At 48.3% G+C, this 45,170-nt stretch carries 35 protein-coding genes and 1 tRNA gene; 18 read left to right on the top strand and 18 right to left on the bottom strand.

The features are described 5' to 3' along the window. Window positions 1-56 precede the first annotated feature (56 nt). The 4 genes from EA392_10500 (at window position 57) to EA392_10485 (ending at window position 2,619) form a co-directional block, all read left to right on the top strand. Complete coding sequence (locus tag EA392_10500) at window positions 57-329, top strand: hypothetical protein (protein ID TVR38314.1); 273 nt, start codon at window positions 57-59, stop codon at window positions 327-329. Between the two features lies 1 nt (window position 330). Next, complete coding sequence (locus EA392_10495) at window positions 331-987, top strand: hypothetical protein (GenBank protein TVR38313.1); 657 nt, start codon at window positions 331-333, stop codon at window positions 985-987. Between the two features lie 174 nt (window positions 988-1,161). Beyond that, a complete protein-coding gene (locus EA392_10490) occupies window positions 1,162-1,683 on the top strand; it encodes an ORF6N domain-containing protein (GenBank protein ID TVR38312.1) in 522 nt (173 codons plus the stop codon). 381 nt (window positions 1,684-2,064) lie between these two features. After that, entirely contained in the window at window positions 2,065-2,619 is a 555-nt protein-coding gene (locus tag EA392_10485; protein TVR38311.1) for a transposase, read from the top strand. A 228-nt stretch (window positions 2,620-2,847) separates the two neighbouring features. On the opposite strand, the gene EA392_10480 is transcribed toward EA392_10485, so the two are convergent. The 4 genes from EA392_10480 to pepT all read right to left on the bottom strand — a co-directional run bounded on the left by EA392_10480 (window position 2,848) and on the right by pepT (window position 8,408). Then, a complete protein-coding gene (locus EA392_10480; protein ID TVR38310.1) occupies window positions 2,848-4,680 on the bottom strand; it encodes a BspA family leucine-rich repeat surface protein in 1,833 nt (610 codons plus the stop codon). Window positions 4,681-4,737: 57 nt separating this feature from the next. Further along, entirely contained in the window at window positions 4,738-5,190 is a 453-nt protein-coding gene (locus tag EA392_10475; protein ID TVR38309.1) for a hypothetical protein, read from the bottom strand. A 618-nt stretch (window positions 5,191-5,808) separates the two neighbouring features. Beyond that, a complete protein-coding gene (locus tag EA392_10470; protein ID TVR38308.1) occupies window positions 5,809-7,089 on the bottom strand; it encodes a CPBP family intramembrane metalloprotease in 1,281 nt (426 codons plus the stop codon). Window positions 7,090-7,169: 80 nt separating this feature from the next. Beyond that, window positions 7,170-8,408, bottom strand: a complete 1,239-nt coding sequence (gene pepT, locus EA392_10465; GenBank protein TVR38307.1) for a peptidase T — start codon at window positions 8,406-8,408, stop codon at window positions 7,170-7,172. Window positions 8,409-8,534: 126 nt separating this feature from the next. Between pepT and EA392_10460 the strand changes: the two genes are divergently transcribed. From EA392_10460 to EA392_10450, 3 genes are all read left to right on the top strand, one after another. Then, window positions 8,535-9,245 carry a YebC/PmpR family DNA-binding transcriptional regulator gene (locus EA392_10460; protein TVR38306.1) on the top strand — a complete coding sequence of 237 codons (711 nt, stop codon included), beginning with the start codon at window positions 8,535-8,537 and terminating at the stop codon, window positions 9,243-9,245. A gap of 135 nt (window positions 9,246-9,380) precedes the next feature. Next, entirely contained in the window at window positions 9,381-9,917 is a 537-nt protein-coding gene (locus EA392_10455; protein ID TVR38305.1) for a T9SS C-terminal target domain-containing protein, read from the top strand. Then, complete coding sequence (locus EA392_10450; protein TVR38304.1) at window positions 9,914-10,996, top strand: hypothetical protein; 1,083 nt, start codon at window positions 9,914-9,916, stop codon at window positions 10,994-10,996. The genes EA392_10455 and EA392_10450 overlap by 4 nt, the downstream gene beginning before the upstream one ends. Before the next feature lie 6 nt (window positions 10,997-11,002). On the opposite strand, the gene EA392_10445 is transcribed toward EA392_10450, so the two are convergent. The 5 genes from EA392_10445 to EA392_10425 form a co-directional block, all read right to left on the bottom strand. Further along, entirely contained in the window at window positions 11,003-11,584 is a 582-nt protein-coding gene (locus tag EA392_10445) for a hypothetical protein (GenBank protein ID TVR38303.1), read from the bottom strand. Continuing rightward, window positions 11,584-12,396, bottom strand: coding sequence for an N-acetylmuramic acid 6-phosphate etherase (locus EA392_10440; protein TVR38302.1), 813 nt, complete (start codon window positions 12,394-12,396; stop codon window positions 11,584-11,586). The genes EA392_10445 and EA392_10440 overlap by 1 nt, the downstream gene beginning before the upstream one ends. 66 nt (window positions 12,397-12,462) lie before the next feature. Next, entirely contained in the window at window positions 12,463-14,151 is a 1,689-nt protein-coding gene (locus EA392_10435) for a T9SS C-terminal target domain-containing protein (GenBank protein ID TVR38301.1), read from the bottom strand. A 31-nt stretch (window positions 14,152-14,182) separates the two neighbouring features. Next, window positions 14,183-17,200: a TonB-dependent receptor gene (locus EA392_10430; GenBank protein ID TVR38300.1), complete on the bottom strand. Its 3,018-nt coding sequence runs from the start codon at window positions 17,198-17,200 to the stop codon at window positions 14,183-14,185. Window positions 17,201-17,317: 117 nt separating this feature from the next. Beyond that, a complete protein-coding gene (locus EA392_10425) occupies window positions 17,318-19,744 on the bottom strand; it encodes a transketolase (protein ID TVR38317.1) in 2,427 nt (808 codons plus the stop codon). A 179-nt stretch (window positions 19,745-19,923) separates the two neighbouring features. Between EA392_10425 and pfkA the strand changes: the two genes are divergently transcribed. Together pfkA and EA392_10415 are read left to right on the top strand one after the other, a co-directional pair. Continuing rightward, the gene (gene pfkA / locus EA392_10420) at window positions 19,924-20,910 is read left to right on the top strand and encodes a 6-phosphofructokinase (protein ID TVR38299.1); all 987 of its coding nucleotides are present in this window, start codon (window positions 19,924-19,926) and stop codon (window positions 20,908-20,910) included. Then, entirely contained in the window at window positions 20,910-21,758 is an 849-nt protein-coding gene (locus EA392_10415; protein TVR38298.1) for a hypothetical protein, read from the top strand. Before pfkA ends, EA392_10415 begins: the two co-directional genes overlap by 1 nt. On the opposite strand, the gene EA392_10410 is transcribed toward EA392_10415, so the two are convergent. After that, entirely contained in the window at window positions 21,755-22,141 is a 387-nt protein-coding gene (locus EA392_10410; GenBank protein TVR38297.1) for a RidA family protein, read from the bottom strand. The genes EA392_10415 and EA392_10410 overlap by 4 nt on opposite strands. 13 nt (window positions 22,142-22,154) lie before the next feature. Then, window positions 22,155-22,478 carry a hypothetical protein gene (locus tag EA392_10405; protein TVR38316.1) on the bottom strand — a complete coding sequence of 108 codons (324 nt, stop codon included), beginning with the start codon at window positions 22,476-22,478 and terminating at the stop codon, window positions 22,155-22,157. Window positions 22,479-22,632: 154 nt separating this feature from the next. On the opposite strand from EA392_10405, the gene EA392_10400 reads away from it, so the two are divergent. Together EA392_10400 and EA392_10395 are read left to right on the top strand one after the other, a co-directional pair. Next, entirely contained in the window at window positions 22,633-24,036 is a 1,404-nt protein-coding gene (locus EA392_10400; GenBank protein ID TVR38296.1) for an MBL fold metallo-hydrolase, read from the top strand. 45 nt (window positions 24,037-24,081) lie between these two features. Then, window positions 24,082-24,155, top strand: a tRNA-Arg gene (locus tag EA392_10395). A gap of 720 nt (window positions 24,156-24,875) precedes the next feature. On the opposite strand, the gene EA392_10390 is transcribed toward EA392_10395, so the two are convergent. After that, window positions 24,876-26,819: a hypothetical protein gene (locus EA392_10390; GenBank protein ID TVR38295.1), complete on the bottom strand. Its 1,944-nt coding sequence runs from the start codon at window positions 26,817-26,819 to the stop codon at window positions 24,876-24,878. 166 nt (window positions 26,820-26,985) lie between these two features. Between EA392_10390 and EA392_10385 the strand changes: the two genes are divergently transcribed. Then, on the top strand, window positions 26,986-27,819 hold the full coding sequence (locus EA392_10385) for a sulfotransferase domain-containing protein (GenBank protein ID TVR38294.1): 834 nt from the start codon (window positions 26,986-26,988) through the stop codon (window positions 27,817-27,819). 9 nt (window positions 27,820-27,828) lie between these two features. On the opposite strand, the gene EA392_10380 is transcribed toward EA392_10385, so the two are convergent. The 3 genes from EA392_10380 to EA392_10370 form a co-directional block, all read right to left on the bottom strand. Continuing rightward, complete coding sequence (locus EA392_10380; GenBank protein TVR38315.1) at window positions 27,829-28,821, bottom strand: amidohydrolase; 993 nt, start codon at window positions 28,819-28,821, stop codon at window positions 27,829-27,831. 91 nt (window positions 28,822-28,912) lie between these two features. Beyond that, complete coding sequence (locus tag EA392_10375) at window positions 28,913-30,712, bottom strand: BspA family leucine-rich repeat surface protein (GenBank protein TVR38293.1); 1,800 nt, start codon at window positions 30,710-30,712, stop codon at window positions 28,913-28,915. A 72-nt stretch (window positions 30,713-30,784) separates the two neighbouring features. Then, window positions 30,785-30,976 (bottom strand): hypothetical protein, encoded by a 192-nt coding sequence (locus tag EA392_10370; protein ID TVR38292.1) that lies wholly within the window; start codon window positions 30,974-30,976, stop codon window positions 30,785-30,787. A 356-nt stretch (window positions 30,977-31,332) separates the two neighbouring features. Between EA392_10370 and EA392_10365 the strand changes: the two genes are divergently transcribed. Then, window positions 31,333-31,956: a heme-binding protein gene (locus EA392_10365; GenBank protein ID TVR38291.1), complete on the top strand. Its 624-nt coding sequence runs from the start codon at window positions 31,333-31,335 to the stop codon at window positions 31,954-31,956. Here the strand turns inward: EA392_10365 and EA392_10360 are convergent. The 3 genes from EA392_10360 to EA392_10350 all read right to left on the bottom strand — a co-directional run bounded on the left by EA392_10360 (window position 31,943) and on the right by EA392_10350 (window position 37,325). Next, window positions 31,943-32,548 carry a T9SS C-terminal target domain-containing protein gene (locus EA392_10360; protein TVR38290.1) on the bottom strand — a complete coding sequence of 202 codons (606 nt, stop codon included), beginning with the start codon at window positions 32,546-32,548 and terminating at the stop codon, window positions 31,943-31,945. The genes EA392_10365 and EA392_10360 overlap by 14 nt on opposite strands. Before the next feature lie 152 nt (window positions 32,549-32,700). After that, the gene (locus tag EA392_10355) at window positions 32,701-33,693 is read right to left on the bottom strand and encodes a type IX secretion system membrane protein PorP/SprF (GenBank protein ID TVR38289.1); all 993 of its coding nucleotides are present in this window, start codon (window positions 33,691-33,693) and stop codon (window positions 32,701-32,703) included. After that, window positions 33,690-37,325 carry a PKD domain-containing protein gene (locus EA392_10350; GenBank protein TVR38288.1) on the bottom strand — a complete coding sequence of 1,212 codons (3,636 nt, stop codon included), beginning with the start codon at window positions 37,323-37,325 and terminating at the stop codon, window positions 33,690-33,692. Before EA392_10350 ends, EA392_10355 begins: the two co-directional genes overlap by 4 nt. A gap of 134 nt (window positions 37,326-37,459) precedes the next feature. Between EA392_10350 and EA392_10345 the strand changes: the two genes are divergently transcribed. The 5 genes from EA392_10345 to EA392_10325 all read left to right on the top strand — a co-directional run. Further along, the gene (locus EA392_10345) at window positions 37,460-37,921 is read left to right on the top strand and encodes a hypothetical protein (GenBank protein ID TVR38287.1); all 462 of its coding nucleotides are present in this window, start codon (window positions 37,460-37,462) and stop codon (window positions 37,919-37,921) included. Then, a complete protein-coding gene (locus tag EA392_10340; GenBank protein TVR38286.1) occupies window positions 37,918-38,823 on the top strand; it encodes a 30S ribosomal protein S6--L-glutamate ligase in 906 nt (301 codons plus the stop codon). Before EA392_10345 ends, EA392_10340 begins: the two co-directional genes overlap by 4 nt. A 51-nt stretch (window positions 38,824-38,874) precedes the next feature. Beyond that, window positions 38,875-40,563 carry an energy-dependent translational throttle protein EttA gene (gene ettA / locus EA392_10335; protein TVR38285.1) on the top strand — a complete coding sequence of 563 codons (1,689 nt, stop codon included), beginning with the start codon at window positions 38,875-38,877 and terminating at the stop codon, window positions 40,561-40,563. A gap of 107 nt (window positions 40,564-40,670) precedes the next feature. Further along, window positions 40,671-41,426 (top strand): SDR family oxidoreductase, encoded by a 756-nt coding sequence (locus EA392_10330; GenBank protein ID TVR38284.1) that lies wholly within the window; start codon window positions 40,671-40,673, stop codon window positions 41,424-41,426. Between the two features lie 368 nt (window positions 41,427-41,794). Further along, the coding region (locus EA392_10325; GenBank protein ID TVR38283.1) for a hypothetical protein at window positions 41,795-45,170 on the top strand (3,376 nt) is incomplete at its 3' end.

The raw sequence follows: 45,170 nt of genomic DNA, 5'->3' as shown, positions 1-45,170 counted from the left end.
TTGCCTACAGCCCGCAAGAGTATTTTACAGGTCGCACCCCTTGGGAGCATCTGGGCATGTTTGCGGCGGGGGGATTGTCGGGAGTCGTAACACAAGGTTATTTTGTGGGTGCAGAAGGTGAGCTCGGTGACTACACCCGCATTGGTCTAGGTGCTGGCACTTATGCCGCCGAGTGGTCGGTAACTTCCCTTATCAAGCAGCGATCTTATGCCAGGTACAACGGCTATCCTCAGGGCGGGTTTTACACCGGACGTTCACAGCTAGCAAAAGGCTATTTATTGGGATATAAATGGTTAAATACAAGCCATAACATATTACTCGGTCAGTAGCATGAAGAATCTGGTTGTTTATGCAAGCCTGTTCTTGCTCAATTCGTGTGTTCACCCATATTTCACCCAAAAGCGATTGGTAAATGATCGATCCCTGCCACATAGATTGAATGCGGAATATATTGATATTTCCTCATTTCATTTTTCAGCAGGACAAAGGATTGGTAGCAAAAGGATTATTTCAGACACCTTGCAGTTACCCGATAAGATGGATTCCATTATCGCAGTTACTTTGAAGGAGTACGGTTTCTCCATTGATAGTCTTGTGAATGAGTCAAGCCTGGCCCTCCTGATTGACCCTTCATTGAGATGGAACAGAAGGAGACTTATCGAGTTTATGCGTACTCAACGTTTTGAGGGAAATACCATGGTTCCAATTGTGTGCTACAATGTAAGTTTGGAACCCGAGAAATCAGGGGGCGGTGGAATCGGGCCAATATATGAAACAGGCAATGACCGCTACCTTATCGGCCAACAAATTTACATCGCTTACTACGAAAATGGAGAGCTGTTGTATCTCAGGAATATATCACGCTGGGACGAAAAAATCGTCCCCTCCGGCACCCCCATCACCCACGAATTTCCGCAGGAAGTGCTCGACACCCTTATGCACATTGCCCTGGAGCCGCTGCTGAAACAAATGGAAAAGGGGCGGTGAGGGTGGATGGGGGTGTGGTGGATGTTGTGAGGCTTGCTATCTTGAGGGCAAGCACATTTTGATTTGTTGTATGATTGCATAGTCAATCAGACGAAAGATATTCAGACGGATATTGATGCAGTTTATCCGTTTGAGACTCAGTAAAAGTAGTTTTACAAAGTGAAATAAGAGAATATGGCTAAGAATGAAATCGTACCACAGGAGACCATTTTAAGCAAGATTTATTTGGTTCGGGATCAACGGGTAATGTTAGATCGGGACTTGGCAGAGCTTTATGATGTAAAGCCAATCAGGCTAAGAGAGCAAGTCAAAAGAAATGAGGAGCGCTTTCCCGAAAATTTTATGTTCCGGCTGACAGAAGAAGAAACCGAAAACATGGTATCGCAAAATGCGATACCTTCCAAACAGCACCTGGGCGGGGCTATGCCGTATGTTTTTACCGAACATGGCGTTTTACAGCTTGCAAATGTCTTGAGAAGTGGCCGTGCAGTACAGATGAGCATAAGCATCATTGAAGTGTTCGTGAAAATGCGTGAAATGCTTCTTACACATAAGGACTTGTTGCTCCAAATGGAAGAAATACGCAAGAAGGTAACTGGCCAGGATGAGAAGATTGATCTCATCTTCAATTATCTGAAGCAGTTTATCAAAGAAAATGAGACCCCGAGAATTCCAATTGGATTCAAATCCAAATAAGATTGATTCATGAATCTACGGAGCCTCTTGTCTGGATTGTTTGTTCTGTAGGCGACATATATTAAACAAAAATCGTCCCCGCCGACACCCCCATCACCCACGAATTCCCTCAAGCCGTGCTCGATACCCTGATGCACATGGCCCTGGAGCCGCTCTTTAGGCAGATGGAGAAGAATTCCTCAAAACGAAAGAAGCGGCAGTAGATAAAACGAAGATTTGTAAATTGTGCTCTGAAACTATTGCTATGACTTTAAGCCCTGTGTGTTCAAAACCCCCGCTCCCGCGCGAAATGAAATTCGACGCAGTCAATCCTTTCGCGTGGGAATGCTGATATATAACGGATTGCTTAACTTTAAACCATAAACCCGCAACATCAATCTCATGTCCAGAAGTCATAAATTCCACAACCCGAAAGGAGTTTATTTTGTAAGCTTCGCGGTAATAGATTGGATTGATGTCTTTAGCCGACGCGACTACCGCGATATCGTACTTGATAGCTTACGGTTTTGTCAAAACGAAAAGGGGATGGAGATTTTCTCTTGGTGCATTATGACCAATCACGTTCATTTGGTATTCAGAACTACAGAAAACCAAAAACCAGACAATGTACTCGGCGATATGAAACGATTCACCAGCGGAAAGATCGTTGAAGCAATAAAAGTCCATCCACAAGAAAGCAGAAAAGAATGGATGTTAGAACATTTCAAAGAGGCTGCAGAAAAATCTTCAAATGTAAAACACTATCAGTTTTGGAGGCATGACAATAAGCCGATAGAATTGTGGAGCAATGCAGTGATAGATGAAAAAGTCAATTATATCCATCAAAATCCGGTTGAAGCAGGTTTTGTTGCCGAGCCACATCATTACCTGTACAGTAGCGCACTGGATTATGCCGGTGAGCAGGGTTTGCTTGAAAATGTTATTTTAGTGGGGTGAAATGGAGACAAGAAATGAACAGGATCAACTCCTTATCAAGTGTACGCCCACGCGAAAGGATTGACTGCGTCGAATTGGTTTTCGCGTAGGAACGGGGGATTTCCGATCACTTTCCGGTATGTGTTGAGATGGAATTTGTTTTGAAATGATACAAATTTTTGTGGCAGAATCTATGTGCGAAACTATTGACAATAAAAAGTTCGGATACTAAATTTGAGATCGTTTTAATCAGTTGATTTTCACAAAACGAAACTGTTCAATTCTTTCACCGTCCATATTTCTGATAATACAGTGATAAACCCCGGGATGTAGCCAACTCACATCAACCTTATTTTCTGAACTTTGCAATTGAACCTCCCGTAGCAATTGACCGGAAAGGTTGTGAATCTGTACTCCGGCGTTGGCGGTAAAATGGCTGAGATTGATATTGAGAATCCGGCTGACAGGATTGGGAAACACAGCTACCGATGAACCCTCAACAGGTTCAATGCCAACAGTCAGCACGTCTATGGTTTCCTCCAAGAGCTCACAACCATCACTTACCACAACGGTGTACAATCCATTTTCTGTCGCCGTGATCACAGTGTCTTCCGAAGAAAAGCCACCGGGGCCTGTCCACAAAAAAGTATAAGTTCCGGAACCACCATTGGCCACAATAGCGATTTCGGTTCCATTCAACACATAATTTACTTCAAAAGCCGGTAAAACGGTCTGGGCATCACCAGTTATTGACCAAGAAAAATCATTGATCAATGCCTGGCGGAATGCCTCACCTTCTTCAGTATATTCCATCCCCACAGCCCCCAGGTTCATGTTGGTTTGTGGAGCCGCATTATACCAACCTTCTAATGTACTGTTGTAGTAGCAGGGGTTCATTCCACAGTTATCGAGCATTCCCTCAAAATCGGTAACAGATGAAACGTCCCAGGTTTCAAGTGACTGATCAAACGCCACCGCGCCAGAAAACATATTCCTCATCGTATTGATGCCTGAGACATCCCATTGATCAAGTGGCTGGTTAAACGAAACGTCATTCCGAAACATGTTGACAAAACCGTTATCATCTACACTGGACACATCCCATGAATTCAGCGGTTGATTGAATGCCGTAGCGTTCCAAAACATATTGTTAATGGTTGTTACGTTCGAAATATTCCAATCATCCAGCGGTTGGTTAAACGCCGAAGCATTCATAAACATTTGGCTCATGCTCTCCACATTCGAAACATTCCAATTTCCAATGGGTTGATTAAAAGACTGAGTTCCCTGAAACATTCCGCTCATGTCGGTTACGCTGGAAACATCCCACTGATCCAGCGGTTGGTTAAATGACCATGCAGAGCCAAACAAACTGGCCATATCGACCACATTTGAAACATCCCAAGAGTTCAGTGGTTGATTGAACAGTTGATTGGCGCAGAACATACAACTCATATCTGTTACATTCGACACATCCCAATTGCCAATGGGTTGGTTGAACGAAGAAGCTGCCGTAAACATGTTTTCCATATTTGTGATGGTAGAAACATCCCAGTTAGAAATAGAAGGATTGATACTGTCCACACCCCAGAACATATAGCTCAGGTCGTTTACACCAGACAAATCGGGCACGTCATCGGCTACCATAGCAAGGTTTTCGCATCCTCTGAATGCGCTTTCGAAACTTTGCCATTCGATATCGCCCCAATGTACAATTTCAATAATTTTGAACTTATCTCCTGACTCATTGAATCTGCTTCGGGGATAGGTGCCACTTACTTCAATGGTATAAACCCCGGTATCGGCATAGGTATGCTCCACAGACAGCTCGCTGCCCTGCCCTGCATAGTTTTCAATGACACCATCACCCCAGGCTATTTCAAAATCGTAAACACTTTGGCTTTCCACTGAAAACCGGACAGTAAAATTATCGGAGATGCCAGGATTGTTTGTTTTCCATTTTGTTATAAACGGAATTTGGCCGTTTAATCCCAATCCGCAGGAAACGAATAATAGTATCAATGGTATAATGCAGCGCATGTTTGAACTTCTGTAGGGTAGTTTATTAAGAATAATTTTCATTGTACACGATTTAAGTTGACCAATTCGAAAATTTGATTCAAAATTCAATTTTGGCGGTTATGGTTTAAACCAAATAACACATCCCGATTCTCCCCTATTTGCCCGGATTTCACCATCCTCCCCAATACAGTCTTCATCGATGTCCCCCACGTGATATTCATAGGGCATGTCGTAATTATCACAATCTTCCAAGCCAGCACAAATATTTGGTAAATTCGTATCGAAACCAATTACATGAGATGTTGCCCATAGATCAAATGAAAATTTAATGAAAGCGAAATGGCCGGTGCATTGGTTCAGTGAGGTACTGTCATTGGGCCCGATACTCTGCTCTGCCAAAGCTGTTGTTCCCATTGGATCACAATCACCATTGCTTGAACAATGCACAATAAATCTTATTGTACATAAGGTGTAGTTACGAATCTCAATCGGTTGGTCAGTAGATTGAATCTGGCCGAATGAAACGATGGTAAGGCCAATAAGAATTACAAGAGAAAAAGTTGTTTTCATAATAAAAAGGATTCGGTTAATAGAATAGTCATTCAAGGAATATGATGCTCAAATGATTAAACATTAGGTAAACCTAAAAAGAAAGATTCAATCTAACAAATATATTTTCAGACGAAAAGAAGGTGTTTCCGTGAATCACAATTGAATTTTTTGAATTCACCGGGCGAGGAATACCCCGCTAGCGCGAAATTCAAGTTCCACGCAGTCAATGCTTTCTCGTGGAATTGATTGTTGTTACTAGAGTATATCTGCATACTAGGACGAAAGTTTGAAAACATGTCCAGAAGTCATAAATTCCACAACCCGAAAGGAGTGTACTTTGTAAGCTTTTCGGTAACAGATTGGATGGGTACGTTTAGCAGACCGGAGCACTGTGGTGTTCGGCTCAAAATCGTAAAACTCAACAATAGTACCGTTGCCGAACCCCCCCCCGATCGTCGTAACGTCTCGCTACGCCGCAGACCACCAGGCCTCCGCCTGTAATTTTGATTGTAAAAAACCGTGTTTTCGTTCCACAACACCTATTCTGCGATACTTGATTTCCACATTGTAAATATACTCGCTTGAGCATTATTTCAAGCAAATTGCAGAAAGGGCCTGATGCGAAAAAAGACCAATCTACTTCTTCCCATCCTCCACAATAGTCAGAAAACGCAACTCTGAATCTACAGGGGTTAATTCCAGCCCATAGCTTTTGAGTTGCTTGTTGAGCATTTCCTTGTCGTGCAGCGGAATCAAAAAGTCATATCGCGCTGTGTCAGGTATTTCGGTCACCACAAAAATGCGGTAATGCGTTTCCAAAATACTCTTAAGCATCTCCATATTGGCATTGATAAGCGAAACACGTGTTGGCGTGAACTTGGTCTCAATTTCTTTCGCCTTTTTCCCTACGCGCAACTGCTCAGCGAGTTTGTCGCTATTGCTGATATCCAGACGGTAAATTTTGGTGAGCTTGTAGCTTGAGTCCACTTTCAGTTCATAGTGTTGCAGCATGTGTCGCAGCAGAATACTCTGCATACTTTGTGTGCTGTCATTAACCTGTAGCGACACGTGCAAACGACGGTCAGCGAGTTTTTCGTTTTCAAATTCAATGCTCAGCGGGTTTTCATTTAACGCGTTCGAAAGTACCCTACGCATTGAACTGAAACGCGTTTCGTATCTGTACGGGCCGGTTTTTAGGGAGTGGTTACCCAAACTGAAATCGGCTACCTCCTCAATCACAATGTTGTACGCCTCATCCTCTATGTTTACCACCGGAGTATCCACAGCCGAAAAAATGGGAATGGCCAGAAATACAAAGTTATGCGTGGCGTGAAACACAACTCCCCAGATAAACCCTTGCCGAAGCCTGATATAGCCAATGATCAGCCCAGCTGCCAACTGCGGAGCTACCAGAAAAGGAGATACGAGCCACATGGTTAAACTCACTTCCCCGAAATTGCTCATGTGCACATACGCAAAGGCCACCGTAAAACCGTAAAATACCCAACGGTAATGTCGTTGCCACACTTTACGAGCCTCTTCATGACCATCTGTAATGTTTTTTCCGCGTAGCTTTGAAGAAATGTACACCACCCATCTCAGCAGGTAATTGCGCCGGTATCGAAGCGGCAGTCGAAAAATGACCTCTTCCAGCAACGGAACCAGGATAACGCCCAACAACAGCAACAAAGGCAGAGGCAAGCCCTGAACCATCCGCATCACCTCATGATTCTGCTGACTGAATACTTCCAGTTGTTCCAAAATAAGGATGGGAACACTTAAAAACATCATCAGGAAAACATCCATGAGCAACAAAGCTCCAAGTTCCTTGAAGTGTGTCAGGAGCGACATTGGCTTTTTGGCCACCTCAACCGGGTGCACCAAAAACATTCGGAACTTTACAAAGAGTGAAAACATCTGGAACGATTTACCAATGGGGAAAGCTAAATAATTTTTGTGGGTTCTTTTCTTTTTTGTTGTTGAATCTGGAAGGAGACTCAGCAGCGTTCTTCCCAGATTTGCACCAAATGAAGAATGGTTTCTACGGCTTTTTCCATGTCCTGAATGCTAACCCATTCGTAGCGTGAGTGAAAACCGTGTCCTCCGGCAAAAACATTCGGACAAGGAAGCCCCATAAACGACAAACGGCTGCCGTCGGTTCCACCGCGAATGGCTCCTTTTTTTAGCTCGAGACCGGCACTCTCAATGGCCTCTTCGGCGTATTGAACCACCCTGGGATGCCGATCAATCACCTCTTTCATGTTGCGGTATTGTTCTTTCACTTCCATTTGATAGGCTGATCCCGGATAGGCTGCCACAGCTTGCTTCAGGCATTGCTCCGTCACCGCTGCATATTCAGGTAACATGTGACTTTCGAATGAGCGTATGATCATTTGAATCTGCACTTTTTCGGCTGTACCCTCCACATGGTAGGGGTGTACAAACCCTTCGCGCCCCGAAGTTTTTTCAGGGCTGAGGCGGTCGGGGAGGAGCTGCGCAAACTGGGCGGCAACTTTGAGTGCGTTTACCATCTTTCCTTTGGCAAAGCCCGGGTGTGCACTTACCCCGCTGATGGTAATGATTGCTCCGTCGGCAGAGAAGGTTTCGTCTTCGAGCGAGCCCGCGGTGGAGCCGTCCATGGTGTATCCATATTCGGCTCCGAGCTTTTCAAGATCAACCTTGTCCACCCCGCGCCCGATTTCTTCGTCGGGTGTAAAGAGCAACCTGATTTTTCCGTGGCAAATGTCAGGGTTGTGAACAAGTTGCCACGCGGCATCCATGATTTCGGCCACTCCGGCCTTGTCGTCTGCGCCTAGCAAGGTAGTGCCGTCGGTGGTGATAATATCGTTGCCGATTTGATTCAGCAATTCGGGGTGGTCTGAAGGGCTTAGAACGGTGTCGAGCCTTCCGGGCAGCACAATATCATGACCCTGATAGTTCTTGTGTACAATGGGTTGCACGTTTGTGCCGGTAAGATCGGGCGAGGTGTCAACATGCGCACAGAAGCAAAGTACGGGAACGTTTTTGTCGGTATTGGCCGGAATGGTGGCATAGACATAGCCATGCTCGTCGAGTTCGGCATCCTCAATGCCCATTTCCTGAAGTTCCTTCACCAGCAAACGCGAGAGGTCTTTTTGCTTTTCCGTGGAGGGGCAACTGGGAGAATTTTCATCACTCTGGGTGTCAATCTTAACGTAACGCAGAAATCGCTCAGCAACAGTATGTTTAAGTTTCATTTCAGAAGGTATTGCGCTTGCGAAGGTAGCGAATCAACGTGAAATCCTCAGGAAACACAGATCATCCGGTCAGGTGTTTCTTTCACTTGAAATTCCACTAAATTTGGCCTCCTAAATTCGTAAATCATGGGACGAGCATTTGAGTTTCGAAAAGAGCGCAAGTTTAAGCGGTGGTCTAAAATGGCCAAGCAGTTTACGCGCATTGGTAAGGATATCGCTATGGCAGTGAAAGAGGGCGGCCCCGACCCCGAAACCAATTCGCGACTGAGGGCTGTGATTCAGAACGCCAAGGCGGTTAACATGCCCAAAGAAAATGTGGAGCGCGCCATCAAGAAGGCCTCGGCTAAAGACTCAGGTGATGATTACAAAGAGTTGATTTATGAAGGTTACGGTCCTCACGGTATTGCTATTTTGGTTGAAACGGCAACCGACAATACCAACCGCACCGTGGCCAATGTGCGTAGCTATTTCACCAAGCACAACGGAAGTCTGGGTACGAGTGGCTCGGTGGAGTTTATGTTTGAACGCAAGTGCCATTTTAAGATTGTGAAAACCGGCCAAGACCTCGAGGAATTGGAATTGGAACTCATTGATTTTGGCGCCGAAGAAGTGTTTGACGAAGAGGATGGTGTGATGATTTACGGCCCTTTTGAAGCCTTTGGAGCCATCCAGAAAGCCCTTGAAGAAATGGGAGCAGAGATCATTTCATCTGGGTTTGAGCGCATTCCAACCACCACCAAAAAACTTACTGAAGAACAGGAAGCAGAGGTAGAAAAGCTACTCGAAAAGATTGAAGATGACGATGACGTGCAGCAGGTGTACCACACCATGGGGTAGCTGGGATAGTTGCTTCGAGGCACTTTTCTGTTCAAAGACCGGTTAAAAATCTTTAAAATTGTTTTGAACCGATAGTAAAACAAGACTTTCGGTTTTGTATTGAGGGCATTATGGGGTAGTTTTGGCCAACCTGCGATGAAGATAACCACGGTTGGCATAACGTTTTTCTGGCTGTTTTCCCCATTTATCCTACCCTTGGGTGATGTACATGCCCAACACCTTCACATGAAATACACAAGTGGAAACCAGGCTTTCTACTCACTGGAGGATGTGCGCAAACTCACCTATACAGAGGAAACCATCAGCCTGCATCTCAACAACGGCTCGGTATATACGTGGAGTCTGGAAGTGTTGAGGTACTTCAACTACCAGGAGCCTACGTCTATTCAGGAGGAATTACTTGAGCTTACGCAGGAACTCACTGCGCACATTTTTCCGAATCCTGCGCGTTCGCATGTTACTATTCAGTACGAGTTAAAGGATGCTTCTGAGCTGCGTGTGGAAGTTTACAGCCTCAGCGGCCTAAGGGTTCGCGAGCTTCACGAGGGTACGCAGCCCCCGGGGTTGCATGAGCTTCAGTGGAATGTTCACGGCCTTTCACCGGGTACCTATCTGTGCAGACTGAGTACGCCAACTGCATCCGTCACCACTAAAGTTGTTGTACAACCATGAGAAATTTCTACCTCTTTTGCATTTCGTTGATGATTGGTTCTACAAGCATTTTGAATGCCCAAAGTACCATGAACATTTACCTCAATGACGGTAGTGTGATGCAAATTCCGCTGAATCAGATTGACAGCGTAACCCACAGCATGGATGGAGACCCGCTTTTTGAACCGCTGGTAGAAACAACCGGCGTTGATTGTGTGCTGAAAGATCGGTTTGAAGCCATGGGTGAGGTGTTGAACGACGGCGGATTGGATGTTACATCTCGCGGAATTTGCTGGAGTACTTCTCCCGGGCCCACGGTTGCCGACAATGTGCTGGAGGCAGGCAGTGGCATGGGTGCATTTATGGTAGAACTGACCGACCTTCAAATGGAAACAAGTTATTATGTTCGGGCGTTCGCAGAAAACGGCATGGGGGTAGGCTATGGCGAAGTAATTGAGGTCTCGACCCCCGGTGTAATCGACGATTTCCTGAATGCTGCTCTCGAGTACGGAGAGGTAAGTGACATTGAAGGTAACACCTACGCCACTATCATTGTGGGAGACCAGGAATGGATGGCCGAAAACCTTCGGGCTACAACGTACAGCAACGGCGATGAGATTCCCATTGTTATGGATGATGAGGTGTGGGAATGGCTGGATGATGGTGCATGTGCATGGTACATGAATGATTGCAATACCGAAATTCCCTACGGCAGACTGTACAACTGGCATGCAGTAGAGGACGATCGAAATATTTGCCCTGCGGGCTGGCACGTGCCCTCCAATGAAGAGTGGGACGAACTTACCGACTTATTTGGCGGTATGGCAGCAGGCGGAGCCTTGAAAAGCGCCGGAACCCAGTACTGGTTTGAGCCCAATATGGGAGGCTCCAATGAGAGCGGAATGTCATTGCTCCCGGGAGGGTTCAGGGAAGATGACGGCTTTTTTAATGCTTTGGGTGTGATGGCCTGCTACTGGACATCTACTGACTTCGGTCCTAACGAGGCTTTTTACCGCGAGCTGAGCTACGGACATAACAACGTGTTTACTACCTTCGAGCATCGCAGAAGCGGATTCTCAGTTCGCTGTGTAAAAGATTGATGGCTTTCAGGCGGGAAGCATCCTACGGTTAAAGAGCTGCTCAATTTTTTGATACAAAGGCAAAGGCCTGAAGGTTCGCCAGTTGTTGAATGTGTTGAAAGAACCCCCCATCGCCATGTACTGGTCAATGCCCGCACTACTCATTTCGGCCAACACAAAATCGCGGAAGTTGAGCAGGCAAATCCAGCCGTCTTCCTCGCTTACTTCTTCAAACCACTCTTCGTAGTAGCAATCGTCGGAGGCGTGAAAGTTCAATACGTTTTCTCCGATGAGAATAAATTTGTGAATGCCTTCGTATTGCAGATGTTCAATGATGTCGCGCTTCAGTGTCATGATGTCATTGTGAAGACAGTCATTCCACTCGCCAATCATTTCAATGATGCAGAACCCTTCGTCGTAATCCGCAAAAAGAAGCTTGATAAACAAGGAGGGTGAGCCCATATTGTCCCACTGCGGGTGGATGTAGTGGTCGTAGATGTGATCGGTGTACGTAAACTCGCTGTACTCGCGTGCAAAAAAGGGCGAGCGTTCATCTGCTTCAGCGGCGTAAAGATTACGCCAATCGTAATAAGGTTCAAGGTCTTGCATCAGTCTTCACGTTGGGCCTCCAGGGCTTTTCTCACACTGCCGTATTTTGTTAACAAGCGGTGGGCCTCGTGGGTTGAGCAGCCCAGTTGCTCGGCAATCATTCGGGTTCCTCTCTCAACGAGTTTTTGGTTGCTCAATTGCATATCAACCATCCGATTTCCTTTTACCCGCTGCAGCCGGATCATGACTGCCGTGGAAATCATATTGAGGGTTAATTTCTGGGCTGTGCCTGATTTCATTCGGGTGCTGCCGGTTACAAATTCAGGGCCTACTTCTACCTCGATGGGGTAGGCGGCAGTGCGGGCGAGGGGAGACCCTGGGTTGCAGGTAATACACCCTGTGCCGATGCCACGACGGTTGCATTGTTCCAGCGCACCAACTACATATGGCGTGGTGCCGGACGCCGCTATTCCTATCACAAAATCTTTATCGTTTACCTGATGACTTTCCAGGTCTTTCCAGCCTTGCAGCGGGTCGTCTTCGGCAAATTCTACGGCTTTTCGGATGGCTGCATCACCGCCGGCAATCAATCCAATAACCCAATTGTGGGGCACGCCAAAGGTAGGCGGACATTCAGAGGCATCAACAATTCCCAGCCGACCGCTGGTGCCGGCACCTAGGTAGAACAACCTGCCTCCTTGTTTCATCCGGCTCACAACCTCATGCACCACCGCTTCAATCTGATTGATAGATTGAGCCACGGCCATTGGTACACTGTGGTCTTCGCGATTGATATTCTCCAGCAACGCACGCACAGGCATTTGTTCCAGGTTGTCGTATCGGGAGGACGCTTCTGTGATTTTCTTACTCATGGATAAAAGGTACAAAAAAACTCCCGCCAAAGGACGGGAGTTTTAATCATTTCAGAGTGATAATGGTTACTTGAAAATCACCTTGGTAGTTGCCCGTTTACCATCAAACCAGAGCGCGGCTACATACATGCCGCTTTCTATGTTTCGGCGCTGCAGGGTGTAGCGTGTGTTGTTCACGTTTTCAATCATGATACGCTGTCCGCGCAAGTCGTACAACTCAATGTAGTCAATACGCTCACCTTTGGTTTCGAAAGTGACGAAGTCGGTTGCAGGGTTGGGGAAAACATCCAACTCTACAATTTTCTCAGGAGCCTCGTCAATACCTGTTACAAGATCGAGTGCCGCGATGATACGTGGAACGAGGTATCCCTGAATGGTGTCGATGTGCGCAAGTCCTTTCTCAGGTCCCATGCCCGGGTTACCGGCAACACCTTGCTGGTGCAGATTATTGGCATCAACATTGGCACCTGTTGCTGCATTGTATGCGGCTACTACTGCCTGAAGGGTGTTGAAGTCCCACCAGTCCCAGGGGCTTCCTTCGTTCAAAAAGACATTCAGTGGGTTGATTGGACGAAGGAAAGGGAACAATCCTTCGGGCGTAGAAGCAACCGTGATGGTGTTGTTGGGAGCAGGGTAGATGTATTCGTAAGTCTGCCCGTAGTGCGAACGTGCTGCGTCCGTGTAGGGGTCCGATGGGAAATCGGCAAAAACATTGTTGTTGCCCAGGTCATTGGCTTTTTGAATGAAGAAGTTGGAACCGTGTACATCTACTACATCTTCGTTTGTGGTAGGCACAATTACTGTTCCTTCGTCAAAAGGAGCAAAGGGGTCGCGAATGGTGTGGAACGCCACGTGGGGCGCTTCGCCACCGGTCATCCATGATTCATCGCCCAAAGCACCGCCGGCGTTGGCGGCAAAAGCAAAGTCAGAGCTTATTCCCATATCCTGGTAGAGGTTCAGAAATCCGCCGTAGCCATCAAGCCCTCCAACAATGTTTACATCTACGTAAGAGTTACCGGTGTTGCTGTCAATGAATTTTGGCAGGAAGAGTTCTTGTATATCATCCAGATAGTTCAAGGTGTTTACAACGTAACCTCCGGTGCCATGACCATAAACCACAATTTTGTCGGGGTCAATACCAAGCTCAACCGCGTTGGCTTTGAGGTGGCGAATACACATTTGGATATCCTGAAAAGCGCGGTAAACAGCATTGAGCAGGGTTCCGCGACGCACATCAGGGTCGGTTGAAACGGGGTTCCACCCCAGGCGGTAAGAGGCATTCACGGCTACAAAGCCACGCTTGGCCCACTGCTTGGCGAGGTTTACACCCGAGCTGTCAATTTTACTTCCGGTAATACCACCATTTACAATGGGAGGCAGAAAATTACCGGTGTGCAGAAAAATAATGGCAGGGCGCTCGTTTTCGTCATCAGCCGCATCAGAGGGCTTGCGGATATCCATCTTAATATCAGTCACCTTGATAGCGGTTGAGCTGGCGGGATTATAATACTCTTCCGGGATGGGATTACCACCTCCAATTGCTGTTTGAATAGCTATCAGGTCAGCTTGCACTGCCGCCGGGTCACTGAGGTTCGAAAAGAGGAAATCAATGTTTGTGGCATAGGTCACATCCATGCTGGTTTCAATCTCACTGCTCGTGAAAATCTCGGTTAAATACCTCTGTGCTTGAGTGTTGATGCCCATCAGCAGGGCGGTAAACATCAGAGATGCGGGTAGTAATTTTTTCATGTTCATGCGGTTTTGGTTTATGGGATGAAGTTAGCAATTATTTTTTGTCGAACTCGAACAACACTGAAAAATAAACCAATCTTCCAACGAATGGTCCGCCGTACACTTGCAATACATCGTTTCTTACCATTCGGTTGAATGCATCTCCACGTCCATCAAAGAGCGGACGAATACCAAAGAGGTTGCTTCCGCCCAGTTTGAACGTAGATTTCCACTTGGGAATGCGGAGGCTGATGGCAGCGTCGAAAAGGTCGTAGGAATCAATCATACCGGTAAATTGCGGTGAGCCTTCAAAGAGAAAGCCTTCAATCCATTTGTAGTTGGCCGAAAAGCCCCAGTTCTGCAATCCAAACATTTTCACATCCCGACCGGAGATACCGAGGTTGAATTTGTGTTCAGGTGTGTTGAAAGCCGGGATAATGGGGTCTTCAGAATCACGCATATCCAGCCTGTTGAATGAGTAGTTAAAATTGAGCGTGTAGTTCTTAAAGTAGTAATTGAGTCCTCCGGTGAAACCCTGGGTGGTTACCATGTCCTGGGAGTTGGTAGAAATTCGGTAAGCCTGCACATTGGTAGGGGCACCACTCAAGGGGTTTACTTCAAGGTCAACCCCCAAAATAAATCCGATGAAATCGGTGTACCAACTGTGGTAGTATCCCAAATCCATATACAGCCGATCCCAGAGGGTGGTGCGATAGCCTAACTCCAGGGTGCGCACTTGTTCGGGTTTTACGGGATTCACATCAAAATACTCTAATTTTCCAAGGCCTTCCACCAACGACGGGGTGTTGATGTATTCGCCGAATGACTCTAGAGTAACGAGGTTTTCATAGCCATCAAGGTTACCCAGCAGTATAGCCCTTCCTACATCGTAAAAAAGATACTGGTCTGCAAGGGTTGGATTCCGAACAGCGCTCGAAAAAGAAAACCTGAAGTTATGATTGATATTGGGGGTGTAAACCAAAGAAGCAGCCGGAGAAAACACAGGATCGAAATTCTCGTTGTGGTCCATTCGGCCACTCAGGTTAAGTTTGAGCTGGTCTTCCATGAATTTCTTTTCATAACCAACGTAAATACCGTATTCGGCATTGGTGATGCGGCGGTACGAAGAATCTGTTTTTACAACCTCTCCGTCAATCACCTCGCGGGTGTACTGAAGGGTATCGCTAAAAATGGTTCCTCGCGTGTTGGGTGTGTAAAGCCGTCCATTTGCACCGGCAATTACGGTTCCCCAGTTCACATCCCACATTTTGGGTTCCCATTTGTATTCGCCGTGTATGTGGTACAGTGCCGATCGGTCAAAAAATCGAGAACCACCTTCTGTAAAAGTGCGGCTGGTTATGTCGTCAAACCTTTCCTGAAACTCGGGAGTTCCGGGTTCAAGTCTGGCACTCTGGTTACCACTTGCCTGGGTGTCGGCATTCTTGCGGGTTTCATCGTGCCACTGCTGAAGCAGCTCAGGGTTGCTCTGAAGCCATGATTCCACTTCCGGAACAAACTCTTGCCGCCATGCTAAATTGGCTGCTGAGAAAGCCGCCTGCGCCTGCGCAAAGTCGTCGTATTCGGTGCCGATGCCCGCAATGAAGTCGCCGATAGAAGGCGCCGGATTTGAGCTCAGTAAATTTTGATATTCAGAACTGTTAATGATTTGAGGGCGAATAATCTGGTTCCAGTATTGCGAGTAGTTGGTGTTCCAGGCGGTATTGCTTTTTGCTTCGTTTTGAAGGATAAATGCAGTCGCCACGGCATCATAGGTATTACCGGCGTCTTCGTGGGTGGCATAAGCGCGGATAAAGAATTTGTCTTCCTGCCTGATTTCAATACGGTTTTGAAAAAAGAGCACATCCTGCAGGCGGTATCGGTTATCTCCCTGGTAAACAGTAGATCCGTTGGAAAAGTTAAAGTTATAGCTCAACTCTGTTTTGGGCGTTACTTTGTAGTACAGTCCCATATTGGTCTTGAGGTTGTCCGTGCTGTAGTCCATCAGGTCGCTTTCCCAATAGCCGGTTCGGTAAAAGATACCAAGCCCCGGCGAGTTGAAGCGCTGCCCGAGAGTCTGTGAAAAGTTGTTTCCACCTGCAAGGTCTTCGTCTCCATAACGGTTTACGGCATCGTATCCTCCGGGGTTATCGGCACCAACCGGCGAGCCATCTACCGGCGCTGCGTTGGTAGCTTCCCAGTCTTGTGCCTGCATGTACAGCACATTGAGCTTGTAGGCAAATTTGTCCTCGCCGGCGCTGTTTTTGATTACATCGGCCCAGCGCATGGCAAATTGGTAAAGGTTTCTTTCACCCACTTTCATTTCTGCGGTGAGTCCTTGAAAAACAAAGGGGTTTTTGGTGGTCATGCTCACCACTCCGTTGAAAGCCCCGGGGCCATAAAAGGCCGAGCTTGCTCCGGCGATGAGGTCCACGCGCATCACGTCCAGATCGGAGGCGCCCAAAAAGTTTCCGAGACTGAAGTTGAGTCCGGGCGATTGGTTGTCCACTCCGTCAATCAGTTGAAGTGACCTTACCGGAGATGTGCTGTTGAAGCCTCGGGTATTGATAATCTTAAACGCCAAACTGGGGGAGGTAAGGTCAACCCCCTTGAGGTTACCCAAACCTTCGTAGAAATTACCGGATGGGGTTTCCTTGATGGCAATGATGTCCATGGTTTCTACTGTGAGCGCCGCCTGCTTTTGCCGTTCGTCTATCCGCTCGCCCACAATTTCCACCTCTTTCATCAGGATATCATCCGTAGATAGCTTGAACCGGAGCTTTTCGTCGAAGGAATTTACCGTGAACTCGCGCGTAACGTACCCTACGAATGACACTTCGAGTACAATGGGTAACGATTCTTCGGTAGTGATGGCGAATTTTCCGTCAATGTCTACAATGGCTCCTGTGGTGGTTCCTTTGATTCGAACAGTAGCTCCAATAAGCGGGTCACCGGTAATCTGATCGGAAACACTTCCTGAGATGGTGATTTTTTGGGCCTGGATAGATTCCGCAGAACATAACAATCCGAAAAAAAGGCAGAAAACTCCGAAAATCTGCCGGAATGACTTCAGCATGAACAGGTGTTTGTTTGGGTTGGTCTCACTTCGCTACCAAATGTAGAAAAAAATGACGCAAATCATCTGCATGCCGAATATTTCTATCCGACCGCAATTTTCACCCAAACATGAAAGCTAATAAATGGCCGGGAAAGTCGCCGGATCAGCCTCGTGCATGATGTCGTAGGCAGCTTCCACAATATCGTCAACGCTTGGTTTGGAGAAGTAATCTCCATCCGATCCGTAGGCTGGGCGGTGGGCCTTGGCCGACAACGTACGGGGCTCGCTATCCAGATGGTAGTACGCCTTCTGACCGTTTACCACCTGATCGAGCATATAAGCGGTAGCGCCTCCGGGCACGTCTTCGTCCACAAACAGCACCCGGTTTGTTTTGCGGATGGAGTCTGAAATGAGGTGGTTCACGTCAAAAGGAAGCAAGGTTCGCACATCCACCAGCTCCACGTCAATGCCGAGTTCTTCGAGTTGCCCGGCAGCTCGGGTGCATAGGTTAAAGGTTGAGCCGTACGAAACGATGGTGAGGTCATTTCCTGCGCGGGTAATTTCCGGAATTCCCAAAGGCAAGGTGAAATCGCCCAGGTTGTTGGGCAGGGTTTCCTTGGAGCGGTAGCCGTTCAATGGCTCTACCACCAACGCGGGTTCGTCGCTCTGCAACAAAGTGTTGTACATGCCTGCTGCGGTGAGCATGTTTCGCGGAACACACACATGAACCCCACGTACAAGGTGAATGATTCCTCCCATTGGGGAGCCAGCATGCCAGATGCCTTCCAGTCGGTGTCCGCGTGTGCGCACAATCAATGGTGCTTTCTGTCCGGCCTTGGTGCGGTACTGCACAGTAGCCAGGTCGTCGCTCATGATTTGCAGGCAGTAGAGCAGGTAGTCCAGGTACTGAATTTCGGCAATGGGGCGCAGGCCTCGCATGGCCATCCCTATTCCCTGACCCACAATGGTGGCCTCGCGGATTCCTGTATCGGTAACGCGCAGGGTGCCAAATTTTTCCTGCATCCCCTCCATGCTCTGATTCACACCGCCAATTTTACCTGTGTCTTCTCCAAATGTGAGAAGAGTAGGGTATTTGCGGAAAAGAGCCTCGAAATTATCGCGCAGGATAATGCGACCATCTACCTTAGGTGCGTCATCTGCAAAAGTGGGAGCTACCATCCTGATATTTTCTGTCCGTTCTGCGCTTTCGGAGTGCAATTGTCCGCTGTAGCGATCGTGATTCAGTTCTTTTTGCTCCCGGTACCAGGCTGCCAACTGATTGCGGGTGGCAGAGTTTTCACTTCTGGAGGCTCTCAGGCCTTTGCGAACTGCTGTAAAAATGTCTTTTCGGGTCGCATCGAAAGCGGTTTTCAACTCCTCGATTGCCGCATGAATCAATGAAGCGTTGGAGCTTTCGGTTGCAAGTTTTTCCAGTAATTCAGTGGCTGCAGCAATTTCAGCTTTAATAGGGTGGGTAAAGGCTTCCCATGCGGCTTTCTGCTCGGCACGCACGGTTTTTTTGGCTTCGGCTTCAATCGCGTCTAATTCCTCGGCGGTGGCAATGGCTTCACCTTCATACCTGAATTCCAGGATCCATTTGCGGAACTGGTTGTTGCAATCGAATTCTTTTCCCCACTCAAGCAGCTCCTTACTTTTGTAGCGCTCGTGCGAGCCTGAGGTTGAGTGCCCCTGGGGTTGGGTCACTTCCTCCACGTGAATTAATACCGGCACGTGCTCTTCGCGGGCTATGCGCACGCCTCTTTCGTACGCAAGACACAATCCAGCATAATCCCAGCCTTTTACGTTGATAATTTCCCAACCTGCCGCTTCGGGTGAGCGTTTAAATCCGGCAAGCGCCGCTGATATACTTTCCTTGGTGGTTTGGTATTTTTTGGGAACGGAAATTCCCCATCCGTCATCCCACACAGAAAGCACCATGGGCACCTGCAATACACCGGCTGCGTTTACGGTCTCCCAAAAAAGGCCCTCAGAGGTACTTGCATCGCCAATGGTTCCGAAAGCCACTTCACGACCGGCACGGCTCAGGTGGTCAAAACTGTGCAATTGCTCGTTTTCGCGAAACACCTTAGAAGCCAGCGCAAGCCCTAAAAGACGAGGCATCTGTCCGGCTGTGGGTGAAATATCGGCAGAACTGTTTTTCAGCTCAGTAAGGTTTTTCCAGTTTCCGTTTTCGTCAATGGTACGCGTGGCAAAGTGTCCACCCATTTGCCTTCCGCCCGAAGTGGGTTCCGCGTCCAAATCAGGATGTGCATAAAGCGCGGCAAAGGCCTGTTGCACGGTAAGCTCTCCAATGGCCATCATGAAGGTTTGGTCGCGATAATATCCTGAACGCCAGTCGCCATTTTGAAATTGCTTGGCCATGGCAATCTGCGCTACTTCCTTTCCGTCGCCAAAAATCCCAAACTTGGCTTTACCCGTGAGCACCTCTTTCCGTCCGAGGAGTGAAGCCTCGCGGCTCATACAGGCCAAACGGTAGTCGTTAAGGATTTCCTGAACGTATTGAGAGATGTCGGTTGGGGTGAGTTGTGTTTCTGTGGACATAAGCAGCAATGTTAAAGCAGCACGGGAGATTCCGGGCCGCGCAAAGATAGTAAAACCGAGTTGGAGTTCATAGACCCAAACGCACAACGATTCAGCAAAACAAGGTAGTGATTTCGTGAAAAATTGGCAACTTAGGCGATTGAAATGGTTCGGTAAATCGGGCGCTAAGCATTGATAACATAAAATTGAAGTCCTTGAAAAAGATTGGTGTGTTTACATCGGGTGGCGATGCTCCCGGAATGAATGCGGCGTTGCGTGCCGTTGTGCGCGCGTCGGTGTATTACGATATAGAGGTGGTGGGTATTTACCGCGGCTTCGAAGGGATGATTGACAAAGATTTTGAACCGCTCTCTGCACGCTCGGTGAATCACATTCTGCCACGTGGCGGCACCATCCTCAAGTCTGCCCGATGCCCTGCATTTATGGAGAAGGAAGGCAGGCAGCGTGCTTATGAGAATCTGCGCAGCGAAGGAATTGATGCGCTGGTTGCCATTGGTGGAGACGGAACCTTTACAGGAGCCATGATTTTTCAAGAAGAGTTCGGATTGCCGGTAATTGGTATCCCCGGAACCATTGACAATGACCTGTATGGAACTGACTATACCTTGGGTTTTGATACGGCCAACAATACAGCTATGGAAGCCATTGACAAAATCCGCGATACCGCCCGTTCGCACAACCGATTGTTTTTTGTGGAAGTAATGGGGCGCGACTCGGGTTTCATTGCCGCCCATACGGGCGTGGCTACAGGCGCCGTAGCTATTGTAGTTCCTGAGCGGGAAATGAGTGTGGATGAACTGGGAGAGATATTGGAACGCAGCAAATCGCACCACAAATCATCGAGTATTGTGGTAGTTGCCGAAGGCGGCAGAACAGGCGGGGCCACCGCACTGGCCGAAAAGATCAAGAGCCGCTATCCTGAGTACGACACCAAAGTGACCATTCTGGGGCACCTGCAACGCGGAGGTTCGCCCACGCTCAACGATCGTTTGCTCGCATCCAAGCTTGGACTGGCGGCGGTTGAGGGTTTACGCGAAGGAAAATCGAGTGCGATGGTAGGACTCATCAACAGTATGGTGGTTTTCACACCTTTTAAGGAGGCCATCTCCGACAAGCTGCGATTGGACAAGGAGTGGCTGAGAATTGCTGATATTCTCTCTACCTGATGGAGCAGGTGTGGGTGATAGATGCGGGTGGAAGCAGTTGCGACTGGTGGCTTTGCACGCGCGAATCAGTAAAGCCTGTGGCCAAAACCAAGGGATTTAATCCCAATTATAATCGGGTGTCAGAGTTTCTTGAAGAAATTGCAGAAATTTCTGAACTCTCATCGTTTCGTGATGCTCAACAGGTGTTTTGGTACGGTGCGGGATGCTCTTCAGAGAGCAACCAGAACAGGATTCGGCAATTACTTTTGCGGCTTGCGCCGCAGGCGACCACAGAGGTGAAAAGCGATTTGTGGGGTGCTGCGAGGGCCTGTTATGAGGGCGAACCGCATATCTGCGCAATTCTCGGAACCGGCTCCAACGCCTGCTTTTTTGATGGCAATACTCTCAGAACCCAGAAACCCTCGCTGGGCTACCTCTTGGGTGACGAAGGCAGCGGCAATCACATCGGGCGCGCAATGCTCAAGGCTTACTTCCACGGCAGTATGCCCAATGAACTGCGGGAATCACTGCGTTCTTTTTCTGACCTGAACCTGAATACTGTGCTTGAGCGGGTGTACAATGCGAACCAACCTGCCGCTTATCTGGCCTCTTTTGCTCCTTTTGCAGCCCAACACCAGGAGAATCCATTTGTGCGAAATCTTCTTCAGAGCGTATTCGACGCGTTTATAGAGCAGTATCTGCTTCCTTTTCCGGAGGTTGGGCAAACCATAGTGTCATGGGTGGGTTCGGTGGCGTACCATTTCCGGGAAACAATTTCACAAAGACTCGATGCATACCAATTGCGGAGAGGCATCTTTGTTGGTGAACCGGGCGAGAGGCTGGCTCAATTTCACCAGCCGGGAAGTTAGCCCAGAAAAACCACTGCGGATATTTCAACATTCACCGATTTGGGCAAAACCGAAACTTCTACGGTTTCCCGAGCGGGGGCTTGTTCATCGTTGAAGTAGCTTCCGTACACGGCATTTACTGCGGCAAAGTTGTTCATATCGCTAAGAAAGATGCTGGTTTTTACCACGTTTTCAAACCCGGCACCGGCCTCTTCCAGTATGGCTTTGAGATTTTGCATCACGCGATGTGTTTCTCCCTCAATGTTGTCGGTTTCCAATTGTCCGGATTCGGGGTTGATTGCAATCTGGCCACTCACAAAGAGCATATTTCCTGCTCTAATCGCCTGATTATACGGGCCTATTGGCGCAGGAGCCTTGTTGGTTTTGATAATTGTTTGCGCCATGGTAGGGTTTGGTTTACCGATGATTGCGTGCTTTGTCAATGGTTCGTCCGATGGTGCGGAGCGCTTTGTCAATGGCGCCGTTGAGTGCTTGCTCTACGTGCGCGGCATTTTCGGTAACGGCAATGGGTTGCATGCCTGAAATCCGTGCTTCCAAAAGACAGCGCTTGTCACCTTCGGCACTGGTTCCTCTTTCGGCGTTTTCATCGCTGAGATGTACTTCAACACGGGTAATGCGATCGCTGTAACGACGAAGTCCATTTTCTACGGCAGCACGGGCTTTGGTTTTGAAATCTTCCGTTCCGTTGATGTTGTTATCGGTATTTACTTTTACTTGCATAAGGTTGATGTAATGTGTGTTAAGTGTGTGGTTTTTCCCGCGAGGGGTGAGCAAAGATAGGGAATATCCCAACTGATTTGCATGTTTTGGCACGAGGTGCAAGTCTAAATTCACGTTCTTTGGCAAAAGTCATAAAGTAAGATAAACTGGAGCCATGGATGTGCATGTTAAATTTTTGGGTGGGGCGGGTACTGTAACGGGATCGAAGTTTTTACTGGAGGTTAACGATTACAGGATATTGGTGGATTGCGGGATGTTTCAGGGTTTGAAAGAGCTTCGCTTGCTGAATTGGGATGATTTTCCTGTGGATGCAACCAAGATAGATGCGGTGGTTTTGACGCACGCACATCTGGATCACAGTGGCTACCTGCCCAGGCTCGTAAAACAGGGCTACGGAGGCCCGGTGTACTGCACCCGTGGAACTGCAGATTTGCTCGAAGTGTTGCTTCTGGATTCTGCTAAACTACAGGAGGAGGAGGCCGAATACGCACACCGAAAAGGTTACTCCAAGCACAAGGATCCCAGACCGCTATACAGTACCGAGGACGTTGAGGCGACTTTACCTCTGGTTGTTCCCTACGCCTATGGCGAGGAAGTTGAAATCAATGAACGGGTGAAGCTCAAATTCTACAATGCAGGTCACATTTTGGGTGCTGCCATTGTAGAACTGACGCTCAGAGGAGACGAGCAGGAAAAGACCATTGTTTTTTCGGGTGACCTTGGGCGTGACTCAGATCCGGTGTTGTTTCCGCCGCAACGTATTCCCAAAGCTGATGTTTTGTTTATAGAATCCACTTACGGGAACCGTGAGCAAATAAGTACCGACATTCAGGAAGAGTTGGGGCAGGCCATCATGCGCGGTTTAGACAGGGGAGGGTGCATCGTAATTCCGGCCTTTGCGGTGGGCAGATCGCAGGCGGTTTTATACTATCTCAATGAGTTGATGGACAGCAAAGAGATTCCCAAACTGCCTATTTACATGGATAGCCCTATGGCCATTACCGCCACTCGAATTTACCTTGAGCACGATAAAGATCACAAAATCAAGCGTGAGCTTTTGGATGTGGACGGAGGATTCCTCACCCTGCACAACCAGCTTCGCGTGGTACGCTCGCACGCCGATTCCATGGCTCTCAACGATATAAAAACGCGTGCTATTATTTTGTCTGCCAGTGGTATGATGACCGGAGGAAGAATTTTGCATCACCTGTATCATCGCTTGCCGCGCGAGGAAGACACCCTCTTGATTGTGGGTTATCAACCCGAAGGTACCCGTGGTAGGCGCATTCTGAAAGGCGAACCCACCATCCGGATTTTTGGAGAGGAAGTAAAAGTAAAATGCCATGTGGAGCTGATTGACGGATTATCGGCCCATGCTGATTGTCGGGAATTGATGCGCTGGATGGGGGCATTTGAAGATTCACCCAAAATGACATTCGTGGTTCACGGCGAGCCCGAAGCCCTCAGGGCATTGCGCATGCGCATTGAGCATGACCTCGGGTGGAATGCAATCGTTCCGGAATACCTGGAGCGATTTGTGCTTTTCAAGGGAATTTGAACATCGTTGCAGCCTTCATTTTGATTACTTTTGCACCGCTTTTTCGGTCGCGTAGCTCAGCTGGATAGAGCATCTGCCTTCTAAGCAGACGGTCACAGGTTCGAATCCTGTCGCGATCACTTGATGATCAAGCCCCGTACCCAACGAGTTGGGTGCGGGCTTTTTTTCATCCCTGAACGCCAAGCTCGCTTGAGCGTTCAGGGATGAAAAAAAGCCCATTTTGCTCCAACAGGGTTGGAGCAAAATCAGGGATTGATTCCCTTCACGGAGCTGCAAGGATCACGCGAGTAATCCTTTTGCGAGACGCAAACTTGTTTTGCAAGGATCACTCAAGTAATCCTGAAACTACTTTGTGAACGCCAAGCTCGCTTGAGCGTTCAGGGATGAAAAAAAGCCCATTTTGCTCCAACAGGGTTGGAGCAAAATCAGGGATTGATTCCCTTCACGGAGCTGCAAGGATCACCGCAGGTAATCCTGCCGCGAAATGTAAACTTGTTCTGCAAGGATTACGCTTGTAGTTCTGACATGAAATGCTTCTGGTTTTTTCGCCAGGCTCGCTTGAGCGCATGGCTATGAAAAAATCCGTACCATCCCGGATGCCCGGGATGGCGGTTTTGATTCCTTTGTTCGACGTAGCGTCTCGCTACGTCGCAACTTTTTAGGCCTCCGGCCTAAATAAATCCATTACTGTTCGGCGTAGCGTCTCGCTACGCCGAAGTATTCAATTTCTGTTAAGCTGCGCCTTCTCAGGCCTCCGGCCTGAACAAAACAACCCCAAAAACAAAAAAACCGGAGGCCAACGGCCCCCGGTTTTGAGTTGAGTTGAAAAAAGGCAACTGTCAGAGCTTGTAGCCGGCTACGGCTCCATCGCCTCCAACACTGAAAATCTTTCCGGTTACATCATCTACGGCGTAAATCGGTTGTTTTTGGTCGCCCAGCAGGATATGTCCTTCGGCCTCACCCGTGTTTTTGTTCACTTTTACCAAAGCGTTTTGCTTGTCGATGGTTGACATCAATACGAGGAAATCTCGGGAGCCAGCAGTGGCTTTGAGTCGTTCGGTAGCTTGCTGCAGCGATTTTTTGGCAAAATCGGAGGCTGCGTTACCCATTTCTTCATAAGCCATTCCGATTCCCTGAACGAGGGCTCCACCCACGGCATCTTCTTCCGATACAGATGGCGCTGCGGCTTGCAAAGTGGCACCTGCGGCGTAGGCGTTGGCGCCAATGTACGCGGCACGCACGGCCTGAGCAATCAGCAGTGCCCGTTTCAGACCTGATTCACGCGGTGCGGGGAAGTAGGCCTGGTAAACGAGGTCTCCGTTTTTGCTGAATAGGGCAAGGTTTTGCTCCGAAGAAAGCAGGTATCCGTTGTCGCGAACTTCCAATCCATTTGGGTTTTCTTTGCCGTCGAATTTGAGTTTGTCGCTGCTCAGATCTGTGATCGCTGCAGTGTTGGGATTTACTTTCCTCAAAATTCCTCCTTTTGTGTCAAAAACAATGATGTTGCCATCCTCGAGCGCAATCAGGCCTGCCTCGGTGTCAATTGTTTTGGCGAGCAGCAAATCACCGGTGTTCACATCCAGAATGTCCATCGCTTCCGTGGTAACCATGGCAACCCCTTTTGCAGACGGGATGAGGTTGACCAACTGCCCCCCCAATCTTACCGATTTGTCAAAGGCAAGTTCACCGGTAGATGGATTTACTACATTAAAGAAGCTGTTTTTACCCGAAGCAGAAACGGTGAGCAAACCTTGATCGAGTGCCATGTGGTTGTATACACCGCCCTGCAGTTTGATGCCTTTGCCTTTTTTGCCCCATTTTCCTTCGCCGGTTGCGAGGTCAAAAGAATTGATGGTAGTTTTATTACCGTCGTCGGGCATAATCACCACGCCTCTTTGGTAAAAAGCCAGATCGCCAATTTTGCCCTTCATTTCAACAGGGGCCTTCCACATGCGTTTACCGGTACTCATTTTGTGAGCGGTGTAATTGCTTTCAAACACATAGCTGGGTTTGTTGGGGTCTGAACTCGCGTTTCTTTTGGTTTCAGAAGCAACTACGAAAACGTCTTCAGCGGGATTCTCAAAATAACGGATCACAAATTCAACATCCGCAGCGAGTTGTTCTGTAAGACCCTGGAAAAGGGCACCGAGTTCGCCAGCACCTGCCATGGCTTCGCTTTCGGCAGAGGTTGCTTCCTTCCAGATGGTGCTTCCATTCTCACTTTGAATGCGGTGCACATTGAAGATCGTCACTACGAGCATTTCGGTGGGAGAGAACTCGCGGGCTGCAATGATCTTTCCGAACTTCTCATCCTTTTCCCAACGAATTTGTCCGGTGCTCAGATCTACCAGTACCATAGAAGGTTTGTTACCGGCTTTCTTCCCGCTTATGAGAATGCCGTTGGTTCGGTACATCATCTGCTCAAAATCGAGCTCCTCGAAACCTGAAGCCTTGGAGTGGAAGCGTATTCCTCCGCTGAATGGGTCAATAATCCTGATGTCGCCGGCTTTGTTCACCATCAGCAGGGGAGATCCCGGAATTTCGCTGATGTCGGCTTCTTCAAGTCCACCGAGCTCGTTTAAAGACCAGATTTTTTCGCCCGATTCCGGAGCGTAGGAAGAGAGCGATTGGTCAGAAGCTACAAGAAAATTACCCGAAGCAGTGACCATTTGGAAAGAGAGTTTTCCTTCCGGCTGCACAGTCCATGAAGGGCTAAGCTGCGCAGATACCCCGAGGTAGAGCACAGCAAACAAAACGCTTAGTAGGATATTGGATGATCTCATAGAAATACGATATTGATTACGCCGCGAAGGTAAGAAAAGAGCGTGCCAGAAGATGGTTGTGCTGCAAGATTGTCGTAATATTAACGTATTCGTTAATCAGCATACTCATTGAGTGGAGGTCACGGTCCTTTACACTTTCCGCTATCTTTGGCCGCATAGAGTTAGCATGATGAACTTGGCAGGAGTTAAGCGTTGGGTGAAAAGTTTCGCATGGATGCAAAGGCAAGAAAGTGCTGATGTGCTTCGGTACTTCAGTGACGCCAACCATTATTATCTCATGAGCGAAACAAAGCCAGAGGATATTTTCGTGGCGGGCTTTCCGAAATCCGGCAATACCTGGATGCAGCATATGTTGGCTGCCTTGCAATTTGGAATGGATCCTCGCTATGTACCCGACAAATTGGTACAGGAACTTACTCCCGACGTCCATCTCAAACCTTTCTACAAGCGCTACCACACGTTCTGTTTCTTCAAAACCCACGATTTGCCGCGACCTCACATGAAACGGGTTATTCATTTGGTGCGCGATGGCCGCGACGCAATGGCGTCCTTTGGCGCGATGAAACGGGATTTGGGAAGTGTGTATAGTCTGGATGACATGATACTCCGCGGCGAGGGCTTGATCAATGTTCCGTGGTACGAGCATTGCCGCCAGTGGATGGAGAATCCGCACGGAGCTGAGATTATTCTTGTGCGCTACGAAGACCTGCTGGAAAATGCGGCCCGCGAATTAAAACGGATTTGCGACTTTACAGGTCTCGAAAGGAGTGAGGAAGAAATTCAGCGGGTAGTAGACGGCTCTTCTTTTGGAGCCATGAAGAAGAAGGAGCAGGAAAGCGGTTGGGACAATCCGCGTTGGAAAAACCTCAAAACTTTTGTTCGTCAGGGTAAAAAGGGATCTTACCGCGATGAGATTCCGCCTGAATTATTGGCGCACTTTGAGCGGCAGGCAGCACCTTACTTGAAGCATTTCGGATATTCAGTGGAAGAGCAAAGTTGAGTGCAGGCACTACAAAAATTTGCCTTTGTCTTCTCCGAGCCAGCTCAATGCTGATTGATGAAGCAGCATTGCTTTTACCTCATCAGGGTAAGGCATGCTGTGGATGAGTTGGCCGGGTTGCAATTCGCCAAGCGGAAAGGGGTAGTCGGTGCCGAGTGCGATTTTATCTGCACCTACCAGTTCTATGATGTAATCGAGCATTTTGGGATCGTGCACAAGCGAATCAATCCAGAATTTCCCCAGGTACTCACGCGGATTTACGTTGTTGTCAACGGCGCAGAGATCGGGCCTTACATTAAAGCCGTGCTCAATACGGCCTATGGTGGCCGGAAAACTTCCACCCCCGTGGGCAAAAGCAACCCGTAAACCGGGTAATCGCTCAAATACCCCACCAAAAATCATTGAGCAAATGGCCAGTGAACTTTCGGCAGGCATTCCAACCAGCCAGGGCAGCCAGTATTTTTCCATGCGCTCTTTGCCCATCATATCCCAGGGGTGCACAAAAACGGCCATGTCAAGGTTCTGACAGGCTTCAAACACCGGAAAAACATTGGGGTCGCTGAGGTTCCAGTCGTTGATGTGGGTGCCAATCTGAATGCCTTTCAGCCCGATGGACTTGCATCGCTCCAACTCTTTGATGGCGAGGTCCGGTGCTTGCATAGGGAGCGTCCCCAGTCCGATAAAGCGTTTGGGGTATCGCTGCACAATGTCGGCAATGTGGTCGTTCAGAAACATAGCCACCTCAAGCGTATCCTGGGGTTTGGCCCAGTAGCTGAACATCACCGGTACGGTAGAAAGCACCTGCACATCCACGTGCTGATGGTTGCATTCTTTCATGCGCGCCTCGGCATCCCAACAGTTGTCTTCTACTTCGCGAAAAAACTTGTCGTCCATCATCATGCGCGCACAGCAGGGTTTGTGATGATCGAGACGGATAAATCCGCCGTAACCAAAACGCTCCCTGAAATTGGGAATGTTTTCCGGCAGAATGTGGGTATGGATATCTATAGTGAGCAAGGTTCCTCAGGCTGAAAGGGCCAAAGATAGTAAAGCCGGGAGATGTGCCGCTTTTACATTTTCAACCTGCGCTGTGCTACCTTGAGACCAACATTTTCAGATTGGAAGTCTCAACACCGCCTTTCACCGTGATACGGCAGATGTACAACCCGGGTGATAGGTTTTGGATGTCTATCGCAGCAAATTCCGCTTCTATCGAATGACTTGATGCGAGCGCTCCGGTCGGGTTGAATATTTCCACATGCAACAATCCCTGACTATTGGATTGAATGAAAACCTGATCACTTGCGGGATTCGGATAAAGAGTCACCGGGTTTAACTCATTTTTGTCAACACCTACGGTCAACACCTCTATATCCTCCGTCCATTCAGAGCAACCGTCACTCACCCAAACGGTATAAATTCCTGGTATTTCTGCGGTAATGAAGGAGCCGGTGGATGAAAAATCGTCAGGACCTGACCACAGGTATTGATAGACCCCGCTGCCGCCCGAAACAAGCACTTCAATGTCGGGCCCGAATTGATTGATGGTTACCACAAGATCCGGAAGTTGCGTGACGCCGGCATCGTTAATCGTCCATTGAAAATCGTTGATCAGTATTTCGCGATAGGGTTCGCCAATTTCGGTGAAATGCACACCTGCTGCTCCAAGGTTCAGGCCTTGCTGAGGTTGCACGCCAGACCAACCTTCAAGTGTTTTGTTGTAGTTGCAGGGATCGATTCCAGATTCATTCAACATCATTCCGACATTGGTTGTTGTTGATATATCCCACAATCCCAATGACTGGTTAAAAAATGAGGCCCCTTGAAACATACCTTGCATAGATTGCACGTTGGTAACATCCCACTCTTCAATAGGCTGGTTAAACATGCAATTGCTGAACATAAACCCCATGTTTTCAACCGAGGATACATTCCAGCCTTCTATGGGTTGATTAAATGGTGTAATCATCGCTCCAAACTCCCCCAAAAACATTGTGTTCATAGAAGTAACGCTTGAAACGTCCCAGCTTCCTATGGGTTGGTTAAATACCGAATTACAGAACATATTGGTCATATTGGTAACGCTGGAGACATCCCAGGCATCAATGGGTTGGTTAAAAGCAAATGCGTTGTAGAACAAGGAATTCATTGAGGTGACGTTCGATACATCCCAGTTTCCAATAGGTTGATTGAATGTAGATTGCCGGAATAAATTATTCATGTTAGTAACATTTGAGACATCCCATTCAGAAAAAGAACTGTTCACCGCACCTGCATCCATAAATCCCCAAAAAGCCCCATTCATATCTGTAACATTTGATAAATCAGGAGTGTCGGTGGCAGGTATTGACAAAAAGTTACACCCCCTGAATGCAGTGCCAAAACTTTCCCACTGAATATTACCCCATTGCTGTACCTCAAGAATTTTTGATAGGTCTGTTGACGGCTGCCCAAAGTTAATCCGCGGAAAAACTCCTGAGATGCTGATGGTGTATACACCCGGTTCAGGGTAAGTGTGTTCAACCAAAAGTTGGCTTCCAGGCCCCTCATAGGATTCTATCACGCCATCTCCCCAGTCTATTTCAAAATTATAGAAATAGTCAGGGTTGGAAGTGATTTGTGTCTGCACCGGAATCCTCACCGAGTGGTTATCGGATACCCCTAAGTGCTCCGTATTCCATGTCGTTACAAATGCAGACTGGGCTATTGTAAAGCCTGTGAGTAATGTCAGGAAGAATGCGAGTAATGTTTGGCGAATGGAGTGTGAATATTTCAAAGTAAAAATCACTAAAATAGGCATATAAACAAGAAAATAGTTTTCACGGGTCAAACTTAAACCAGATAACACAATGTGTTGAGCCTGTCCCAAAATCATTGGCTCTAATTTGCCCATTTTGACCCATGCAACTGGTATTTATTGAGCCATCGTGATAGGCAAAAGGTATGCTGTAGTTTTCACAATCAACTAAACCAGCGCAGTCGTTAGGTATATTAGGGTCAAAGGTAATGAAGTGGGTTCCTGAAGAGCCATCAAACTCAAATTCAACAAACGCAGGATACGGGTAGCCCGCAGGACAACCTGGAAGATTCTCCATAATTCCTGATGGAATTGAAATAGCCCCTGAAGATTGAGCGTTAGAAGGATTGCAATCATCATCCATGTAGCAAAATAGTTGGACGTTTATCAAATCGCAAACAGAAGTGTTTCTCAAATGAATAGGCAGTTCAGTCGATTGTATTTGCCCCAATACACCCAATGGCGACAAAAAAGTAATAACAGTCATAAACGGAAAAAAATGACTGAGCTTAAGGTCTTTTGAACGGTTGGTCAACATTGGGTTGGTATTCAGGATTGGTTTTTTGATTTAATCCTGGTAAATTTAACAGTTCTTTGAAAGAAAAAGAAGAAATTTTGAATCAAAATTAGGTGTCCGTTGCGTTGCGAGAAAGCTCGGTGTATAAACATTTCAACTTCCGACCTGTTTAGTTGAAATTAGATCCTTTTATATTTTCATGAAATCCCTCGCCATTATCCTCGCCGCAACCCTGGTTGTTTTTATCGTCGCACAAGCATTTATTATGAAAGGAGTATCGCAAACCGAAAAGCACGCCTATGAGGTGCTGGAACAGTGGGGAGAGGTGGAAGTGCGGCGCTATGCAACGGCGCTCTTTTCGTCGGTAGAATTACCCGACAAGCCCTACCGTGAAGTTTCGGGCAGCGGTTTCAGGGTGCTGGCCGGGTATATTTTTGGCGGAAATGAGTCGGGAGAGAAGATTGCAATGACCTCGCCGGTGGTGATGGAATACAGTGATAAGCCCCGTATGATGTTTATGGTGCCATCGGGCTATAACGAAGAGCAGTTGCCTGTGCCCAATGATGAGCGTATTTCCTTTCATCGGGAGGATGCCAGAATCATGGCTGTAGTGCGTTTTGGTGGTTGGGCTGATGACGCGAAAATTGCTGAGCATCGCAGCATGCTTGAAAAAGTGCTGGCAGATAAGAATATCGCACACAATGGTGTTTTTCGGTACATGGGGTACAACCCTCCCTACGAGGTAAGTAATCGAAGAAACGAAGTAGCCGTGCAGCTGGTTGGATACGCGCAACAGGAAGAAATTACCATCAGCGGGCAATAACCAGTCTGCGCGTGGAGCTATGCTGCCCTGAGGTAGAGGTAAGCCGAAGAAGGTACACACCGGCGGGAACTCTGCTAATATCCAGTTCTACTTGCTGATCCAGTGTATTGTGCTGCAATACCAGTGCCCCGCTAAGATTGTACAATTCAACAACGTGCTCCTGCGAACGCGGGTTGCGGAAAAGCATTTGTACCATGTATGAAGCAGGATTGGGGCGCAAGATAAAGCCATCGTCGGGCGCGTGAATAAACTCCACCGAACGAACCTCGGTGTAACCCTGCAAGCCCAACTCCAATCGGTAGTAATTGATTTGATTCTTTGCCGGGTTGGTGTCAATAAACGAAAAGGGTTGGGCAAAATCAGGGCTGCCACAAATGCCGGCGATGTATCCTATTTCAGAAAAACCCGCTCCATCAGTGCTGCGCTCAATGGTAATGCCATTGCATGTATTTCCCCGCGAAATCACCCAACTCAGATAGACCTGGTCATGGTGTTGAAAAACAGAGAAATCATCTAGTATGGGGTGTTGCGCCAGTGCACGTGTCATACCCGCGATCATCAAAAGCCCAATCAACCCCAAGCGGATGAACATTTTCAGTTTACTTTTTAAAACCACCTGTAAAGATAGCAAAAAGTTGAATGGTTTTGTTTTCAGACGCCAATGGTCTGTGCGGTATATCCTTGGCTATTACACCAATAGTGGTTTGAATGAATTTTTGAAGAATGGTGCCTGCTGGAAACTGCCTAAAACTTGGCGCATGGTACGATACGTTTTCTGGGGCGCTTTGGCCGCTGATTGAATTCGTAGTACGCAGAAATTTCGTGCGCTCCACCGCTGTGTCCGGCCAAACGACTGATGGTAAGGTCATAGCTGTATGCAAACCCCAGTCCCTGCGGAAGCTCGTAACCAAAGAGCATTACGATGGATTCATTGTTTTGGTAACCCGGTTGATAGGGCTTCAGAGGTATTCCTCTGTACCAAACCCCAAGGTTGATTCCCCAAATGGTGTACATACCTCCTAAGTCGAGCTGATCCCAGTTTCCTTGTGACTTGTAATTAAAAAGAAAACGAACCATTCTGTTACCCGGTCTTGCGTAGAGCTGATGAAAGGGCAGTACCCAGCCCCCGTGTACAGAGAATTTTGCCGGGAGCCTGTCTTCTGCGCCAAGCAACGATTGGTTGGGTTGGTTGATGTGGTGCAAGGAAACGCCCAGCCACGAATCACCACGGTAGTATAGTACTCCGGCGGAAACATCTCCGAAATGAGTTACCGGGAAGAGGTTTTGAACTTCGTAGCTGGTGCTGGTTTGGTTGATGACCTGATCGGAGAAAAACAGATTGCTGTCGTCAAAACTTCGTTGTCCGTAACCTGCCTGTACGCCCACCGCGAGATGCGATTTTTTGCTGAGCTTAATGTGCTGGCTGTACTGAAAAGCGGCCAGGGTATTGCTCAATCTGTGGGTTCCGGCAACATCCCGAACAAAGGTAATTCCAAGACCTCCGTTTACCCCACCCAAATGAAAATCGGCACCTGCCCCCATTGCCTGGTAGTTGTGCTCAATTCCAGGCCATTGATTGCGGTACACGGTGGATATTCTGTTACCGCCGGTGTGTCCTGCAAACGCCGGATTCAGAAAAAGTGGCGTATTATAGGGTTGAGAAAATTGAACGTCCTGGGCCACCGCCTCATCGGTGAACAGCGCTATAAAAAGCAATATCACAATAAAGCGCATCATCTGAACAGGGTTATGTCGCCTACGCGGGTGATATTTTCGCCATCACTGAAGGTGAATTCAATTTTGTACACGTACACGTCCTGAGGACAAGGCTCGCCTCGGTACGTTCCGTTCCAGCCGAAGCGGATGTCTTTGCTTTCAAATATGAGCTCGCCCCAGCGATTAAAAATGCTCATTCTGAATTGTTCAACATAATCGGCAAAGGGGTAGAAGATGTCGTTGCTGATGTCGGCCGGGTTGTAGTAGCCATTGCCGCCTGTGCCAGGGGTAAATGCGTTGGGAATAATAATTTCATAGACGGGTTTGATGCGAACGCTTCTCAGCAGACTATCAATGCAACCAAAGGCATTTTCAACCACCAGCTTCACACCGAAGTATCCAGTATCCGGATAGTGGTGCAGGGGGTGTTGCTCTTCGCTGGTGTTTCCATCGCCAAAATCCCAGGTCCACGACGTGATGTTTCCCTGACTCTGATCAAAGAACTGAATTTCGGGTTCATCGATTCCCGCCTCCCACGGATTTGCACTGAAGCTTGCCACTGGAGAGGGTCTTACGATAACCAATCCTGAAGTTTCACCCTCAGATTGACAGCCGTGTACACTCGTAACCTGAACGGAAATGGAATAGACGCCGGGAGACTGAAAGGTGTAGTTGAATGGTTGACCACCCACGTTGAGGGCCTCGTCAATAGTCCACAAATATGAATGGCTTTCGGGGTTGTTGTGGGGATCGTGATATACAACTTGGAGGGGGGCGCAACCTTCCTCAATCAGAGGTGGCAGCATGGCCGCAGGCAGCGGGTGCACCACCACCTGGGTAGAAGCATCCAATACGTTGTTGCAAATATCGGTTACCTCAAGGTGATATGTAGTGGTGGTTGTGGGTGAAACTACATGTGGACCAAAGCCGGCAGGTAGAGTGCTCCAACTGTAATGATAAGGCGGATGATTTCCGTTGTAATGAGCTGTAAGAGTTGTGCTTTCTCCAGAACAAATTGCTTGGTTGGGAGTGATTTGCAACAATTCCGGAACGAAATTAATCACCGTAACGGGGAGCTCAACAACAGGGGTTTCACACCCTGATGAATCGGTTACACTTACAGTAATCACCGCACTTTCTGAAAGCTGAACGCTATGCGAGGGAGCATTGCCAAAGTTGTGACTCCATGAAAAGGTGTAGGGCTCAATTCCCCCTGTTGCGTTGGCCGAAAGATTGAAAGAATCGCCGGGGCAAACCAATGTGTCTGAAGTTGCGCTGAGCATCAAGGGCTCCGGTTCGTCAATGAAAAACTCGAGACTATCAGGACACTGATGAATGTCGGTAATGAGTACTGAATACTGACCGGGAGCAAGGTTGGTGGCCTGAGCACCGTGGTTAATTCCATCCGACCATTGATAGAAATAGCCCGGCGAGCCTCCTGTTACCATTGTGTTGGCTGTACCGTTATTCATCCCATGACAGGTTACATCACTCTTTTCGAGAAGGGCAGCCGAGGGCAGCGGCCATACGAGGGCAACGAGGTCTGCCGAAACAGCGTTTCCGCAATAGTCGCTCACCTCCACACTGTACGTGGTTGTCTCCCCGGGCTGCACTGCGTGCGGACCAGCCGTAGAGGGAAGTCCGTGGCTCCAGGAGTAGGTATAGGGTGGGTGAGGACCGGGATAGTCAGCGCTTATACTGATGTTTCCGCCCGAACAAACCGGATTGCTCACTTGCGTCATCAACAAGTCACTATCCATCAGTACCACGTCAACGGCAAAAGTGGTAACTCCAGAGATGCACCCATTCTCATCGGATACAAAAAGGCTGAACACTGTGGGTTCCTGAATGGAAGTAGTAACTGACGAAGCGTTGGGCAAACCGTGAGACCAGTGGAAGTGGATGCCGCCGGTGCCACCACCTGTTGTTGCAACGAGCTGTGTTTCTGTATCGGGACATACGAGCGTATCACCGGTCAATTCTACCCAGAGTAAATCAGGTTCTTCAATTTCAATTGAAATTTCTGCTTCACAGCCATTTGCATCCGTCACGGTAACGTCATAAACTCCGCCCGGTAAATTCTGAACCTCATTGCCTGTGGCAGTTAACCCTGTCCAAACAAATGTGTAAGGCTCTGTTCCACCGCTTGTCACAACTGATGCCGTTCCATTAGATGCTCCGAAACAAGTAACATCCTGCACTTCGCCTACAACAAATTCAAGCAATTCGGGTGATGTAATAATGTATTCAATGGATTCTGTACATCCCAGCGCATTGGAGATATGAGCCTGATAGGTTCCCGGAGCTAAGTTGAGAAGCTCCGTTCCGGTGATGTCCTGATTCACCCATTCCACCGTGTATGGCGGCCAGTTGCCGTCAATATCCAGCGAAATGCTGCCGTCATTCAAGCCAAAACACGACACATGCGCAACTTGGGCCTGAACCTCGGCGTTGAATGTTGCAAAGTAAATGGTGAGACTGTCTGAGTTGCCTGGGCAGCCTCCATCCGGATAAAGCGTGTAGGTGAGGGTTACCTGCCCGGCCATCACCTCATCCGGGTGGGGCGCATAACTCGCGTTGGGGTCGCTGTCAGAAGGTATAAAACTACCCGATCCACCGCTCCACAATCCGTTGTCAGTGCCTGAGGTTATAGCACTGAGTTGGGTTGATTCTGTGTCTTCGCAAACTACAAGGTCTTCGCCGGCATCAACTGTGATTGGTAATTCGTAGCTTCCAACCACAAAAGTATAGGAGGCAGGCGGGCAGTCGCTGGTGTCAGTAACCGTTACGTTGTAGGTACCCGGCTCTTCAATCCATACGGTTTCACCGGTATCTCCGGTACTCCAGGTAAATGTGTAAGGAGGAAACCCTCCGTTCCCTACCGCTGTAACATCTGTACCCAATGAGCCGAAACAGATGACGGGATCTTCCGGGGCAATGTTAACCTCCAGCGATTGCTCAAAGTAAACCCTAACAGTATCGCAGTGGGGCGTTACGGCGCACCCTCCGATGGTTTGACCACATACCATAAAATCCACGAAAGGTGGAAAAACAGCCGGGGCGGTTACCGTGGGGTTTTCGCATTGGGTGCAGCTGAGCAGGTTGTTGTAGGTGCCGGGTGCATCGGGTACCACCGATGTCCATTGAATGGTGGAAGGCTCTAGTCCTACCACGTAGATATCTGCCGTACAGCCATCACTGGCAACCTGTGGCGGACCCACCGCGGGCGCAGGCACAGATGTGATGCAATACACATTCTGATTGTTGCCCGGTTTGCAAAAGGTGAGTTGATGAGGTCCGGGGCCGTCCAGACAAAGCACGTTTCCCACAGCCACGGGTGGCCCGCAGTCAATTTGGTAAAACAAAGCACCGGGGGGTACAGCTCCTTCGCAGATATCGAAGATGATTCCTACTGCGTCATCGTGAAGGGTTATGCTGAATGAAATGCATCTGTCAGGATGGCTTGTTCCGCAGCAGTTTCCCAGGCGCTGAACCGATGGGCTTAGGAACAGTCCTCCGGGATCACCGGAAAGGTCCACATCAAAATGAGGCACATTACTGTCGCAATCCTGCGCTACAACAGGGCTATACAAGCTCAAGGAGATTATTGCTATAGCCTTGATCCTAAGTAATATGTGTTGTTTGCGATACATTCCCGGAACATACTTGAGGATTTATACGACAGCGATGGGGCCTGAGTTACCGTTTTTTGATTGATTTCACTTTCCTTGATTGACAGTCAAACCTTCATGAAGCTTATCGAAAAAGAGATACCTTTGAAGCGCTCATGGACGCTATTGCCAATCAATCCGACATTCAGCCCCAATTGCTCACTATTGGGGGTAAAGAGCGTATCTATCTGCCCGACGTGCGTAAAGCGCCGTTTGTGGCACGTGTGGATACGGGTGCCAAAACGTCGGCGTTGCATTGCTTTTCAGCTCATGTAGAAAAAATGAAGCGCAAGGAGGTTCTGTGCGTTCAGTTTTCCAAAAATTCACGAATGGTGGTGCGTTTTCCCAAATTCTCACGGCGTTCGGTTCGAAGCTCCAATGGTCATGTGCAGCAGCGCTTCTCCGTAATGCTGACGGTTGTGTTTGGAGATCAGAAATACCGCACTCCATTTACCCTCACCAACCGCTCGGATATGAATTTTGCAGCTTTGTTGGGGCGAAGGTTTCTGCGCAACCGCTTTCAGGTGGATGTGAGCAAAAGTTACACAGTTAAGACTTCTAAAAAATTGATTGAATGAAAATTGCAATCCTGTCGAGGAACGCAAAACTCTACAGCACCCGCCGATTGGTGGAGGCAGCCCAGGAACTGGGGCATGAAGCCGTGGTGCTCGATCACCTGAATTGTGCCATGATTAAGGAAAAGCAAAACCCCATGGTGTATTTCAACGGACAAAGACTGGAGGGATTCGACGCTGTTATTCCACGAATTGGAGCCTCGGTTACCATGTATGGAACTGCGGTAGTGCGGCAATTTGAAATGATGGGTGTCTTCGCGGCTAACTCCTCCATCTCGATTGTTCGTTCGCGTGATAAACTTCGAAGCATGCAGATTTTTTCGCGGCATGACATCGGCATTCCCAAAACCATTTTTGCCCGTAACCCACGGCAGATTGATTCGTTGCTCAAGGAAATCGGTGGAGCGCCTGTTGTGATCAAGCTGCTGGAAGGAACCCAGGGAATCGGAGTGGTATTGGCCGAAACACGCAAAGCTGCCAATGCAGTGATTGAGGCTTTTCACGGACTCAACGCCAATATGCTCATTCAGGAGTTTATCAAAGAAGCCGGAGGAGCCGATATTCGCGCCTTTGTGGTAGGTGGAAAGGTAGTGGGCTCTATGAAACGCCAGGGTGCCGAGGGCGAGTTTCGCTCCAACTTGCACCGCGGAGGGCATGCAACCCGTATTCGGCTTTCCAAAGAAGAGCGCCAGCTGGCTGTGAACGCGGCCAGGGCCATGGGGCTCAATGTTGCCGGTGTAGATATGATTCGAAGCAACCGTGGACCACTGGTGCTTGAGGTTAATTCATCTCCGGGGCTGAAAGGAATTGAAGAAGCCACAGGGAAGAATATTGCCGGTGAGATCATCCGCTTTATCGAGCAGCAGCGAACGCGCAACAAAAAAACCGATAAGGTAGGTGCCTGATCTGGCTTTCCGTTTCTCATTCGCTAACTTTGTCCAACAAACAAGACAACCATGTCAGACGATAAAAAAGTGATTTTTTCGATGGTGAAGGTCAACAAGACCACACCGGCAGGCAAACATATTCTCAAAGACATCTACCTCTCCTTTTACTACGGAGCTAAGATTGGTATCATCGGTGCAAACGGTGCCGGTAAATCAACCGTGATGCGCATCATTGCCGGAGAAGACCAGCAGTTTCAGGGTGAAGTGGTCTGGAGCGATGGATACACTGTTGGTATGCTCTCGCAAGAGCCGCAACTCGACGACAACAAAACTGTGCGCGAGATCGTGGAAGAGGGTGTTCAGGAAGTAGTGGACGTGTTGAAAGAGTACGAAGACATCAATATGAAATTTGGTGATGAAGAGGTGCTCAACGATCCCGACAAAATGCAAAAACTCATTGACCGTCAGGCTGAAGTGCAAGACAAAATAGAAGCCCTGGGCGGATGGGATCTCGACCACAAATTGAGCGTGGCCATGGATGCGTTGCGAACCCCCGAAGGTGATACCCCCGTGAAGAATCTCTCCGGAGGTGAACGTCGTCGGGTTGCTTTGTGCCGTTTGCTGTTGAAACAACCCGATGTGCTACTGCTGGACGAGCCTACCAACCACCTCGACGCCGAGTCGGTAGATTGGTTGGAGCAGCACCTTGCACAGTACAAGGGAACGGTGATTTGCGTTACCCACGACCGCTACTTCCTCGACAATGTGGCCGGCTGGATACTGGAACTCGATCGCGGAGAGGGCATTCCGTGGAAAGGAAACTACAGCTCATGGCTCGATCAAAAATCCAAGCGACTGGCTCAGGAAGAAAAGCATGCCAGCAAACGCCGCAAAATGCTTGAGAGTGAATTGGACTGGGTGCGCACCAATCCCAAAGGGCGTCACGCCAAGAACAAGGCTCGTTTGAGTAACTACGAGCAAATGCTCAACGCTGATGTGAAAGAGAAAGAAGCGCGACTCGAGCTGCCCATTCCCAATGGTCCGCGATTGGGTTCAGAGGTCATCGAAGCCGTGGGGCTCACCAAGGCCTATGGCGACAAACTGCTGTATGAAGACCTCAATTTCAGACTTCCACCGGCCGGTATTGTGGGTGTAATAGGCCCGAACGGAGCAGGTAAATCCACTCTTTTCAAAATCATCATGGGCGAAGAAAAGCCCGACGCCGGACATATTAAAATAGGCGAAACCGTGGAAATTGCCTACGTAGATCAGACCCACAAAGATCTTGACCCGAATAAATCCGTGTTCGACGTGATTTCCGGAGGAAACGAGATTATTGAAATCGGCGGAATGTCTATCAACTCCCGGGCATACGTATCGCGTTTCAACTTTCAGGGCTCTGATCAGGGCAAAAAAGTTAGCGTATTATCAGGTGGTGAACGCAACCGCCTGCACCTGGCCATGACATTGAAACAAGAAGCCAACGTGTTATTGCTCGATGAGCCTACCAACGATTTGGACGTAAATACGCTGCGCGCACTGGAAGAGGGGATATCCAACTTTGCCGGCTGTGCAGTGGTCATCTCTCACGACCGCTGGTTCCTGGACCGCATCTGTACCCACATTCTCGCATTCGAAGGCAATTCGTCTGTGTACTTTTTTGAAGGCACTTATAGCGAATACGAAGAAAACCGCAAAAAACGCCTCGGAGATTTGGTGCCTCAGCGCATCAAGTACAAGAAGCTCGTACGCGGATGATTTGGGTGCGAAACATCGGAGTGCTGCTATTGATCGGCTGGTTTGCGTGGCTTGTTTACAGGCAGTTTTATAGGAATAGGTGACACAAAATCAAATAATAGCATAAAATGGACAAGATTTTTAAAGACAAGGTAGCTATCGTTACAGGTAGCACATTTGGAATTGGTAAAGCCGCAGCCATTGCGTTTGCTGAACGAGGCGCTAAAGTGGTGTTGTCAGACTGGATGGAGGATGTTGAAACCGGTGCCAAAATTAAAGAGTTGGGAGGGGAATCCATCTTTGTTCAGTGCGACGTGTCGGACGAAGAAGCTGTAAAAAACCTGGTGGCTCAAACCATCAAACATTTTGGCAGACTTGATTTTGCTTTCAACAACGCCGGAATTGAAGGAATGCCTGGCCCCGCTGCTGATTGCACCACAGATAACTGGGATAAAACCATCAATATCAACCTTAAAGGAGTGTGGTTCTGCATGAAGTACCAGATTCCGGAAATGTTGAAAACGGGTGGTGGCTCCATCGTCAACAACGCATCCATTGCCGGACTGGTTGGTTTTAGTGGGATGCCCGCTTATGTGGCCTCCAAACATGGTGTGGTTGGACTCAGTAAAAATGTAGCATTGGATTATGCAAAAGAGGGGATTCGTGTGAATACTGTTTGCCCGGGCGTCATCAGAACGCCTATGATTGATCGTTTCACAGGAAACGACAAGGAAGTAGAAAAGCAGTTTGCGGAAAAGAAGCCCATGGGAAGAATCGGCGACCCTGAAGAAGTTGCAGAAACCGTGATGTTCTTGTGTTCAGATGCTGCATCCTTCATTACCGGACAGGCTTTGGCCGTGGATGGGGGCTGGACGGTGCAGTAAACCTTTAATACCCAGGAGCCCTCAAATCGCTTTCATCCAGCCTGTGGACACGTCTGTTATGGGCTGAAATCAGTTTCTTGTAGTCAGGCCGATAAACTTTAGTTGGTTGATTTCCCATCTGAAGGAGGAGGTTCATTAAATCAAATGCAACTTTTGTTACCGCTTTTCACGTACAGAATTGACCAAAGTCATTTTCCGATTCATCGGTAAAAATGTAAATTTGGCGACAAAACTAACCGAGGTGTAGTTGAAAGCTTGCTGAGTGCCGACGAAAGGAAAACCTGACAATGGTGCACAACCATTTCGTTTACTTCACGTCTGTCCAAACAAGTGCCCAGTCCAAACTGCATTATCAATTATCAAATCAAATGAACCAAACCTCTACCATGAAAACTGTAATGAAGAATGTACGGAAACTCTGGCTGCTTCCGCTTTTGATGATTGGAAATGTACTTCAGGCGCAGGAGCACACCGTTGCCAGAGAATGGAACGAAGAGTTGCTTTTCGCCATAACCAACGACGTTGCAAGGCCAACTGTGCACGCCCGCAACCTTTTTCACATAAGTGCTGCCATGTACGACGCCTGGGCCGCCTACGATCAAAATCACGATTGCTGGCTGCTGGGGCAAACCCGGGGCGAATACACCAGTGTTTTTAATGGTGTAGCCATCCCCGAAGATGCAGAAACGCTGAAGGCATATCGCGAAGAAGCCATCAGTTTCGCAGCCTATCGTATGCTGTTTTTTCGCTTTCAGAATTCTTTTGCATTCTCATTCATGATGCCTCGTATCAATGCATTAATGGATGAAAAGGGCTACAACCGTTTCAATGCATCTGCCGATTACATCAATGGTGGCCCTGCCGAATTGGGTAACTATATTGCCCAGCAGATGATTGCTTTTGGACAGCAGGACGGCTCAAACGAACCCAATGATTTTAACAATCAGTTTTATGTGCCTGCCAATGATTCTATTCTGGTAGATTCGCCCGGTAACCCTACTTTGTCTGACCCCAATCGGTGGCAGGCGATTAGCTTGGCAACAGGTCAGTTAGGTCAAGCTGGTGACACGCTCACTGAAACGCCTCCTCACCTGAGCCCTGAATGGGGTTATGTGGTGCCTTTCGCCATGACAGACGCAGACAAAGTGATTTATGAGCGAGATGGTTTTGAGTGGCCTGTTTATCATGACCCCGGACCGGTTGCACTTATTGATACCACTGAGCATATTGGTTTGGAGAGCCAATATAAATGGGGTTTTACCATGGTTTCGGTGTGGCAGTCGCACCTCGACCCCGATGACGAAACTATGTGGGATATATCGCCGGGAGGAATGGGGAATGTTGATTATCAGTACCCTCAGAGTTGGGAAGAGTACGCAGACTTCTACAACTTTTTTGAAGGTGGCGACCCGGGTCAAGGGCACCCGGTAAATCCCGCTACTGGAATGCCTTATGAAGCACAAATCGTAAAGCGCGCTGATTACGCACGTATTTTGGCAGAGTATTGGGCAGATGGCCCCGACTCCTATACACCTCCCGGACACTGGTATGAGATCATCAACCGTGCGCTGTTTGATCATCCTGATTTTGAATATAAATGGATGGGTGTGGGCGAAGAACTTGACAAGTTGGAATATGAAGTGAAGATGTATTTTGCCCTGGGAGGAGCCATGCATGATGTTGCTGTTTCTGCGTGGAGCGTAAAAGGATATTACGACTACCTGCGCCCGGTTTCTGCCATCCGTTGGATGTGCGAGCGCGGACAGTGCACCGACTCTATGGCAAGTAATTACCACCCTGCGGGAATGCCGCTTATCCCGGGATATGTTGAAACCGTAGAAGAGGGAGATCCACTGGCTGGCGACAACAACGAACACCTAGGTAAAATCAAATTGTACACCTGGCGAGGCCCTGATTACATTACTTACACTGGTTCATTCTCCACCCACCCGATTGATTATGCCGGAGTAGGATGGGTTCTGGGTGAAAACTGGTGGCCATACCAGCGCCCATCGTTTGTTACTCCTCCATTTGCAGGATATGTGTCGGGGCACTCCACTTATTCGAGTGCAGCTGCTTCGTTACTGGAAATGATTACGGGCGATGCGTACTTCCCGGGAGGAATGGCCGAATTTGTGGCCGAACAAGAAGAATTTCTTGAGTTTGAAGTGGGGCCCAGTGAAACCATCAAGCTGCAATGGGCTACCTACCGCGATGCGTCCGACCAATGCAGCCTCTCCAGAATCTGGGGTGGAATTCACCCACCCGTGGATGATATTCCCGGGAGGTACATGGGAATGGTTATCGGGCCCGACGCGGTGAATTTCGCGAACTCATTGTTTAATACCGATCGTCCCGCAGTGGAGAATGTCACCCCCAATCAGCCAGTATACAACATTGAGGATATTGGCTCTACTCTTACATTGAGCATTGCCTATGACCAGGAAATGGACACCAATGTGCTTCCTTCTGTTGAGTACATGGAAGACAACCCACTGGAAAACAGCCTCAGCTTTATCTCTGCGGAATGGGTGAATAGCAACATGTACGAAATTCAATACGAAGTCCTCAACGGAAATGAGAAACTCGACAATATCATAATCCGCATTGACGATGCCACCAACGAAATGGGTAACGTGCAGAATGTGTTTTTATCGTCGCACCCCTTTATCATTGATACAGATCGACCTGTGATAACCAATGTGGCGCTGAACCAAATGCTTCTGAACGACCAGTTGGCAAACCAGGGCAACTTTGTGGTAACAATTACCGTCAATGAGGCTTGTGATACCGGGGTGATGCCGGTTATTGAATTTATTTCATCGGCTGATTTGAGTGAAACACTCATCTATTCGGAGTCCAACAGCCAGTGGATCAATACAACCACTTTCGAAGCTCATTTTGAATTCAATGACAACAACGAGGAAATTCAGGATATCGGTATCCAAGTACTCGGTGTGTTGGATGCGGCAGGAAACGGGCAGGAGCCTTTTGAAACGCTGGATTTGTTTAGCATTGATACAAAAAATCCTTTGTTGGACGACCTCGTTGTAAACGATGCTGTACTGAATATCCAGGCAATCAACAACAATGCACTGTTTCTCGATTGGTACTTTGATGAGCCCATGAATACTTCGCTTACCCCTTCGTTCAGCTTCCCCAACGATAATCCTATGGGAACATCGCTGACATTGAACAACGTATCAACAGGTTGGCAGGGAACTGAGGGCAATCACTACAGGATGGCTTTTAACCTGCTTCCACCGGAGAACGAGTTTTTCGATATTGTACTTACAGTGTCCAACTTCCGCGATTTAGCGGGTAATAACCTGATGGAAACAACCTACGATGACCTTTTTATTATTGATACCAAAAGGCCGAGTGTTACGGAGTTGCAGCCTTCTTCGGCAATCATCTCCGATAGTGATGTAGGCTCCTCTGGCTTTCAGGTGCTCATTGCTTATGACGAGCCCATGAACCAATTGCAGAATCCTGTGGTTAGCCTCTCGGCAGACGTAACAATATCCAACTCAGTTAGTTTTAATTTCATTGCCAGCGAGTGGGTAAACGACTCCACCTTTGAAGCAAGGTTCAACGTAACCGACCAGAATGTTGAAGTGGAAGATATTAACATTACAGTAGGCTTTGCGCAGGATGCCGCCGGTAATTCACAGAATTCACTGACCCTCGAAGACTGGATTGACCTCGATACGCGCAATCCGGAGCTTTTGGTGCTGAGCGCCA

This window comes from Cryomorphaceae bacterium (genome assembly GCA_007695365.1).
Taxonomy (GTDB): Bacteria; Bacteroidota; Bacteroidia; order Flavobacteriales_D; family SKUL01; genus SKUL01.
This window is presented reverse-complemented; position numbering and strand designations above follow the sequence as displayed.

Bases quoted from the DNA above. Each gene is read 5' to 3' on its own strand.
- EA392_10340 (TVR38286.1), top strand. From the start codon at position 37,918: ATGAAAATTGCAATCCTGTCGAGGAACGCAAAACTCTACAGCACCCGC.
- EA392_10470 (TVR38308.1), bottom strand. From the start codon at position 7,089: ATGTTTTCACTCTTTGTAAAGTTCCGAATGTTTTTGGTGCACCCGGTT.
- EA392_10495 (TVR38313.1), top strand. From the start codon at position 331: ATGAAGAATCTGGTTGTTTATGCAAGCCTGTTCTTGCTCAATTCGTGT.
- EA392_10460 (TVR38306.1), top strand. From the start codon at position 8,535: ATGGGACGAGCATTTGAGTTTCGAAAAGAGCGCAAGTTTAAGCGGTGG.
- EA392_10415 (TVR38298.1), top strand. From the start codon at position 20,910: ATGGAGCAGGTGTGGGTGATAGATGCGGGTGGAAGCAGTTGCGACTGG.
- EA392_10450 (TVR38304.1), top strand. From the start codon at position 9,914: ATGAGAAATTTCTACCTCTTTTGCATTTCGTTGATGATTGGTTCTACA.
- EA392_10490 (TVR38312.1), top strand. From the start codon at position 1,162: ATGGCTAAGAATGAAATCGTACCACAGGAGACCATTTTAAGCAAGATT.
- EA392_10350 (TVR38288.1), bottom strand. From the start codon at position 37,325: ATGTATCGCAAACAACACATATTACTTAGGATCAAGGCTATAGCAATA.
- pepT (TVR38307.1), bottom strand. From the start codon at position 8,408: ATGAAACTTAAACATACTGTTGCTGAGCGATTTCTGCGTTACGTTAAG.
- EA392_10405 (TVR38316.1), bottom strand. From the start codon at position 22,478: ATGCAAGTAAAAGTAAATACCGATAACAACATCAACGGAACGGAAGAT.
- EA392_10330 (TVR38284.1), top strand. From the start codon at position 40,671: ATGGACAAGATTTTTAAAGACAAGGTAGCTATCGTTACAGGTAGCACA.
- EA392_10500 (TVR38314.1), top strand. From the start codon at position 57: ATGTTTGCGGCGGGGGGATTGTCGGGAGTCGTAACACAAGGTTATTTT.
- EA392_10455 (TVR38305.1), top strand. From the start codon at position 9,381: ATGAAGATAACCACGGTTGGCATAACGTTTTTCTGGCTGTTTTCCCCA.
- EA392_10475 (TVR38309.1), bottom strand. From the start codon at position 5,190: ATGAAAACAACTTTTTCTCTTGTAATTCTTATTGGCCTTACCATCGTT.
- EA392_10440 (TVR38302.1), bottom strand. From the start codon at position 12,396: ATGAGTAAGAAAATCACAGAAGCGTCCTCCCGATACGACAACCTGGAA.
- EA392_10385 (TVR38294.1), top strand. From the start codon at position 26,986: ATGATGAACTTGGCAGGAGTTAAGCGTTGGGTGAAAAGTTTCGCATGG.
- EA392_10355 (TVR38289.1), bottom strand. From the start codon at position 33,693: ATGATGCGCTTTATTGTGATATTGCTTTTTATAGCGCTGTTCACCGAT.
- EA392_10375 (TVR38293.1), bottom strand. From the start codon at position 30,712: ATGGGCAAATTAGAGCCAATGATTTTGGGACAGGCTCAACACATTGTG.
- EA392_10435 (TVR38301.1), bottom strand. From the start codon at position 14,151: ATGAACATGAAAAAATTACTACCCGCATCTCTGATGTTTACCGCCCTG.
- EA392_10345 (TVR38287.1), top strand. From the start codon at position 37,460: ATGGACGCTATTGCCAATCAATCCGACATTCAGCCCCAATTGCTCACT.
- EA392_10400 (TVR38296.1), top strand. From the start codon at position 22,633: ATGGATGTGCATGTTAAATTTTTGGGTGGGGCGGGTACTGTAACGGGA.
- EA392_10430 (TVR38300.1), bottom strand. From the start codon at position 17,200: ATGCTGAAGTCATTCCGGCAGATTTTCGGAGTTTTCTGCCTTTTTTTC.
- EA392_10410 (TVR38297.1), bottom strand. From the start codon at position 22,141: ATGGCGCAAACAATTATCAAAACCAACAAGGCTCCTGCGCCAATAGGC.
- EA392_10485 (TVR38311.1), top strand. From the start codon at position 2,065: ATGTCCAGAAGTCATAAATTCCACAACCCGAAAGGAGTTTATTTTGTA.
- EA392_10425 (TVR38317.1), bottom strand. From the start codon at position 19,744: ATGTCCACAGAAACACAACTCACCCCAACCGACATCTCTCAATACGTT.
- EA392_10480 (TVR38310.1), bottom strand. From the start codon at position 4,680: ATGAAAATTATTCTTAATAAACTACCCTACAGAAGTTCAAACATGCGC.
- EA392_10445 (TVR38303.1), bottom strand. From the start codon at position 11,584: ATGCAAGACCTTGAACCTTATTACGATTGGCGTAATCTTTACGCCGCT.
- EA392_10390 (TVR38295.1), bottom strand. From the start codon at position 26,819: ATGAGATCATCCAATATCCTACTAAGCGTTTTGTTTGCTGTGCTCTAC.
- ettA (TVR38285.1), top strand. From the start codon at position 38,875: ATGTCAGACGATAAAAAAGTGATTTTTTCGATGGTGAAGGTCAACAAG.
- EA392_10365 (TVR38291.1), top strand. From the start codon at position 31,333: ATGAAATCCCTCGCCATTATCCTCGCCGCAACCCTGGTTGTTTTTATC.
- EA392_10370 (TVR38292.1), bottom strand. From the start codon at position 30,976: ATGATGATTGCAATCCTTCTAACGCTCAATCTTCAGGGGCTATTTCAA.
- EA392_10360 (TVR38290.1), bottom strand. From the start codon at position 32,548: ATGTTCATCCGCTTGGGGTTGATTGGGCTTTTGATGATCGCGGGTATG.